The 57,671-nt window shown below is 44.4% G+C and carries 47 protein-coding genes and 1 pseudogene (1 of these 48 running past the window's edge); 22 read left to right on the forward strand and 26 right to left on the reverse strand.

Annotated features, from left to right (window positions below):
• Nucleotides 1–97: 97 nt before the first annotated feature.
• Nucleotides 98–487, reverse strand: a pseudogene (locus tag LZG73_RS08375) (adenosylhomocysteinase); the annotation flags it as partial.
• A gap of 455 nt (nt 488–942) precedes the next feature.
• Here LZG73_RS08375 and LZG73_RS08380 point away from each other — a divergent pair.
• Nucleotides 943–1,431, forward strand: a complete 489-nt coding sequence (locus LZG73_RS08380; protein WP_233847566.1) for a hypothetical protein — start codon at nt 943–945, stop codon at nt 1,429–1,431.
• Between the two features lie 174 nt (nt 1,432–1,605).
• Nucleotides 1,606–2,505, forward strand: a complete 900-nt coding sequence (locus LZG73_RS08385; RefSeq protein WP_233847568.1) for an alpha/beta hydrolase — start codon at nt 1,606–1,608, stop codon at nt 2,503–2,505.
• Between the two features lie 124 nt (nt 2,506–2,629).
• Here the strand turns inward: LZG73_RS08385 and ahcY are convergent, their stop codons facing one another.
• Entirely contained in the window at nt 2,630–3,946 is a 1,317-nt protein-coding gene (gene ahcY / locus LZG73_RS08390; protein ID WP_233847570.1) for an adenosylhomocysteinase, read from the reverse strand.
• A 298-nt stretch (nt 3,947–4,244) separates the two neighbouring features.
• Between ahcY and LZG73_RS08395 the strand changes: the two genes are divergently transcribed.
• The 7 genes from LZG73_RS08395 (at nt 4,245) to LZG73_RS08425 (ending at nt 9,907) form a co-directional block, all read left to right on the forward strand.
• Nucleotides 4,245–5,348: a sensor histidine kinase gene (locus LZG73_RS08395; RefSeq protein ID WP_233847573.1), complete on the forward strand. Its 1,104-nt coding sequence runs from the start codon at nt 4,245–4,247 to the stop codon at nt 5,346–5,348.
• Nucleotides 5,345–6,067: a LytTR family DNA-binding domain-containing protein gene (locus LZG73_RS08400; protein ID WP_233847581.1), complete on the forward strand. Its 723-nt coding sequence runs from the start codon at nt 5,345–5,347 to the stop codon at nt 6,065–6,067. The genes LZG73_RS08395 and LZG73_RS08400 overlap by 4 nt, the downstream gene beginning before the upstream one ends.
• A gap of 151 nt (nt 6,068–6,218) precedes the next feature.
• Entirely contained in the window at nt 6,219–7,424 is a 1,206-nt protein-coding gene (locus LZG73_RS08405; RefSeq protein ID WP_233847583.1) for a right-handed parallel beta-helix repeat-containing protein, read from the forward strand.
• A gap of 50 nt (nt 7,425–7,474) precedes the next feature.
• The gene (locus LZG73_RS08410) at nt 7,475–7,786 is read left to right on the forward strand and encodes a hypothetical protein (RefSeq protein ID WP_233847589.1); all 312 of its coding nucleotides are present in this window, start codon (nt 7,475–7,477) and stop codon (nt 7,784–7,786) included.
• Nucleotides 7,773–8,252: a hypothetical protein gene (locus tag LZG73_RS08415; protein WP_233847590.1), complete on the forward strand. Its 480-nt coding sequence runs from the start codon at nt 7,773–7,775 to the stop codon at nt 8,250–8,252. Before LZG73_RS08410 ends, LZG73_RS08415 begins: the two co-directional genes overlap by 14 nt.
• A gap of 66 nt (nt 8,253–8,318) precedes the next feature.
• A complete protein-coding gene (locus LZG73_RS08420) occupies nt 8,319–9,152 on the forward strand; it encodes a hypothetical protein (RefSeq protein WP_233847592.1) in 834 nt (277 codons plus the stop codon).
• Nucleotides 9,149–9,907, forward strand: a complete 759-nt coding sequence (locus LZG73_RS08425) for a carboxypeptidase-like regulatory domain-containing protein (protein WP_233847594.1) — start codon at nt 9,149–9,151, stop codon at nt 9,905–9,907. The genes LZG73_RS08420 and LZG73_RS08425 overlap by 4 nt, the downstream gene beginning before the upstream one ends.
• A gap of 111 nt (nt 9,908–10,018) precedes the next feature.
• Here the strand turns inward: LZG73_RS08425 and LZG73_RS08430 are convergent, their stop codons facing one another.
• The 3 genes from LZG73_RS08430 to murF form a co-directional block, all read right to left on the reverse strand.
• Complete coding sequence (locus LZG73_RS08430) at nt 10,019–10,609, reverse strand: carboxymuconolactone decarboxylase family protein (protein WP_233847596.1); 591 nt, start codon at nt 10,607–10,609, stop codon at nt 10,019–10,021.
• Nucleotides 10,610–10,621: 12 nt separating this feature from the next.
• The gene (locus tag LZG73_RS08435) at nt 10,622–11,173 is read right to left on the reverse strand and encodes a peroxiredoxin (protein WP_233847599.1); all 552 of its coding nucleotides are present in this window, start codon (nt 11,171–11,173) and stop codon (nt 10,622–10,624) included.
• A 218-nt stretch (nt 11,174–11,391) separates the two neighbouring features.
• A complete protein-coding gene (gene murF / locus LZG73_RS08440; RefSeq protein WP_233847604.1) occupies nt 11,392–12,696 on the reverse strand; it encodes a UDP-N-acetylmuramoyl-tripeptide--D-alanyl-D-alanine ligase in 1,305 nt (434 codons plus the stop codon).
• Between the two features lie 128 nt (nt 12,697–12,824).
• On the opposite strand from murF, the gene LZG73_RS08445 reads away from it, so the two are divergent.
• The 4 genes from LZG73_RS08445 to LZG73_RS08460 all read left to right on the forward strand — a co-directional run bounded on the left by LZG73_RS08445 (nt 12,825) and on the right by LZG73_RS08460 (nt 19,483).
• Nucleotides 12,825–15,074, forward strand: a complete 2,250-nt coding sequence (locus tag LZG73_RS08445; RefSeq protein ID WP_233847606.1) for a T9SS type A sorting domain-containing protein — start codon at nt 12,825–12,827, stop codon at nt 15,072–15,074.
• Nucleotides 15,075–15,124: 50 nt separating this feature from the next.
• Nucleotides 15,125–16,207 carry an L-rhamnose/proton symporter RhaT gene (gene rhaT / locus LZG73_RS08450; protein ID WP_233847607.1) on the forward strand — a complete coding sequence of 361 codons (1,083 nt, stop codon included), beginning with the start codon at nt 15,125–15,127 and terminating at the stop codon, nt 16,205–16,207.
• 1,226 nt (nt 16,208–17,433) lie between these two features.
• Complete coding sequence (locus LZG73_RS08455) at nt 17,434–18,636, forward strand: VCBS repeat-containing protein (protein WP_233847610.1); 1,203 nt, start codon at nt 17,434–17,436, stop codon at nt 18,634–18,636.
• A 1-nt stretch (nt 18,637) separates the two neighbouring features.
• A complete protein-coding gene (locus LZG73_RS08460) occupies nt 18,638–19,483 on the forward strand; it encodes a sugar phosphate isomerase/epimerase (RefSeq protein ID WP_233847613.1) in 846 nt (281 codons plus the stop codon).
• Nucleotides 19,484–19,562: 79 nt separating this feature from the next.
• Here the strand turns inward: LZG73_RS08460 and LZG73_RS08465 are convergent, their stop codons facing one another.
• From LZG73_RS08465 to LZG73_RS08490, 6 genes are all read right to left on the reverse strand, one after another.
• Nucleotides 19,563–22,487 carry a TonB-dependent receptor gene (locus tag LZG73_RS08465; RefSeq protein ID WP_233847615.1) on the reverse strand — a complete coding sequence of 975 codons (2,925 nt, stop codon included), beginning with the start codon at nt 22,485–22,487 and terminating at the stop codon, nt 19,563–19,565.
• A gap of 188 nt (nt 22,488–22,675) precedes the next feature.
• Nucleotides 22,676–23,662: a T9SS type A sorting domain-containing protein gene (locus LZG73_RS08470; protein WP_233847616.1), complete on the reverse strand. Its 987-nt coding sequence runs from the start codon at nt 23,660–23,662 to the stop codon at nt 22,676–22,678.
• Between the two features lie 26 nt (nt 23,663–23,688).
• Entirely contained in the window at nt 23,689–24,570 is an 882-nt protein-coding gene (locus tag LZG73_RS08475; protein WP_233847619.1) for a hypothetical protein, read from the reverse strand.
• Between the two features lie 62 nt (nt 24,571–24,632).
• The gene (locus LZG73_RS08480) at nt 24,633–24,806 is read right to left on the reverse strand and encodes a hypothetical protein (RefSeq protein ID WP_233847625.1); all 174 of its coding nucleotides are present in this window, start codon (nt 24,804–24,806) and stop codon (nt 24,633–24,635) included.
• A 160-nt stretch (nt 24,807–24,966) separates the two neighbouring features.
• Complete coding sequence (locus tag LZG73_RS08485) at nt 24,967–26,493, reverse strand: malate:quinone oxidoreductase (protein WP_233847626.1); 1,527 nt, start codon at nt 26,491–26,493, stop codon at nt 24,967–24,969.
• Nucleotides 26,494–26,724: 231 nt separating this feature from the next.
• Nucleotides 26,725–27,309, reverse strand: coding sequence for a hypothetical protein (locus LZG73_RS08490; protein WP_233847629.1), 585 nt, complete (start codon nt 27,307–27,309; stop codon nt 26,725–26,727).
• A gap of 273 nt (nt 27,310–27,582) precedes the next feature.
• Here LZG73_RS08490 and LZG73_RS08495 point away from each other — a divergent pair, with 273 nt between their 5' ends.
• Both LZG73_RS08495 and LZG73_RS08500 read left to right on the forward strand, forming a co-directional pair.
• A complete protein-coding gene (locus LZG73_RS08495; RefSeq protein ID WP_233847635.1) occupies nt 27,583–30,552 on the forward strand; it encodes a C25 family cysteine peptidase in 2,970 nt (989 codons plus the stop codon).
• 90 nt (nt 30,553–30,642) lie between these two features.
• Nucleotides 30,643–33,924, forward strand: a complete 3,282-nt coding sequence (locus LZG73_RS08500) for a C25 family cysteine peptidase (RefSeq protein ID WP_233847643.1) — start codon at nt 30,643–30,645, stop codon at nt 33,922–33,924.
• A 34-nt stretch (nt 33,925–33,958) separates the two neighbouring features.
• Here LZG73_RS08500 and LZG73_RS08505 read toward each other — a convergent pair whose 3' ends face one another.
• From LZG73_RS08505 to gcvT, 8 genes are all read right to left on the reverse strand, one after another.
• Complete coding sequence (locus LZG73_RS08505; protein ID WP_233848627.1) at nt 33,959–35,896, reverse strand: asparagine synthase-related protein; 1,938 nt, start codon at nt 35,894–35,896, stop codon at nt 33,959–33,961.
• 21 nt (nt 35,897–35,917) lie between these two features.
• Nucleotides 35,918–36,073: a lasso RiPP family leader peptide-containing protein gene (locus LZG73_RS08510; protein WP_233847649.1), complete on the reverse strand. Its 156-nt coding sequence runs from the start codon at nt 36,071–36,073 to the stop codon at nt 35,918–35,920.
• 132 nt (nt 36,074–36,205) lie between these two features.
• Nucleotides 36,206–36,910 (reverse strand): hypothetical protein, encoded by a 705-nt coding sequence (locus tag LZG73_RS08515; RefSeq protein WP_233847655.1) that lies wholly within the window; start codon nt 36,908–36,910, stop codon nt 36,206–36,208.
• 50 nt (nt 36,911–36,960) lie between these two features.
• Nucleotides 36,961–37,602, reverse strand: a complete 642-nt coding sequence (locus tag LZG73_RS08520) for a uridine kinase (RefSeq protein WP_233847657.1) — start codon at nt 37,600–37,602, stop codon at nt 36,961–36,963.
• 17 nt (nt 37,603–37,619) lie between these two features.
• On the reverse strand, nt 37,620–39,437 hold the full coding sequence (locus tag LZG73_RS08525; protein WP_233847658.1) for a hypothetical protein: 1,818 nt from the start codon (nt 39,435–39,437) through the stop codon (nt 37,620–37,622).
• 39 nt (nt 39,438–39,476) lie between these two features.
• A complete protein-coding gene (locus tag LZG73_RS08530) occupies nt 39,477–41,378 on the reverse strand; it encodes a hypothetical protein (protein ID WP_233847659.1) in 1,902 nt (633 codons plus the stop codon).
• A 119-nt stretch (nt 41,379–41,497) separates the two neighbouring features.
• Nucleotides 41,498–42,208 (reverse strand): 2-phosphosulfolactate phosphatase, encoded by a 711-nt coding sequence (locus LZG73_RS08535; protein WP_233847661.1) that lies wholly within the window; start codon nt 42,206–42,208, stop codon nt 41,498–41,500.
• A gap of 35 nt (nt 42,209–42,243) precedes the next feature.
• Nucleotides 42,244–43,326, reverse strand: coding sequence for a glycine cleavage system aminomethyltransferase GcvT (gene gcvT, locus LZG73_RS08540; protein ID WP_233847663.1), 1,083 nt, complete (start codon nt 43,324–43,326; stop codon nt 42,244–42,246).
• A gap of 159 nt (nt 43,327–43,485) precedes the next feature.
• Between gcvT and LZG73_RS08545 the strand changes: the two genes are divergently transcribed.
• A complete protein-coding gene (locus LZG73_RS08545) occupies nt 43,486–44,655 on the forward strand; it encodes an FG-GAP and VCBS repeat-containing protein (protein ID WP_233847664.1) in 1,170 nt (389 codons plus the stop codon).
• A 53-nt stretch (nt 44,656–44,708) separates the two neighbouring features.
• Here LZG73_RS08545 and LZG73_RS08550 read toward each other — a convergent pair whose 3' ends face one another.
• The 4 genes from LZG73_RS08550 to panD form a co-directional block, all read right to left on the reverse strand.
• A complete protein-coding gene (locus LZG73_RS08550) occupies nt 44,709–45,389 on the reverse strand; it encodes a zinc metallopeptidase (RefSeq protein WP_233847665.1) in 681 nt (226 codons plus the stop codon).
• 7 nt (nt 45,390–45,396) lie between these two features.
• Entirely contained in the window at nt 45,397–45,885 is a 489-nt protein-coding gene (rfaE2, locus tag LZG73_RS08555) for a D-glycero-beta-D-manno-heptose 1-phosphate adenylyltransferase (protein WP_233847666.1), read from the reverse strand.
• An 81-nt stretch (nt 45,886–45,966) separates the two neighbouring features.
• Nucleotides 45,967–46,998, reverse strand: coding sequence for a lysylphosphatidylglycerol synthase transmembrane domain-containing protein (locus LZG73_RS08560; RefSeq protein ID WP_233847668.1), 1,032 nt, complete (start codon nt 46,996–46,998; stop codon nt 45,967–45,969).
• A 39-nt stretch (nt 46,999–47,037) separates the two neighbouring features.
• Nucleotides 47,038–47,388, reverse strand: a complete 351-nt coding sequence (gene panD / locus LZG73_RS08565; protein WP_233847671.1) for an aspartate 1-decarboxylase — start codon at nt 47,386–47,388, stop codon at nt 47,038–47,040.
• 191 nt (nt 47,389–47,579) lie between these two features.
• Here panD and LZG73_RS08570 point away from each other — a divergent pair, with 191 nt between their 5' ends.
• The gene (locus tag LZG73_RS08570) at nt 47,580–49,052 is read left to right on the forward strand and encodes a Gfo/Idh/MocA family protein (RefSeq protein ID WP_233847673.1); all 1,473 of its coding nucleotides are present in this window, start codon (nt 47,580–47,582) and stop codon (nt 49,050–49,052) included.
• 51 nt (nt 49,053–49,103) lie between these two features.
• Here LZG73_RS08570 and panC read toward each other — a convergent pair whose 3' ends face one another.
• Nucleotides 49,104–49,946, reverse strand: coding sequence for a pantoate--beta-alanine ligase (gene panC, locus LZG73_RS08575; protein WP_233847676.1), 843 nt, complete (start codon nt 49,944–49,946; stop codon nt 49,104–49,106).
• Nucleotides 49,947–50,153: 207 nt separating this feature from the next.
• On the opposite strand from panC, the gene LZG73_RS08580 reads away from it, so the two are divergent.
• From LZG73_RS08580 to LZG73_RS08595, 4 genes are all read left to right on the forward strand, one after another.
• On the forward strand, nt 50,154–50,960 hold the full coding sequence (locus tag LZG73_RS08580; protein WP_233847679.1) for a glycogen/starch synthase: 807 nt from the start codon (nt 50,154–50,156) through the stop codon (nt 50,958–50,960).
• A gap of 215 nt (nt 50,961–51,175) precedes the next feature.
• Nucleotides 51,176–53,014, forward strand: coding sequence for a glutamine--fructose-6-phosphate transaminase (isomerizing) (glmS, locus tag LZG73_RS08585; RefSeq protein ID WP_233847680.1), 1,839 nt, complete (start codon nt 51,176–51,178; stop codon nt 53,012–53,014).
• 124 nt (nt 53,015–53,138) lie between these two features.
• Nucleotides 53,139–53,738, forward strand: coding sequence for a gliding motility lipoprotein GldD (gene gldD, locus LZG73_RS08590; protein ID WP_233847682.1), 600 nt, complete (start codon nt 53,139–53,141; stop codon nt 53,736–53,738).
• 71 nt (nt 53,739–53,809) lie between these two features.
• Nucleotides 53,810–54,526: a hypothetical protein gene (locus LZG73_RS08595; protein WP_233847684.1), complete on the forward strand. Its 717-nt coding sequence runs from the start codon at nt 53,810–53,812 to the stop codon at nt 54,524–54,526.
• Nucleotides 54,527–54,533: 7 nt separating this feature from the next.
• Here the strand turns inward: LZG73_RS08595 and LZG73_RS08600 are convergent, their stop codons facing one another.
• Both LZG73_RS08600 and LZG73_RS08605 read right to left on the reverse strand, forming a co-directional pair.
• Nucleotides 54,534–55,325 carry an SDR family NAD(P)-dependent oxidoreductase gene (locus tag LZG73_RS08600; protein WP_233847687.1) on the reverse strand — a complete coding sequence of 264 codons (792 nt, stop codon included), beginning with the start codon at nt 55,323–55,325 and terminating at the stop codon, nt 54,534–54,536.
• Nucleotides 55,326–55,425: 100 nt separating this feature from the next.
• Nucleotides 55,426–57,144, reverse strand: a complete 1,719-nt coding sequence (locus LZG73_RS08605) for an IlvD/Edd family dehydratase (RefSeq protein ID WP_233847689.1) — start codon at nt 57,142–57,144, stop codon at nt 55,426–55,428.
• A gap of 107 nt (nt 57,145–57,251) precedes the next feature.
• Here LZG73_RS08605 and LZG73_RS08610 point away from each other — a divergent pair, with 107 nt between their 5' ends.
• Nucleotides 57,252–57,671, forward strand: the beginning of a protein-coding gene (locus LZG73_RS08610) for a serine hydrolase (RefSeq protein ID WP_233847691.1). Its footprint extends 837 nt past the window's final position; only the first 420 of its 1,257 coding nucleotides appear in the window; its start codon is at nt 57,252–57,254; its stop codon lies beyond the right edge, outside the window.

The following is a 57,671-nucleotide window of genomic DNA, read 5'->3' on the forward strand; positions in this document are numbered from 1 at the left end:
GAGTAGTCTTTTTGTGTCCGCTTAACATACTTAGTTTCTAGATTCTCTCGCATAGCTATACAGTTTGTGTATCGCTATTTCAGGACGGGACAAAAAATCAATAACGATAAGTCTCCGACTTAAACGGCCCCTCAGTGCTAACACCAATGTAAGCTGCTTGCTCGGCCGACAGCGTTTCCAACTTCGCGCCTACGTGGGCTAGGTGGAAGGCTGCTACTTTTTCGTCCAATGCTTTTGGAAGCACATATACTTTCTTATCGTATGCAGCAGTGTTTGTCCAAAGTTCAATCTGTGCAAGCGTCTGGTTAGAGAACGAGCATGACATTACGAATGATGGGTGGCCCATTGCGCATCCAAAGTTTACCAAACGGCCTTCTGCAAGAACGATAACGTCTTTGCCGGCAACTGAATAAATGTCAACCTGTGGTTTGATCTGCACTTTTGAATCGCCGTAAGTTGAGTTCAACCAAGCCATGTCGATTTCGTTTTAAAGGGTTATCTCAACCAACAAGAAAGGGTTTTTACAGACAGGACAGTGAGCTTGATAAAAATTATACAGTCTTAAAAATTTCCTTTGGATAATTCTAACTAGCCAGAGGCTCAACAAATTCGTTTCTAAATCAAAATTGTGATTATTTAAATTTTGGGCTAATATAGAGATTATGATTTATGCAGCTTTACGAATGATTGTTATAACAGAACATTCTAGCGGGGGATGTGTTCGCAACATTAAACTTGGAATATTCAGATTAAATTATTATGAACCAACGGCACATATAACTTACCATATTTAATGACTACACAAGAAATATTTGTAAAACTTCAATCAACGAAATCCATTGATCGAAGACGCGCCGCTAAAGAAATAGGTATCTCAAAACGGACTGATGTGGCAACGGACTTGTACAAAGCATACTTAAAGGAGCGAAACGATAGGAGGACTTGGGAGACGCAGGTAGCAATGATTTGGCGATAGGAATAGTCGAACATAAAGACGCTTTACGAGTAATCGAACAAATTATAATAGAAAATAATCCTTATTGCATGATAACTTCTGCAGCTGCACAAACATACGTTAGGCTGCGAAGGAAATGTATTAATGATGCTTTACCAGTTTTGGAGCTTTTGGAATTCGGCGGACTTTCAACGGTTCGCGGATGCTTAAACCCTCTTGGTTACGACAGAATGTTACCACATAATGAACAGATAGAATTACTTATCAATAAAGCATGGGATTTACACAAACATAAAGACCGGCTGGGGTACGAAAGAGGGTATTGCGATCCGCGATATGGTTTGGCAGCTGGTTGTGCTGGTTGGGATAGCCTACTCACAAAGGATTTTTTAAATCATTGTCTTATAACAGGCGACGTACCTTTGAAGTATGTTTCCCAGCACGCAATCAATGGCAAATATTGCAAACTACGATAGCTCGAGTCGTAACCACAGATTTTCCTTCATATTAGGACTGCTAGCACTCCAACTTCCCAATATCATACCATCAAGATTATTACTCATCAGCTGGCAATCAAAAACGTGGATTTAAAAAAAAGACAGAAGGTATACAAATGGATTCTGTGGATATCGTTGGGTATGTTCGTCCTTATGAATATTGTCGCATATTTTCATGCTTATAAGTTCACCCATTTTCAAGATAATTACCTTATAAAAACCGAGATTCCCGAAAAATTGTCGCCGTTTGACAAACTCAGAGTGCTATTTTTTGGTGTCGACAATCCAAGACCGTCTAATACGTCACAACCAAGAATGCCTTTTGAAAGCCTAAAACTTCGGAGCAACAAAGAAATTGAATGTTGGTATGTGCACAGAAACAGCTCGACAGAAAAGAGTAGCTCCAGGGGTACAGTTATTATTTTTCATGGATATGCAGGAGAAAAGTCTTCTATGCTTGATAGGTCTGAAGAATTTGCAAAACTGGGATTCAACACTTTCCTAGTTGATTTTATGGGAAGTGGAGGTTCAGAAGGAAATCAAACTACACTGGGATTTACCGAAGCAGAAGAGGTTAAGACTGCATATGACTATGTGTTAAAACGGGGAGAGAAAAGTATATACTTATTTGGAACTTCGATGGGTGCGGTGGCGATTTTAAAAGCATTAAGCGACTACAATATAGAACCAAGAGGGATTATTCTTGAATGTCCTTTTGGTTCAATGTATCAAACAACTTGTGCTAGATTTAAAAGCATGAATCTTCCAACCTTTCCAATGGCAGGACTTCTAGTGTTTTGGGGGGGTGTGCAAAATGGATTTTGGGCGTTAAAGCATAATCCTCTTACATATGCAACAAAAGTGATGTGTCCAACACTGCTACTATATGGAGAGCAGGATAGAAATGTTAGTCAACAAGAGATTAATGATATCTATAAAAATTTGAAAGGAGAAAAAACACTCAGGACTTACAAATTAGCGGGTCACGAAAACTATTTGCTCAAATATAAGCAGGAATGGACTGATGATATTTCGGAGTTTTTGAACAAATAGGTACTGCTCGATTACAATCACAAAAAAGACTTTCCAAGTTTCCGAAACTTGGGAAGTCTATCCTGAGCGGCAAAAAAAGCGTCCCGGTTCTCAGAACCGGGACGCAATAATTATCAACCCAAAATCAATAACGATAAGTCTCTGACTTAAATGGCCCCTCAGTAGAAACACCGATGTAAGCCGCTTGCTCGTCTGACAGCGTTTCCAATTTTGCGCCTACGTGGGCTAGGTGGAATGCTGCTACTTTTTCGTCCAATGCTTTTGGAAGCACGTATACTTTTTTATCGTATGCCGCAGTGTTTGTCCAAAGTTCGATCTGTGCAAGCGTCTGGTTAGAGAACGAGCATGACATTACGAATGATGGGTGGCCCATTGCGCATCCAAGGTTTACCAAACGGCCTTCTGCAAGAACGATAACGTCTTTGCCGGCAACTGAATAAATGTCAACCTGTGGTTTGATCTGCACTTTTGAATCGCCGTATGTTGAGTTCAACCAAGCCATGTCGATTTCGTTATCGAAGTGACCGATGTTACAAACAACCGCTTTGTCACGCATTGCCAGGAAGTGACGATCTGTGATGATTTTGTAGTTTCCTGTTGCGGTTACAAAAATGTTCGCACGCGTTGCAGCTTCGTCCATTGTTACAACTTCAAAACCGTCCATAGCAGCTTGAAGCGCACAAATTGGATCAATTTCAGTAACCAATACACGGCATCCTGCGCCACGAAGCGATTCTGCTGAACCTTTACCTACATCACCGTAACCAGCCACAACAGCTACTTTACCAGCAAGCATTAAGTCAGTCGCGCGGCGGATCGAATCCACAAGTGATTCGCGGCAGCCATATTTGTTATCAAATTTCGATTTCGTAACCGAATCATTTACATTGATTGCAGGCAAATGAAGCGTTCCGTTTTTCAAACGGTCATACAAACGAAGCACACCTGTTGTCGTTTCTTCCGAAAGTCCTTTGATGCCTTCAATCAGCTCAGGATATTCGTCAAAAACCATATTAGTAAGGTCACCGCCGTCATCAAGGATCATGTTCAATGGCTTACGGTCTTCACCGAAGAACAATGTTTGTTCAATACACCAGTTGAATTCCTCTTCGTTCATGCCTTTCCAAGCGTAAACCGGAATGCCCGCCGCTGCGATTGCCGCTGCTGCGTGGTCTTGCGTTGAGAAAATGTTACATGAAGACCAAGTAACCTCAGCACCTAATGCTGTAAGCGTTTCGATCAAAACCGCAGTCTGGATCGTCATGTGCAAGCAACCGGCAACACGTGCACCCGCAAGAGGCTGTGATGGACCGTATTCAGCGCGAATTGCCATTAAACCTGGCATTTCAGCTTCTGCAAGCGTAATTTCTTTACGGCCCCATTCGGCCAAATTAATGTCTTTTACCTTGTAAGGAATGTACGTTACTGTTGACGTCGCCATTATTTTACAGTTTAGTTATTATCTTTATTTTAACACAAAACTAAGTAGAAAAACCACGAAGGGGAAGAAAAATAGATACAAATTGTGATTTTGTGCTTCAATTTGGATGTTTTATCTGATTGGCGCAACGAATTGGGACTTTGTCAGTTAGCCGCATGAATATTGGCTGCCCTGGCAGATATTTTGTCTTAATGATCCATGAAAGTTGGTTAGCATGCTGTTCGTCGACACCAGGGAGGTCTTTGTCGACAAAGCTCTTATGCTCTGAAATTCGGCGCCGATTTGGCTATATTTGCTTATGCGCCCAAACGTTTACCCCGATCAACAGGCCCGGTTAAGGATTTTACAGCATGCCGCATTTTGGACCGCCGTCCTGATCATCCTAACTGTGATCTACGGAGCCGGAATGCCCGATTATTGGATTGCGATTGGGGTTGTTGCCTTGTTTTTGCCTATACACATTGCTTATTTTTATTCGATCGGATACATAATTATCCCTAAATTTTTCCATAAAAAAACCCGCATCGAATTTTTCACCCTGCTCTTTGCCGCAGTTGTGCTCTCGACGCTGGCTTTCAGATTGGTGGAAATATTTATTGCCGATCCGATCATTTATAACGCAGTAAAAAAGACAGATCCGACTTTTGTCTGGAAGAAAATGGACGGAAGTTTTTGGGACCAGCTGACAAAGCCCGTTTACCTGATCAGCGCCTTTGAGCAGACCAATATTTTTGTTTGGATAGCCTTATCGGTTAAATTTTTTAAAATGTGGTTCGAAAGAAGGCAGGCTGCTATGGAGGCTGAGCTCAATTTTCTGAAAGGGCAGCTCCACCCGCATTTCCTGTTTAATACACTCAATAATCTTTATGCATTGACATTGAATCAATCGCCGCAGTCGCCCTCTGTCGTGATGGGTTTGTCGGAAATATTGCGTTATATGCTTTACGAAGCCAACACAGATGTCGTTGGTCTTGAACGCGATATCAAAATTGTGGAGAGTTACATTGAGCTGGAAAAAATCCGTTACGGAGCGCGTCTCGACATTAATTTTAGTATCAATGGCCTTTCCCCTGAATTCAAAATCGCCCCGCTGCTCATCCTTCCATTAGTCGAAAATGCCTTTAAGCACGGTGCAAGTGAACAGGTCGGACAAGCGTGGATTAACATTGATCTTCGGATAAAAAACAAATATCTCAAATTCAAAATATCAAACAGCAGGCCCGAGCAAGATGCATTGAAAGACCCTAAAAGTCATCACGTTAGTATTGGTCTGGCCAATGTCAGGAAGCGGTTGGAAATATTGTATCCCTCGGCGCACCAGTTGAAAATCCTGGAAGAAGACGAAATGTTTGCCGTAATCCTGGAATTGGAATTGGATAAAAAAATTGAAATAGCCGCATGAAAATAAAAGCGATCCTGGTCGATGACGAACCGCATGCCATTGAAGTGCTGGACAATTATCTCCGTAATTTTAGTGAAATCGAGATCATTGCGCGCTGCCAGGATGCAATTCAGGCTTTTCAGGTTTTGCAGCAGCAAAAAGTCGATCTCATGTTTCTGGATGTGAAAATGCCCGGTTTGAAAGGGACAGATTTGCTCAGAAGTCTGAAAACACCTCCGAAAGTCGTTTTTACAACGGCTTATCAGGATTATGCAGTCGAAGGGTTTGACTTGAATGCAGTAGATTATTTGCTAAAACCAATTCCATTCGAGCGCTTTTTGAGGGCGATGGACAAAGTTTTTACGGGCCTTAATGTAACAAATCAAACCGTCTCCATTGCGCAAAAGGCTCCTGTGAGCAACCAAGATGTTTTTCTTTATCTCAAAGTAGACCGGAAAATGGTGAAGGTCAATGTGAATGACATTTTCTGGATCGAAAGTCTGCGCGATTATATTAAGGTTGTCTTGAAAGACAAAGCTTTGATCTCGAAACAAAAAATAAGCTTGCTGGAAGAGCTTCTGCCCGAAGATAGCTTCATCCGCGTGCACCGGTCGTTCATTGTGTCGGTGGACAAAGTGGAAAGTTATCATGTACACAAAATTGAAATTGCAGGCAAAGAACTTCCGATTGGCCGCAACTTCCGCAACGACTGTCAGCGACGCTTCAAGCTGACGTTTTGATTTAACGCTCGAAAATAATGTCTCCTGACGCCTTTCGTCGATAAAAGCTGCTGTTAATCGACAGTAATTTCTCACGTCGCTATTTCGGATTACAATTGCACCGCCATTTAGCAGGTGGCGAAATTCAGTGTCCAGTTAATTAAAAATAGCCATGTTAAAAAGTAAAAGAATTCTGCTTGCCCTCTTCTCACTTGCCCTTTTCGTTACAAGCTGCAAGGAGGATGAGGAAGTAAAGCCAGACGAAATTCCGGTAATTCAGCCCATCGTTCTGGACGCCAACATTGGCGCCAAAACCACATTGGAAGACCGCATTGCCAATCCTGACTTGCCCGATTACATTGCCAATGCCAGTGTTACAGTGAATGCCGAGCTTACATTAAAACCAGGCGTGGTCATTGCTTTTGCAAGAGATGCCAGGCTGGAAGTCAATGACAATGGTGGAATTTTGCTTGCAAAAGGTGATTCTGCAAAACTCATTCGCCTGATAGGAAAGGAACCAACGAAAGGATTCTGGGCCGGCGTGGTTTTTCGCTCGTCCAGCAGCGCCAATGCACTGGAATATGTGCAAGTGCTGCACGCAGGAAGCAAAGCACTGTTTAGCGGAAAAAAAGCCGGAATGGCCATTACAGGATCATCGAAGGCAGAATTGTCAATCAAAAATTGCCTTTTTGAGAAAAACGATGGTTATGGTTTGTGGATTGAAAAAGGCGTTATGCTGTCATCTTTCGCAAAAAATACATTCAAAGACAACACGGAAGCGGGAATTTTGCTTGATGCTGATAATGTAGCCAAACTGGATGCGAATTCGTCTTTTGCCAATGGAAACGGACGCAATGTGGTGGAAATCTTCGCTTCCCAGCTTTCTAAAAACGTAACCACGGAAGTGGTTTGGCAAGGATTCAAAGACAAAACACCTTACCGCGTGCTGGAAAGCCTGACCGTGGATGCAAACTGGAAAATCAGTCCGGGTGTAATCATTGAAATGTCTGCCGGCGCAAGACTGTCAATTGACGAAGGCTATATCAATGCAATCGGGACACAAGCATCCAAAATCGTGATCCGCGGTGCTGAAAACAAACCGGCTTATTGGCGCGGTTTGATATGCTACACCACCAGCGCAATGAACGTTCTCGAACACGTCGAAATATCAGGCGGCGGAAGCACGGCATTGGTTTCCGGCAAAAAGGTGAACATCGCGGTTTACGGAAGTCAGGCCAGAATGCAGATCAAAAATTCCAAAATTTCAGGCAGCGGCGGATACGGGATTTTTGTCAACTATCAAGCAAGTGTGAATGAGGACATTGAAACAGTGAACACATTCACAGACAATGCCGAGGGCAAGCTGCTTAAAGAATAACGGCGAACCCCATCCCTTTGAAAATTAGCCATAAAAAATAAATGATGAAGATGAATAGTTTAGTGCTCGCGGCCATGATTTTGGCCGCAAGCATACCATATGACATGCAAGGGGATAAGCGCTCCTCGCGCCAGCCATTTCCCGAAACCGGCTTTTGGGTCACACAGAACGAACCCGGCAAAAAAGGCACGATCGTGCATTATTACGCAAACAGCAATCAGCTCGTTTCCTCCATTTCAGAGTCTGACAATCTGGACATTAAGCGACTTTCGGTTAAAAAATATTTGAACAAAAAGCTCGTGGCTGAGCTTGCCAAAGACTCGACTGCAAACCCAAGAACCAAGCTTTATGAAATCAATTGACATTATTTCCCTCGTCCGGATCACTGGGATTTTGCTATACTTTTTCATTGCAGCCCAAGGCGCATTTTACCATTTCGGTTTCGGAAAAGCATTGTACAACATTCCATCAGATGATTTTATTGAATTGCGCAAAGCAGTTGATCCAATTGTTCGCGGCAGGTTTAAAGTCCTTTATTTTTCTGCATTAGCCATCATGTTCCTTTGGGTGGTTTTGACAGACAAGACGAACGGCTTTCTGGCTTACGCTCCCGTGCTGGTCGCCTTCCTGCTGCTGGTCGCTGACATGGTGCTGATTTTGAAATTCAGCGAGCCGGTTAACGAGCTAATTAACAGTGATTTGCTCAACACAGAAACCGGTTATCAGAATGCGAGAAACGAGTGGCTTACATTCATTTTCCTGCGCGGTTACCTCTCAATTTCAGGATTTCTGCTGCTGATGATTCATCTGGTTTTGAAAGTTCGCTGACAGCATTTCCTATGTAAAATCAAACGTATATCAAGTTCCGTTTTAGTTTAATCCAATACAAAAGCCATGTTAAATAAAAATCAATCTTACGCTATTTTTGCCCGCCACACTCGGCAAACATTGTTCGCGCTGGCCATTGCAGCCGTTTCATTTGCCTCCTGCAAAGATGATGACAATCCAAAACCGGACGGTGGAAAACCTGCCAACGAAGACAAAGGTCTACTGCCGGAAAAAGATCAGCTTTACAGCTATAAGATCACTGACAGCGAAGGATCTGAAAGCAGTTCCGAAATGAAGGTGATCAATGTAAAAGATTCCTCAGGCATCGCCGTTTACAACATTGAAAACCTGATTCAGGAAGGTGACGACAAGGTAAAAACCAACAACCGGGCATTCGTTAAAGACGGCCTGACAACTTATGAATTGTCTTATCCAGAAGGCCTGAATTCAATCACAACTTATGTCCGCACATTTGCGGTAATTGAAGATTACAGCCTGACCGGGTTTCCGCAGCGGCAGATTTTTGAACATAAAGGCACAGTCGACAGCAAACTTACATTCAGCAAAGAGCCGGTTCGCATGAAGTTGGGCCTGCTGATCCCGATAGGAGAAGATGACAACATTGAAGCGAATCTGGAATGTAAGGTGACTTACCACGACGGAGAAGTGACAAAGCAGGAAAAAATCACCACGCCAGCAGGAACATTCAATTGCAGCAAATGGGTGTACGATTACGAACTATACACAAAACTGACTGGCAAAGACATTCCTGACGAAGTAAGCGAGGTGGTTTACACCGTCGAGCTGTGGACAGCTCCGGGCGTCGGCATTGTGAAGACGATCGAAGCTTCCGGCAAGGATATAACGACCACCGAATTGCAAAAAATCACAAAGCAATGAAAGGCTTATCATTATTGCTTCAATCAATTTTTATCCTGTTCATCGCGCTTGCCTGCACGGAAACAGACGGGCCGGAGCCAGACGAAACGGCTGCTGTCGACGGATATGCCACAGGAAAAGTTACCAACACGGACGGCTCACCGCTCGCCGGTGTGAAGATTGTGATTGACAACACGATGATCCATGCTTCGTATTCGCTCGGGAATTCAGACGAGAAGGGCAATTACAAAATCCAGTTGCCAAAAGTCGGGACATTCATGGCCTCGGCGCACATTACCAAGCAGTATAATGGCAAAGAATACGAGTTCGACCTGCATCCGGATGTGTACGAAGCATTCAGCATTGACGGCGCGGTCAGGAACTTCCAATGGAAATTGACGGGCAAGCGTCCGGTTGAAGCACAGGGTTACTATGGCGTTACAATTGAGGTTAATAAAGCCATTCTGAGCGGCATTTACGATTCCGAAAACATTGAGTTTACACTCGTTCCTGTCGGAAATCTGATTGATGGATCAAAAGGGAAAACGCTCAAAATGAAGCATGGGCAACCTTTTACCAATGATTATGGCAAGCTGGTTGACATTCCGCTGGGGCGTTATAAAATGACTGCTTACTATAAAGGCGAAGCAGGAGAGGGGCCTTTGAAACTGAGAAAGCACTTTTCGGAAGATGCGTATGAAGACGAAATAATAATCGATTTCGAGCCATCGACGATGTGGGGCAACAACATTGCTTTCATCAGTTATACAGAATAAATAAGACTTTCCAGGGTCTAATCTGGAAAGTCGGAGAAAATACGGAGTAAAGAGTAGGTAGTTCAAACTTGCCAGATCGTGAGGCGATGCCCCGGCCTGGCAAGTTTTATTTTATACCAAAACAGTGAAGCTTTTGAAAATCGCGCCAACCCTTACCGCGTCGAATATCCGCGCCGGGGTTCCACCGTGGTTCAGCACAGACTGCTCGTGTGAAGTGACGCACATTTCGCAACCATTCAATGCTGAAACTACTAGGCTCAGCAATTCAAAAAACTCTTTTCCCAAAACAGGATTCACCATAATGCTCATTTTGATTCCGGCAGGAGCATTGTCATAAAATTCCTTGTGCATGAAGTGCCTGAAGCGATAGAACACGTTATTGGCATTCATTAAGGAAACGCAAGCTGTAACTTCCGCAATCTCCTTTTCATCGGCGCCTTCATTGGCTGCCAGTTCTTCAAGCGCAGTGATAAGCGCTGAATTTTTCTCATTAATCGCCACCGAAAGCGCAATTAAAAGCGCCTCTTTGCGATTCAATGTCTGCGATTTCAGCACGTTACCAATGTTGATTTTCAAATCTTTGAGGTAACGGTGATCAAGTGCCGCCAATTTGTTAATCAGCACACTTTCAAATTCCGCAGGCAAGTTTACTTCCTTATATAGGGAATCTTTTGTGTTCCCGGTTGCTGCAAATGGATACATTTTCAGATCAGATTAAGCAAGTGTAGCTTCTCCTTTAACCCAGTTGCAAGGGCAAAGTTCGTCCGTTTGCAAAGCATCCAAAACACGGATCACTTCATCAACATTCCGTCCAACAGAAAGGTCATTTACACTAACCCAACGAATAATTCCTTGTGGGTCAACAATGTAAGTTACGCGGTAAGCGATTTTTTCGTTTGCTTCAAGAATCCCAAGTTCTTCGGCAAGTGACTTCGATGTGTCAGCAAGCATTGGGAATTGCAAGTCGCGAAGATCGTCGTGGTTTTTTCTCCAAGCAAGGTGAACAAACTCGCTGTCCGTAGACGCACCGATCAGCATCGTGTCGCGGTCAGCGAAGTCTTCAACGTGCTTTCCAAATTCAGCAATTTCAGTAGGACAAACGAATGTGAAATCCTTTGGCCACCAGAACATTACCATCCATTTCTCAGCATTCTTGTGATCCTCTGAGGTAATATCGTAGAATTCGTTTCCTTTTTCAAGAGAAACTACGGATGTTTTTTTGAACTGAGGGAATGTTGATCCCACAGAAAGGATTCTATTTGACATGATTGTTCGTTGGTTAGTAATTTGTACTTTTTTGTGTCACAAAACTACAATCACAACCTCGCCGAGACAATTTTTCACCTGGTACTATCTATGGAAAGTGTTGATCAAATCAAATGAATTTGATTTTATTTATAAGGAGTGCTTATTTATCGATTTTGTTAATAATGCCATAGATTTGACCAATATAATTATAGTAATAATTACTTAAATTCTAAACCTCATCCAGGCATCAAGTTCAACACGGTTTCGAGCGCCATTCCGCGTGAGCCCTTAATTAAAATGTATGTATTTTCTTGCGGGTTGTCCATAACCCAGTTGTGAAGAGAAAACTTGTCGGGGAAGTAATATGCTTTGGGAAGTGCCGGCAATGCGTGCTGCATCAAGCTGCCGGCCAAAATAACAATGTCAAACTTTTGTTCAGCAATTTGCTGTCCGAGCAGCAAATGCTCCTCAGCCGCCGCCTCGCCCAGCTCAAACATATCGCCCAGGATTACCATCTTTTTTGGCGCGTCAATTGTAGCAAAGTTGGCTATAGCAGCCGACATGGAGGACGGATTGGCGTTATAGGCATCCATAATCACCGTATTGCTTCCTTTTTTGACGATTTGTGAACGGTTGTTATCTGGCTTGTAAGTTGCCACCGCTTCGTTGGCATCTTCGTCTGCGATGTCGAAATATTTTGCAATGGCCAGCGCAGCGCACATGTTGTCGAAGTTATAACCGCCCGGCAGCTGCGTAGCGACCGTTTTTCCATTGTTTTGGTAAATTACAAAGGGACTTTCCTGTACTAAGGTCGGGTTTACCGGACTGTTTTCAGATCCGTAAAAAACAATTTCCCCAAAAGCGCGTCGCTTGCTGACCATATCCATGATCACATCGTGCCTGCTGTTCACAAAAACCGTCCCCTTCTTTTTGGAGAGGAAATCCAGAAGCTCTCCTTTCCCTTTGATAATGCCTTCGATTCCGCCGAAACCTTCCAAATGAGCCTTGCCAATGTTCGTGATCAAGCCGTGCGTAGGCATTGCAATTGTGCATAAAAGCGCAATTTCCTGCTGGTGATTCGCGCCCATTTCGACAACCGCCATTTCATGTTTTGTCGGGTCAATGGACAAGATCGTTAGCGGCACGCCAATGTGGTTATTCAGGTTTCCTTTGGTCGCATAAGTGTTGTATTTCATGGATAACACCTTTGCAATCAGCTCTTTTGTAGTCGTTTTGCCATTAGAACCGGTTAATGCGATAACGGGGAACGTGAATGTCTTGCGGTGATGTCTGGCCAAATCCTGCAATGCTTCCAGCACATTTTCAACCAATAAAAAGCGCTCATTCGCAACCACTTCCGCATCGTCCACGACGGCGAAGGCAGCGCCTTTTGACAAAGCTTCTGCCGCATATTGGTTCCCATCAAAATTGTCTCCTTTCAATGCGAAAAACAGACAGCCCGGACTAATTTTTCGTGTGTCAGTTGAGATGGCTGCTCCGTTCTGGAAGTGGTTATAAAGCGTTTCGTTTGAAGTATACATGAAAAGTGCAGTCGTTATAAAGTTATAAGCGCTTATTTCGTTAGGTTTAAAAGCCAGATGATAAGCCTTGCAGCGCCCGCGCGCGGCGCTGTTGGTAACCTGCAAAACTAATAGATTATTCCTCAACGATGCGAACGAAATTTACCTCCTTTTTTCTGCTGATCTGTTCCATAATCACTTTTTCAAAAGCATTTTCTCAAACGGCTTGGTTTAAAATTGACACATTAACGAAGGTAACTTCTAAAGGAGCGAAACTGACGAATCCGTGGGCAGGCGGGCTCAATGCATCCCAGTTTCTCAAAATGCACCTGAACAATGATGCAGACGAAGATTTGGTGGTTTACGATAGAACCAATAGCAAAATTACCACATTCCTGGCCGGACCCGATCCGCAGAATTCAGGCAAGAAAATCTTCATTCATGCGCCTTATTATGAATCACGTTTTCCCAAAGCAGACAACTGGATGATCCTCGCCGATTATGACGATGACGGAAATAAAGACCTTTTTACAAGCACTTCATTGGGAATCAGCGTTTACAGGCAGCTTAAAGCAGGGCAATCCTGGTCGTGGAAGTTGATGCAGGAAGTGATTTATACCAAAGGTTTTTCAGGAAATATCAATTTGCAGGTTTCTGGAACGGACATTCCAGGAATCGTTGATGTGGATGATGACGGAGATCTGGACCTGCTTCTGTTTGATTTTTCGGGAAATTATATTGAGCTGCATCAAAACCTGAGCATGGAGAATTTCGGTGTGCCAGACAGTCTGGGCAATTCTAAAAATCCCGTTTTTCAGCGCAATGGCGATTGCTGGGGCAATTTTCATAAAGGCACCAATGAGGGTTTTGAGTTTGGGTTGGATTGTGGTGTAACGGATAATGCGGGCGGTCGCGTAATGCATGCGGGGAATTCTATTTTATTGCAGGATTTGAATGGCGACGGCAAAAAGGATCTGTTGGTCGGTCACGTTAGCAATGCTCACATTTCTTTTTTAACCAATTCGGCAAGTGGTTTGATTGGGAATTTTACGGCTTACACAAACACTTTTCCTGCAGTTGATCCCGTGCTTTTGCACATTTTTCCCGCAGCATTCATGGAAGACGTGGATTTTGATGGTGTTAAAGATTTGCTGATCGCACCCAATGTGGCATCCAATGATGGCAATCTTACTGATTTCAAATCGTCCGGATGGCTTTACCATAATGCCGGAACGACGATCAAGCCTGATTTCAAGCTTACAAAAAAGAATTTCTTGCAAGATCAAATGCTGGATGTTGGTGAGAATGCCGCACCCACATTTTTCGACATTGACGGCGACGGCGATCTGGATATGCTGATTGGAACAGGTGGAATTGTGGGTGAAAGCGGATTTAAAGGCGGCTTTTGGCTTTTGAAAAATAATGGCACCAATGCAGCGCCTGACTTTGTGGTGGAATCTGAAAATTATCTCAACCTGGCTTCTGCTTTTTCGGTTTATAACATCAAACTGCAATGGGCGGATTTTAATGGCGACGGCACTATTGACCTTGGATTTGCAGCCACATCCACGACGACGTTAAAATTGGAATATCGCTACATTCCTAATAAGGCGCAACCCGGCGCGGCAGCACAATTAAATCTTGCCGAGGCAGTGACGATCGCTATGCCGACTGAATCTCAAACCGGCGATTCACCACATTTTTACGACGCGGACCAGGATGGCGACTTGGACTTGCTCGTGGGCAAAACGCAAGGCAACATTTACTATTATTCCAATTCTGGTAACAATAAACAGTTCACATTCAAGCTTGAATCGGATGCTTTTGCAGGAGTTGGGATCAGTTTTGAAGGTCGCTCACCGCAACTTGCCGTCGCCGACTTCGACCTTGACGGCCGCGCAGATCTGATCACGGCTGATCATACGGGCAACATTCGCGCTTTCCATAATGCGGATTGGGGCAAATGGACAGCGCGGGAAACATTGCTTGTGGAGCAGAATGGAAAAGCCGCAGCACCTTCGTTCGGGAATTATCTTGCTGTTGCGGCGGGTGATTACAATGGTGACAAAAAGCCGGACGTTGTCATTGGCAGCAATGCGGGCGGTTTGCGGTTGCTGACAAACATTTTGCCTGTGACCATTACTGGCAATGAGCCAGCGGCTGGGCCCATTATTAATGTTTATCCCAATCCGGCGGCAGCTTACCTGAAAATCCTTTCATCAAGAAACGGCTCATTTGATGTCGTCACCGCAGGCGGTAAATATTTTCTCAAAAATCAGGCAATCAAAGCCAGCATTGAAACGGAAATCTCCACGATTAACTGGCCAGCAGGACTTTATTTGATTGAATTTAAAACCGGTGAAAGCCGCATTGTGAAAAAAGTGATGGTCGTGGAGTAAGGGAGTAGATCGCAATCTAACCGTCTTTACAAGATAAAATCCATCATTTCATGCAAGCTCTTCTTGGTGTAATTTTCCATTTTATTGGCGGTTTTGCTTCCGGCAGTTTTTACATTCCTTACAAGCGCGTCAAAGGTTGGGCCTGGGAATCTTACTGGATCGTTGGCGGACTTTTTTCCTGGTTCATCGTGCCGCCACTTGCTGCATTCCTGACCATTCCCAATTACACCGACATCATTGCCAACACAGAAGGCGGCATTCTGTTCCTAACTTACGTTTTTGGTGTTTTATGGGGCATAGGTGGGTTAACTTACGGTTTGGGCGTGCGCTATCTTGGCGTCTCGCTCGGAAGCTCCATTATTCTCGGTCTTAGTTCGGTTTTGGGCGCGCTTATCCCTTCTATTTACTATCAATTCAATCCGAAAGCAGGCAAAGACACGATTTCTGATCTTTTTACAAACACCTGGGGCCAGACCGTTTTGCTTGGGCTGCTTGTATGCCTTATCGGGATTGTTATTTGCGGGAAAGCCGGTTCAATGAAGGACAATGAACGAAAAAAAAGCGGTTTTATCGAAGGTGATAATGTTGAGTTTAAACTTGGTTTAGGCTTGACCGTTTCCATTGTTTCAGGTGTGCTCAGCGCTTGTTTTGCATTTGGCATTGATGCCGGCAAGATCATGGCCGAGCAGGCAAACGCGATTTGGAAAGCGGCCAATCGGGGCGAAGGGGAGTTTTTATTTCAAAACAATGTGACTTATGTGGTCATTCTTTTGGGCGGGTTAACCACGAATTTTATCTGGTGCATGATCCTAAATGCGCGCAACAAAACTTTCGGTGATTATACCAATTCCAGCACACCGCTTTTGTCTAACTACATATTTTCTGCCCTCGCCGGGACTACCTGGTTTCTACAATTTTTCTTTTATGGAATGGGCGAAAGCAAGTTGGGAAACGGACCCAGTTCCTGGATCCTGCACATGGCATTTATCATTCTCGTCGCCAACTCCTGGGGTTTGATCTTAAAAGAATGGAATGCGGTCAGCCGCAAAACGATCATTACTATCTTATCCGGAATTGCGGTCATCATCCTTTCGGTGCTGATTGTTGGTTATGGTAATTATCTGCGGGAGTAGGGATTGGTTTGCTTTGCCTTGGCTATGTTTGTAATCTCCGGATTAAAATCCGGAGTTGATATATCGGCCATGCCTGACGGCATTTCTTCTGGCCAAAAGTGCCTTCGGCACGACTGATATCATTGCGCCAGGTTTCAACCTGGCGATAAGGTAGGATTATTCTATATTTCCCTAGCTTGTTTTGCATTGGCTGTTGTAATCTCCGGATTAAAATCCGGAGTTGATATATCGGCCATGCCTGACGGCATTTCTTCTGGCCAAAAGTGTCATCGGCACGACTAATATCATTGCGCCAGGTTTCAACCTGGCGATAAGGTAGGATTATTCTATATTTCCCTAGCTTGTTTTGCATTGGCTGTTGTAATCTCCGGATTAAAATCCGGAGTTGATATATCGGCCATGCCTGACGGCATTTCTTCTGGCCAAAAGTGCCATCGGCACGACTAATATCATTGCGCCAGGTTTCAACCTGGCGATGAAGAGGGATTATTCGATATCTCCCTGGCTTGTTGAATTGAGGTTAGTTGTAATCTCCGGAATGAAATCCGGAGTTGGCATATCGGCCATACCTGACGGCATTTCTACTGGCTAAAAGTGCCATCGGCACGACTGATGTCATGGCGCCAGGTTTCAACCTGGTGATAAGGTAAGATTATTCGATATTTGCCTGACTTGTTATGCATTGGCTATGTTATAATCTCCGGATTAAAATCCGAGTTGGCATATGGGCCATGCCTGCCGGCATTCTTCTGGCCAAAAGTGCCATCGGCACGACTGATATTATTGCGCCAGGTTTCAACCTGGCGATAAGGTAGGGTTATTCGATATTTCCCAGACTTGTTGAGTTGAGGCTAGTTGTAATCTCCGGATTGAAATCCGGAGTTGATATATCGGCCATGCCTGACGGCATTTCTTCTGGCCAAAAGTGCCATCGGCACGACTGATATCATTGCGCCAGGTTTCAACCTGGCGATAAGGTAAGATTATTCGATATTTCCCCAGCTTGTTGAGTTAAGGTTTTGTTGTAATCTCCGGATTAAAATCCGGAGTTGATATATCGGCCATGCCTGACGGCATTTCTTCTGGCCAAAAGTGCCATCGGCACGCCCAATATTGTTGCGCCAGGTTTCAACCTGGCAATGAAGATTATCCATGGGAGTAAGATCATAGAAGAGTAAAATCAGCAACCTTTCCTTTTTAGTATACAGATACTAAATCCTTGCTCAATGATGTCGATTGCAAAACAATTAAAATGGTTGTGTCTGATCCAGATCTTACTCCTTTCCTATGCGTGCCCAGCGCAGACAAAAACAAAAAAAGGAGGAACAGTTTCATTTAAAAAGCAAGAACTGACCAAGCGATTCATTTCCGAAGGAGCCGCTATGGGCGATGTGAACAAGGATGGGAAAAAGGACATTCTTGCAGGCGCCTATTGGTTTGAAGCGCCTAGCTGGAAAGCGCATGAACTGGCCAAACCGGACACATTCGTGGTCAATGGCAGTTATAGCGACTCGTTTCTGGACTTTGCAATGGACGTTAATCAGGACGGGTGGATTGATCTGATCCGGATTGACTGGCCTGGAAAACCTGCGTTTTGGCACGAGAATCCTAAGGGAAAGCCGGGTTACTGGCCCAAACACGAGATTCACGCATCGGTTGGAAATGAGTCGCCTATGCTGGTGGATGTTGACGGCGATGGCCGTTTGGACTTGCTTTGCAATGACCCGACCGCGAAAAAAGTCATTTGGCTCCGTGCCCCTTTGAAAAAGGGCGAAACGGCTTGGGAGAAATTTACAATCAGCAATGATGAGAAAAATGCCACGCACATGTATACGCATGGCATTGGTTACGGTGATATCAATGGAGACGGCAGAAAAGACGTTGTTATAAAAAGTGGTTGGTGGGAAGGTCCGGAAGGTGGGCCCGCCAAACAGCCGAAAGACGCCGATTGGAAATTCCATCCCGCAGACCTCGGCAAAGATTGCTCCCAAATGTATGTGATGGATCTCAATGGCGACGGATTAAGCGACGTTTTGAGTGCCTCAGCGCATGATTACGGCATATGGTGGCATGAGCAAGGAAAAGATGAACAAGGCAATCCAACCTGGCGGCATCATGATATCGACAAGTCATTTTCACAGACGCACGGTGTCGCATTGGCCGACATTAATGGGGATGGAAACATGGATTTCGTTACAGGAAAACGCTATTTTGCGCATCATGGTAATGATCCGGGTGAGTTTGAACCGGCTGTGATTTACTGGTTTGAATACAAGCCTGGGAAAGTGCCAAGCTGGACAAGACATGAAATTGACAACGATTCAGGCGCTGGTTTGCATGTGACAGTGGAGGATGTTAACAATGATGGGCTGTTGGACATTGTTACGGGAAACAAAAAAGGAGTTCGCGTTTTTACACAGAGCCGCTAGTATGAAATTTGGCATTAACACCTACTTATTCTCGTCGCCATTTACGAATGAAAGCGTTTCATTCTTTCCCAAATTCAAGGAGTGGGGATTTGATTTTGTAGAAATCGCTGTTGAGGAGCCTGAAAATATCAATGCTGAATTTGTAAGAAAAGCATTGGATGACAATGAATTAGAATGCAGATCTGTATGTGCAGCAACCGGCCCGGGTCGCGACCTGCGGGGAAATCGCAAAGAGCAAATTACTTCCATCGAATATGTTCAGACCCTAATTGACATTGCGCCAATTCTGGGAAGCCAATTAGTTGCCGGGCCGATTTATTCAGCTGTTGGTCGTGCTAATCTTGTTCCTGAGGAGAAGAAGGAGAAGCAATGGAAGATGGTCGTCAAGAACCTGAAAATTCTGGCTGATTATGCAACCGAGCGCAATGTCAAATTGGCATTGGAGCCACTCAATCGCTATGAAACAGATTTGATCAACACTTGCGATCAGGTGCTTAACCTAATCACTGAGGTGGGAAGCGATTCTTTAATGGTGCATCTGGATTCGTTTCACATGAACCTGGAAGAAAAAGATCCGGCACTTGCTATCAAAAAAGCAGGTGCAAAGCTGGGTTTGCTGCATGCCTCAGGAAGCGACAGGGGCACACCCGGCGGCGATCAGATCAATTGGGATCGGATATTTGCAGCATTGGACAACATTAATTATCAGGGCGACATTGTCATTGAATCATTTACGCCCGACGTGAAAATTATCGCGAAAGCCGCTTCCATCTGGCGGCAGGTTGAGCCATCCAAAAAAGCGATCGCCATTGACGGGCTACTGTTCCTGCGCTCACTGGCGTTCTGATTACATTTAAAAAGGCACAAAAAAGCTCCTGCAATATCCAACATTATGTTGTATATGCAGGAGCTTTTTGACTTGAACCTTAGTTTAACAATCCATCAAATGTAAGTGCTGCATAATACAAGCCGCCCAATGTGGGGCCGCCCGCGTATTGAATATAATTTCTGTTGAAAATATTACTGCCCCCAACCTTAATGCTGGCCTTAATTTGCGGCACTTTGTAAGTTACTTGCGCATCAACCGTGTGGATTGCCGGAACCGCACCATTCACAAGCGGACTCTCCCACAGGAATGCTTCCTGCCATCTGTAAACGACACTGAAACCCAGATTTTTTGCAATTTGACGGTTACCAAATTGCACATTGGCTGTCCATTCCGGCGTGTTAAAACCTGTTACGAAAATGTCCGTCGTAGCGTTGGATTTGATCTTGTTAAAGCTTGTATTTCCAGAAACTGTGAAGTTTTTATAAAAGTTATAAGTCAGTCCCAACGAAGAGCCGTAGTTGCGGTATTTGTTTTTTGCATTGGTATAAACACGATAACGATCCTGGCCCGCGTCGCGGTTTGCGTCCAGCATTGCCAATATCGCTGCATCCGTTCCGACTGTCTGACCTCTTGGCACATCAACCTGCACTTGCCCAAGGAAACCGTCGTAAGTGTTTGTATAAGCATCCAGGTCAAAAACCAATGTGTTATTCAGGAAAACGCTTTTGTAACCAAATTCATAAGAGTGAATCTGCTCCGGACGACCTTTGTCCAACTGTGCCTTTACCAATAAATTACGGTTTGCCAAAGCAGCTTCATTGCGATTAGCGCCAGCCGCAACCGCAGCATTTACAGCCGCATTGAAATTCACACCAGATGATCGGGTGTAACTGTTGTCCAGATAACCAAGCCCTTCGTTAATGTAAGACAAACTGCCCACACGCTTTACACGGCCATTATTTACATATGATAGCGCTTCAAAAAGTCCTGGGAAGCGATAACCTTGCTGATAAGTGAAACGAAAGTTGTTGTTAACCGTTGGTGAATAAACCGCGGCCAGACGTGGCGTCATTTTCGGGTCAAATTCCGGGTTGTAATCATAACGCAATGAACCAAAAATCTTCAATTTATCCTTGAAAAACAGCTTGGTAACCTGTGCAAATGCGCCAATTTTCTTGTAATTGATCTTGTCACCAAAAGTGCCGTCTTCCAATTGTTTGCCACGATCTGCGATGGGTCTTGAAAAGTCGACAAATGTGTTTCCGTCTGGTGTGATTTGATAGTCACGCGCGTCACCGCCGATCAGTAAATCAAAAACCTTTGTATATTTTGACAAATCCCACTGACCTTCAATGTGATACAAATGACTTTTTTGAACCAAAGCCGCACCACCCGAAGCAGGAGCATCAGGAATGGTCGAAGATTTAATGTCCCAATTATTAATGCTGCGGATTAAAGCCTTTTGATCATCAAATGCTTTCGTTCCAGGAACAGCCCTTTTCGCGTCGGCAACTCCGCGTGCAAATTGCGTTGCAGCTGCCAGGTTCGCGTCCGTTAAAGCGCCGCCATTTTGTTCCGCGTAAGTATTCAATGCCGTTTTATAAGCCGTGCCCCAAGCCGATCCGCTTCCGCCCGTTGAGAGATCCATGTTATCCGCTAACGGCTTCACATTGAACGAATCGCCGGAATCTTCCAACGACATATATGCTCTTACTAGGAAGTTGCTTCCTTTCAGGTCAATTTTATGGTTTTGAACAATCACATTGTCAAGCTGGATCTTATTTCCGCGTTGGAAAACGCCGTCCATTTTACCAACACGATAACTGTAAGAAATCTCAGCCTGATCACTCAAACGATAATGCAAAGCCGCGTCAAATTTCAGGTTATCCACATTTGGGCTTACCAAATCCTTTTCCCAATAACCTGTGCGCGCCACATTCAATGTCTGATTTGCTTTGCCATTGATGGTTAAGCCGCTCACAGAAACCGTGTTACTTCCCGCAAGGACGTCGTCGCCATATTTATTCCAGCCGTCAAATGCCACATTGTTAGCACCATTTAAAGCAGGATAGTTTGGGTTTGCGCTTTTTAGATTGTTTGGGTTTTGGTCCAAACGCGTGTCCGCAAGCCAATCCGTTCCCTTCATATAACCAAAATTGACTTTGAAAGCGAACTTGTTATTGAATGCTTTGGCATAGCGAATCGCAGTTTCTGTCAAAATGCTCGCATCGCGACCTGTGCCGCCGACGTGGTTTACCCCAGTTTTTTGATAAACGCTTAATCCCTGATAGAAGAAAGGGCTTTTGGTCAAGAGGTTAGACATTCCATTGATCGCATTCAGACCGTAAAGCGCAGAAGCAGCGCCAGGCGTGATCTCAACGCTCGCAATGTCGAGTTCCGTGGGCCCGATCGCATTGCCCAGTGGCACACCCAATGTCGCTGCCTGCATATCGATCCCGTCGACAAGTTGCATGAAACGATAATTACTTGGAATGTTAAAACCGCGTGTATTTGGTATTTTAAAGGTCAGACTTGAAGTCGTCATCTGAACGCCTTTCACGTTTTCGAGTGCGTCGTAAAATGATGGAGACGGAGATTCGCGAATCGCACGAATGTCCAGTTTCGCAATCGCAACGGGCGATTTGAGAATGCTTTCCTCAACCCTGGAAGCAGTAACTACAATCTCCTGAGCGAGTTGCGTCTGTGTAACCAGCTCAACATTCAAGTTTGAGCCGGGGCTGGTAACTTCAAATTCCTGAGTCTGAAAACCAACACTCGTGATGATCAGGGTGAAGGGATATTTTGCTTTTGAACGCAACTTAAATGTTCCGTCGCCTTCCGTTGTTGTCCCGGTTACGGTTCCTTTAATTAAAACGCTTACGCCCGGTAATGCACTTTTATCCGTTTTGTCAATAATTTTTCCTGAGATCTCAATGAAATTGTTTCCTTGTCCGAACGTAATGAGAGGGATAAAAAGTAAAATGAAGAGGGAAAGCTTTGCGGCTTGGTAAATTATTTTCATAAATGTAAAAATGTGGTTTGTCTTACTCTATAAAATTGGTAGACAAAAGTATGCGTCTTTTCGCTAAGCACCAATTATTTAGCTAAAAGATTCATTTACATTTTTCTAAATCATGGTAACGCACCATAAAAAAATGTCCCGGATGCGTTCCGGGACGTGTGTGAGTGTGTAAAAATTAAATCTAATGTCTAGTTTTTGAAAATCTTGCCTGATTTGACCGAGCCATCTTTTTGCGTAATGCTAATCAAGTAAACCCCCGCTGGAAGCTCCTGTAAATTGATCTTTTTTTGTGGCTCACTGACCTCGACAAACGTTTTTCCATTGCTGCTTGTAACGCTCATTGATTTGAATGATGCCCAATCAGCAGATTCAATTGAAACCCAATCCTGCACTGGATTCGGATGAAATGTTAGATCATAGTTGCCTTTTAAATGCACTTCCCGAACCCTACTATAAGCATAACTTCCATCTTTATCCATCATTTTAAGCCGATATAAATTTTCGCCTTTCAATGGATTTCTGTGTTCGAATGCATAATTCGTTCGCATTTTACTTTCGCCAGAAGCGTCAACATGGCCAATTTCTTTCCACGTTTTGCCATTAGCGCTATGCTGAATTTCGAAATGATCACTATTGCTCTCCTCCGAAGTACTCCAAGTTAACAACGCCCGATCCTCATTGCCAATAGCCACAAAGTCGATAAGCTTGACCGGTAAAATGCTTCCAGACTCGGTGGCCGTTACAACAACCATCTCCTTTGATGCAACAATCTCTTCCAAATAATGCGTATTCACATTCACCGCACTCAAATTAGTAGGAACAGAATAAATCAAATCTTCCTTCGCAAACGAAAACTGCAAAAGCGACTCATCATTCCCATTAAGCTCGGATGGGGCATATTGCATTCCGATTTTCCCGGTGAAGTTGATTTGATTAGAAAATTTGTAAACGCGGTTAATGCTGTTGGTAGGCTTTCCGACAATGGCAACATCTGAATGTATTAGGCTATTGTTTTTCAAAACCAAATCCTGGGACGGAGCGAGTGATAGGCCGTTGATGGTAATGACTGCTCCGGTTTGAATGGTTAGATCGATATTGCCGGTAAGAAGCTGTGCTTGGGTAGTTAGTGCAATTGGCCAAAAGAGAAATAGCAAAGCAGCATGTACACTGTTCATAATACTAAACATTTGTAAATTAGATATTATTGCTTTAGAACTAACCTTCCGTTGAAATGGCCGTCTTCGTTGGCCTTGAATATTTCGAATCCACTCGCACCAGGATTTTCAACTTCAATGTGTATCATGTCCCCTTGAATAAGCTGCAAATCGAGTGAAGATTTTGTCGCACCCGAAAAATTACTTTTGAAATACTCATTTGCCACTGAAATGGAGTTTCCGTTTCTTGTCCTTATAAAGCTCGTTAGGACATCGTAGGTTTCTATGTCAAATGGCTTATTCCACGTGAGCTTCAAATCGAAATGATAAATACCGTTAACAGGTGCTATAAAGGTGCTATGGGGAGAAGCATTTAAATCATTGTAATTTCCGCTAATGTCATAATCTTGATTTGCAAAAGCGACCTTCACGGTCGACCCGGGAGCCAAGATTTCACTCCCCCCTCCCTGCACCCCACTCGCCCGAAACGCGACATTCCCCACAATATTCTCCCAAGTAGCGTTCCCATTCCCATCCGAGGTAAGCACTTTTCCTGCTCCGGGGGATTGTCCCGGTCCTGAGATTTTAACCGGTCCGCTTACTTCAAGTGCGGTGCCGTTTGTGTTTGCACTGGAAGCAAAAACACCGGTTCCGTTTGAAATAGCAGCGCCTACAACTCCTCTTCCATTTTGCGAAACACCTCTTATTCCGATGGCATCTACACTATTGCCTGTAATGGCTGAGGATGTCGGCGCATCATTGGTGTTTTCGATAAAAAATGCTGCCCCAGGACCATTTCCTGTTTTTGCATATGGAAGCGCCAGATTCGCTTCCGCGCCAATTGGACTCCAAACAGGATTCTGAGATGTTCCGGAATTGTAGTAGAACCCAGCTTTACCAATTGCTGCGTTTGTATTATATACAAGCAAAGCATTCGCCGGATTAGGGATAGTTGTGTTGTCTGAAAGTGATTGTAGCGCAATGCGGGGGATCAAAAGTCCTTTGTCCGTTCCCCAACATCCAGCGCGGCGCTGGGATCGGGTTGGAGGGTGTTGATGCCGACACCTTGTGCGAAAATGCTTTGACCTGCAAATAGGAGGGCTGCTGTAAATGCAACTTTGAAAATCTTCGAAGGGGACGTTCCGGTTTTTTGTAATGGAAACATTCGTTTTCTCATCTTGTTTTGGTGGATAGTGTGAAAATATACCTGGGTCCAAGATGGATGAGAAAGGTATGCTAGATAAAAAAAGCCCTGGAAGTTCTTTCCAAGGCTTACTAAAATTATGTATTTGCACAAATCAATCAAGACAGCGCAATGTGGTATATCAAGCAGTCAGCTCCTCCGAATAATGCGACGCGCCGAGCTGTAAAACTTCGGTTGTCCATGCGCGGGTTTTGGCTGCGAGTTCGGCATCTTTGGCTAGTGATTTGCCGTAAGACGGGATGATTTTTTTGAGTTCCGCCTGCCATTCGGCTAACTTGGCTTCTTTAAAGCACTTATGAATCAGTTCGAGCATAATGGAAACGGATGTGGAAGCGCCCGGAGATGCACCTAGCAATGCTGCAAGTGAACCGTCTGCGGCAGTTACCATTTCGGTGCCGAATTCAAGCACGCCGCCCACTTTTTTGTCTTTTTTAATCACCTGAACACGCTGTCCGGCCATTTCCAGATCCCAGTCTTCCAGTTTCGCTTCCGGCAGATAATCTTTCAATGCTTCCAGTCTGTCTTCCGGCGATTGCCTCACCTGGTCGATCAGATATTTGGTCAAAGGAATGTTATGAATTCCCGCTGCAAGCATCGGGCGAATATTGTCTAATTTGATCGACAAAGGCAAATCTAGGAATGATCCGTTTTTCAAAAACTTGGTGGAAAAACCAGCATAAGGGCCAAACAGAAGCGCTTTTTTGCCGTCGATCATCCGTGTGTCCAAGTGAGGAACGGACATTGGAGGTGAGCCAACGGAGGCCTTTCCGTAAACCTTGGCCTGGTGTCTTTCAATGATATCCTGGTTGTTGCATACAAGCCACTGACCGCTGACAGGGAATCCGCCAAAACCTTTTCCTTCCGGAATGTTCGACTTTTCGAGAAGAGGCAATGAGCCGCCGCCTGCTCCGATAAATACAAACTTGGTTTGAACGCTGGTTGTTTTCTTAGTCGCACGGTCTTTCACTTCGACGATCCAGGAGCCGTCTTTCTTTTTCTCAAAATCATCGACCTCGTGATTCAAATATAAATTAACGCCTTCCTGTTCTTCCAAATATTCAAACATGAATTTGGTAAGCGTTCCAAAGTTGACATCAGTTCCCAGCTCCATTTTGGTCGCGGCCACTTTATCGTCCGGATTTCTGCCATCCATCACCAACGGAATCCAGTTGCTGATCTCATTTTTATCCTCCGAAAATTCCATCCCATGGAAAAGGTGATGTTTTGTAAGGCCCTCGTAGCGTTTTTTGAGATAGTCAACATTGTCATCACCCCATACAAAGCTTAGATGTGGAATGTTGTGGATAAATGCATCAGGTGACTCAATGATCCCATTTTCAACGAGATAGGACCAAAATTCTTTTGAAACCTCAAACGATTCAGCAATTTTGATTGCCTTCACAGTTTCAACAGAGCCGTCTTCCAATTGGGGCGTATAATTCAATTCGCAAAAAGCGGAATGTCCGGTTCCAGCATTATTCCAAGGGTCAGAGCTTTCAGCCGTAACCCGGTCGAGTCGTTCGAAAATCGAAATCGTGATCGCCGGATTCAGTTTTTTAAGCAAAACTCCCAGCGTGGCACTCATGATACCGGCCCCAATTAAAACAACATCAGGGGAGATCGTTTCAGAAGAATTTTTGGTAATCATCGGAGAAAAAATAGTATGTTAATGGGACGTATAACCCCGGAAAAGTACAATAAATTGATTGTCAGAGTTAACATAACACATCTTAACCCGAAAATAGTTTAATTTCAAAAATAAAAGTTAGACGTTTTACAAGTTCTTGATTTGAAGCAAATAAAACTTGGGACGGTGAAAAAAGGGCATAAAAAAAGCTGCCTACAAACGTAAGCAGCCCAATATTTTCAAAACTAATTTTTACAAATCTGCTTCAATGAAATCAGATTCTTTGATGTTTAATGCTTTGACAACAGCATTATAATCTTTCCAATCCACCGTTGCATTCGCGCGTCTGAATGATTCCGTAGGAACAAGTATAACTCGTATTGACTCGAAAACGCGATCTGGCGCCGTTGGCTGATCCTCTGACCAGCTTATCGGTCTTATATCAACAAAGAATGTTCTTCCGTTGCGAAGCGATTGTTTGAAATTGAATGTTGTAGACTTGCCTGCTGAAAATTCAACAACTCCTGGCAATGACCACCACCAATTCTGGCTCTTAACATAAACAAACACACCGCAAGTGCTCAGGAATGTAGTATCGGCTGGTGTCAGGTTGCTGATCCCGAATGTGTAACCACCTTTATCAGACTTAACCGAGGCAGTTGTGATCACTCTCGCACCCAACGCGTCTTCACCGGCAACGCCTGTATCACCTTTCATACCAGCTGGTCCCGCGGGTCCCGCAGGCCCTGCTGGTCCAACGTCACCTTTGTCACCGTCGCAACCAAGCGATATTCCAATAACAGCTATCCAGGCGCAGAAAATTAGTTTTTTCATCATATTAAAAGTTGTTTAAGTTTTAGATTCGCGTTCCGGCAAATATAATCACGATTTTGTCGGATCACGAAAAAATCGTGCCGTTAACATTGTTACAAGGTGCAAATAGAATTAGTATGACGAATAAATTGGGAGAATTCTGTAAAAAATGCCGACGAACTTGTTCCGCCTGCAAATAATTGTAAATTTGTTAACTAAATAAAAGTGGATAATCGTCGTTTCCAACAAATAAAACAGTACATTTTCAACTGAGCAATATAATTAAATGGTCCTTATATGAGATTTAAAAATTCTACACTTCTTCTCAAACACATCTTACTTTACATCATTCTGCTTCAAGGTGGAAGCAGCGCCTTTGCCCAAAAATGGAGCGGCGTAAACGGAAATGAGTGGTTGCAAGGCAAGTACGGACAAAAATGGGTTCGTATCGGGGTTAATGCGAAAGGCATTCACAAAATTGCGATCAGTGCGCTGCCCGCTGATTTTCAAAATGCTGACAAAGCCAGGCTTCAATTATGGCACCGAGGCAACGAGGTGAGTCTGATCAAAGCTGATGCAAGCGAAATTCTTTTCTATGGCGTTCCTAATGACGGAGCCTCCGATGAACTGCTTTACCGTCTGCCGTCATCGAGGAAAAATCCTTATTTCAGTACATTCTCCGACGAAAGTGCTTACTTCCTAACCATTGGCTCGTCTAACGGTGCACGTGCTGTCGTGGAAAATACCCCAGTTGATAACGGCATCGCAGCGCTGACATCGCATATTAAAACGGAGTTGAAAACATACCAGAACGAGTATACGCACACGACGCTTTACTCGCTGCGACCGACAACGTTAAACAGCTATTTTGAAGAGGGCAAAACAGGAACCGGAAGCAGAATTCCAATTCCAACCAGCCTGAACACAACGCATACTTCGAATCCGAAGCCGATCAATTATACGAACAACTACGTTCCGGAGCCATTTACTTTCAATGTGAAGAACCTGCTGGCGGGCTCAGTTCCGAATGTAAAGGTCCTTTTGAGTGGCCGTTACGGCAGTGCACAGGCGGAAATTTTTGTTGGAAAAACGCCTAGCACTTTACGTGCGGTGACCTCGGTTTTTACTTCTGAATTTGCGCCGCTGGAAGTTAACTTCCCTTTGACGTCTGCTGACTTTGTGGACGGAACCGGCGGAACCTTTGGTTTTAGAGCAACTGTTGCACAAAACTTCTTCTCCGTTTCTTACTTCACAGTAACTTACAATCAGGCCATTGATATGCAGGGGCTTAATTCGTATGAATTCAATTTTCCTGCGGTAAGTGCTAATTCGAAGTCGAGAATTCCGATTACAACACCTGCGGCGGCAAGTCTTTTTTATGACATCTCAAAGGTTGACCAGCCAAGGATCATTCAGGGCTCTGCTGCCAATCTAATGGTTACGCGGGACGATGGTCCGCTTAAATTATTGGCCACAAATGAGACCGTTTTAGTGGCGGATGGAAAAATCTCAACCGTTGAATTCAAAGAAACGACGCCATCTAACTTTGACTATCTAATCGTTACGAATGAAACACTTGCTAATGCAGGCAAGTTGTTTGCAGATTACCGCGAGTCAGAGTCACCAGGCAAAAGATATAAGCCGCTGGTTAAAAAGATCAAAGACATTTACAATGAATTCAACTACGGCGAGCCAAGTCCGGTTGCCATTCGCCGATTTGTTGACTATATGATCTCGGATAATAATAAGGAAAAATATTTATTGCTGATTGGAAAGTCGGTAACTCGTCCTGACAAGGTTGTCAAGGAATTGAATAATGAAGTTCCAACGATCGGCTTCCCCGGTTCTGACATATTGCTTGTCGATGGGTTAAAAGGAACTCCCGAGGATGTCCCAACAATTCCCGTTGGCAGAATATCCGCAATCACAGAAAAGCATGTGACGGATTATCTTGATAAAATCAAAACCTACGAATCGCAGAAAGATCTTTTATGGAGAAAGAATGTGATGCACCTGAGCGGAGGAAAGGATCAGCTTGAAATCAATCAGTTCTCAGGATATCTTTCCGCAATTGGTAGTGCGGTTACCAATGCGCCTTTCCAAGGAGTCATTTTGAAAAAAATCAAGAGCATTCCTCAGGACGTGCAGGAGCAAATATCCATTTCGACCGAGCTGAACGGAGAGGGCGCTGTGAAAGGTTTGGGAATGGTGAGCTATTTCGGACATGGGTCTACCTATCGCACAGACCTTAATGCAGGTTATGCTACGGATGCGGCGAAGGGTTACAATAACACTGGGAAATATCCGGTGCTGTTCTATAACGGCTGTGGAGTAGGGAATGTTTTTAGTGATTTATTCGACGAAAGTGTAAATCTAAGTTCTTCAAGACCAATGTCATTGGACTGGCTTTTGGCACCAGCCAAGGGGGCAATTGTTGTGTTTGGAAATGACTGGGATGCTTATGCGAGTGTTTCCAATGAATATCTGGATAGACTTTATCCATTGATTTTCTCCAAAAATGATTCGCAGCGCGGAACAATAGGACAGATTCTTAGGGAAGTGGCCGCACAAACCAAGATTGCAAAAGGCTACACTTATAATCCTGTGCAAAACGGGCGTGTCGCTGCTTATTATGACGCCGATCGTGCCAACATCCATCAGGTGTTGCTGCAAGGAGATCCTGCATTGCGGGTGCTGCTTAATGAAGGCGCGCTTCCAGTTGATCTGATTTCGTTTGATGCGAAAGTAAATGGTGTTGACAATGTGGAAGTAACATGGAAAACCGCATCAGAGAAAAACAACAGTCACTTCGTTGTTGAAAGAAGTTACAATGCAAGAAATTTTGAATCAATTGGCAGGGTTGAAGGCAAGGGTGACTCCAATTCGGAGCATGCTTATAGCTTTATTGATTCTAATCCATTGGATGGCACGAGCTATTATCGCCTGACACAAGTTGACCTTGACGAAATCGTAGGCGGACAAACGAAACCCGGCATCAGCACTGCTTCGTCAATCGTTTCCGTAACGAGAAATAACACAAGCACATTATCGGTTTCGCCTAATCCGACGGCTGACTTTGTTGACATTGATCTTAAAGCGCCCGTAGCGATTAAATTTTGGAACCTGATCAATGCGAGCGGGAAAGTGCTTCGCCGCAATGAAGTCGGAAAGCGCGTTAGCTTGCTTAATTTATCTGCCGGAGAATATTTGATTGAAATCACCACAGTGAATGGTGATAAGTATACCAAAAAGGTGATCAAATACTAAGCATTTCTGGCACAATTGACATTAGAACTCACACTATACTTTGCTTTTTTCGATATGTTTTGCAAAAAAAAATACCTCGCTCTTTTTTTGTTGATATCCATATTAATAAGTGGTTCCCTTAGCGTTTTTGCGCAATGGGGACCACCTTATACAAATAGCTGGATAACTTACGGAAAGCCTTACGCAAAGGTTGTAGTTTCCCAAAAAGGAATTCATAAAGTGCCGTTTGCTGCGCTTCCAGCTGGTTTTCCAGTTGATGCACCCGCAAAGATTCAAATGTGGCACCGGGGAAAGCAAGTGGCAATTGTGAGCACTGCCAATAATGAAATCGTTTTCTACGGAGTCCCAAACGACGGAGCAATCGATTCGTTGTTATATAGACCAATGAGTGGCAGGCTCAATCCCTACACAAGCCTTTACTCGGATGAAAGTTCATATTTTTTGACAATAGGAGACAACAACGGTCTTCGGGCGCAAGTGATTAACCAGGCAGCCGATGAAAATATCAAGTTAACGGCTGCTCACAGCCAGACAGATGTTACCTCTTTCAGCAACGAATATTCACTAAGTACACTCAGCGCGATTCGGGCAGACTTCTTCAACAGCTTTTTCGAAAATGGTGCGAGTAAAACCGGCGTCACGGTTCTAGGCGGAAAAGTCACCAACTATAACATTCAATTGGTGAACCGATCTGTGGGTGCTTCTGAAAAGCCGATCGTAAAGTTGATGATTCATGGGCGAAGCAACAGTTCACGCGTTGTGGAAGTTTCGGCTGGTAAAACCGAGCAATCATTGCGTTTGGTTCACAAAATTCCTAACACCAACTTCACAGCCTCCATTTACTCATTTCCATTGGAGGCAAGTGACCTGAACGCGGATGGGAAAGCCGTGATTTCATTAAAATCAGTTAGTACGGACACCAGAGACCGTTATTCGTTGGCCTACTACACAATCACTTATCCGCAAAATGTCAATATGGGTGCGAATAAGTCTTACACCTTTAATCTAAAAGGTGCAAGCAATGGCTGGGCAAAGTTAGCGGTAAACAATGCGCCAGCAAGCAGCACAGTCTATGACATTACAGACCGGGATGTTCCAAAACTTATTACAGGAAAGATTACCAGCTTGATGGTTCCGGTGAAAACGGGTGCTAACACTGAATTATATGTAACCAGCGAGGCGATTACCGTTGCGAAAACAAGCGTAACAAGTCTTGACTTAAAGAGAGCTACGCCTAAGGATTACAACTACATCATTATTACGAGTGAAAATCTTAGAGAAGGCGCCGATGCTTATGCAAAATATCGGGCGTCTGCGGAAGGAGGAAGTTTCAAACCCTTAGTCGCGGACATTAAAGACATTTACAACCAGTTCAACTTTGGCGAGCCAAGTCCTGTCGGAATCAGGCGTTTTATGGATTACATGCTCTCCGACAATAGTAAAGACAAGCATTTATTCCTGATTGGCAAGTCAATCGCTTTCAATGAGCGGATGGTTCGAGAATTGCCTAACGAAGTTCCAACGATAGGTTTTCCAGGATCCGATTTATTGCTTGTTGAAGGCCTGGCCGGCAGCCCGAAGGAGACGCCGGCAGTTCCCGTCGGCCGTCTTTCCGCATTGACAAACCAGCATATTTATGATTATCTGGACAAAGTCAAAGAACACGAAACAGCGCTTGATGGGGATGTCAGCTGGCAAAAGAATGTTCTCCATCTCAATGGTGGAAAGTCAGCACAGGAAATAACGCAGCTTAAAAATATTCTTTCCGGACTAGCGCCGTTGGCTGAGAAGGGTTACACCGGTGCCATTGTAAAACCTTTCGTAAAGCAGCAGGGAATAGGAGAGGTTGAATCCGTGAATATTACTCCTGAGATTAATTCCGGTGTGGGATTGCTGACCTATTTTGGCCATGGATCAACCACGGTAACCGATCTTGACATTGGTTACATTACCGATGCGGCGCGTGCGTATAATAATCGAGGTAAGTATCCGCTGATGTATTTCAACGGCTGCGGTGTAGGAAATGTGTTCAGCGGGCGCTTTAACCCAAGTCCTTCGGCTTCGGACAGAATAGCACTATCGCTAGACTGGATTCTTGCGCCTAAAAGAGGGACGGTTGCGCTCATTGCCAACACATTCGACACTTACGTTTCTTCTACGACAAAATACCTTGAACAGTTATACACGGCCATGTTTCTCGATAGTGAAATATCAAAGCTGTCGATAGGAAATGTGCAGAAGGAGGTTGCAAAGAAGATTTTCGCCACGGGCTATAATAGTTATGACGTCGGAAATGTACACCAAGCATTGTTGCAAGGCGATCCCGCGCTTCATATGATCAGCGTCAATTCTCCCGATTATTCGCTACGACCCAATGAAAGTATATTTTTATCGGCTGACGCGGCAGGTAAAACCATTGAGCAATCAACATCTTTGAAAACAGCTTTGATTATCAGAAATCAGGGAAGATATAATAAGGATGAGAAGGTTAGCGTGCAGATCAAGTATTTTTATGAGGATGGCAAGCAGGATACGAAATTGCAAACGATTCCCGCAGTCTCAAACCTGGACACGATCTATGTTTTGACTCCCAACAAACGAAATCTCAACAGGGTTGAGGCCAAAATTGATCCGGAAAACTTACTTGTTGAGATCAGTAAGGCAAATAATTCAGCAGAATTGATTGTCGATTGGAGTGTTGCGAAAGGTCAATCTCTTTATCCAGCCGAGATAGTGAAGGACATTGTTCCTCCCATATTGAATGTGTTTTTTGACGGCCGTGTTATCCAAAATGGCGAAATTGTGGCTGCCAATCCCGAAATAAGCTTTGTTCTTGCGGACGACAGATTCATGCCAATGGACACGGCGCTTTTGGAAATATTTATCAAATCCTGCGCTGACAACACTTGTGATTTCAAGAGGCTTAATTTCACTGACATTAAATTATCTCAACTGACAGACCGCTCATTCCAAGCGACTTATGCATCTGAATTGCAAGCGGGTGTTTACCAGCTTTTAGTGAATTCGAAAGATTCCCAGGGAGCAACTGGTTTGAATGCTTATCAAACGCAATTTAATATCATGGGGTCCAAAATGAAGATTTCTGTTGTGCCAAGTCCCAACCCCGCGTCCAATTATGTCCGCTTCCACGCGGAAGGTTACGATGCCCGAAATTTGCAGACAATCAATTATACCATCTACGATTTAAGCGGAAACCTCAGAGCGGAACATCTTTTTACGCCTTCCTCGGCTGCAAGCGATTGGTATTGGAAGCCAGAAGTGACATCGGGTGTATATATTTACAAAGCAGTGGTTAAGCAGCAAGGAAACGGTGAAGCAACTGTTTCAGGAAAGATTGTAATTGCGAAATGATTAATCAAGGGATTTGCGCGAAACGAACTGACAATCAAATCCTTATCGGAATGTCATTCGATTTCAACCATTCAAACCATGCGGCCAGGGAGATGGTTCTTGTGACGTGGAACAAGGTTCGATTGTAGGCATTGTCGTCCAATCCTTCTGTTTGTAAAAACCTCATTGTGTCAGCAAATTTCTCTTTATCTATCACGGTCCAAACCTCGTTGGAATCTGTCAATAATTCGCGCGACTGCTCGTACAACCGAAGCGTAACTTCTTTGCCGAAAGATCCTACGGTTGCTTTTTGATGCCTCGTGCGCACATGTTCAGGCAAGATTCCCTTCATCGCTTCCCGGAAGTGAGCCCTGCCTTGTCCGTTTCCAAACTTGACAATCGCAGGAATAGAAATGCACAATTCAAACAGGCGTTTGTCGTAAAATGGTGAGCTGTTCTTGAAACCATAGTAATTGGTAAGGGCAAATCTTTCTTCGTTCAATGCGATTGAATGATGGTTAAAAACATCCTCGAACCATTGCTGATAATCAGCAGAAAGATCACCTCTCAAAGAGACGGACAGCTTATTTTGCGTTGGTTTTTGTGCAAAATTTGCTCTCTTAAAGTCGTCTCGCAACAATGTAACGGGCTGTATGGAAGTGCTCTCAACTTTTGCCTTCAAAGCTTTTGCTATTCGCATGGTGAAGTATCCCATGGAAATGTCAAAGTGCTTAGAAACTTCCTTAAATGTCTGGTAAGAACTGAGCAGTCCAGCTCGCCGAACTTGCGCTGTCAATCTGTTATAAATGAAGTTCTGTTCGACTATGGAAGCTTGCTGTTCAAAGGTTAACGTTTCCCAATTTTTGTATTGGTGTGAAAGTGAAAAATATTTAACACGCTCGCGGAGTAATTTTTTTAATGTGTTCCAATCCCTATTTTTCCATAACAGCTCTGGCAACTCCAATCCGCTTCCAACAATTGAGTCGCCATCACTGCCATTCATTAGAACATTGCACTTCAATTCTTTTGCAAGCCGCATAACCGCCGCTTCGGACGAGGGTGATATAGGCGAGGCCAATGGGCGACCATAAATAGTTGTATTTGACCGGACAATGGCTAGATCGTCAGTCGGCTGAACGAGTTCATGATGAAATGATCCAATATCTCTGGCTACATCTCTTGCGAATAGATTGTCGTCTGTTTTGTACGCTCTCGTGCTATAATAGAACGTGTGAAGCGGCCTTTCCGGATGAAGAAGTTTTGCTATGGAGCTGATCGATGAAGAATCAAGTCCGCCGCTCAGGTGTGAACCAAGCAGTTGTGAGGGATCACTTGTGTTTTTTTGCACCGATTCTGTCAGCAACCCACGGAATGCCTCAGCATATTCCGGCACTGAATTTAAGTCTGACCATTCGGAAATCCTGAACTTGGTGAATGTGGCGTACGACTTATCGTTTGGTGCAAGACTTAAAAGTTGCCCAGGAAGCGCAGACTTGATGTTTTGGTAGAAAGTGTCCTCGGAATAATCAGTGGATTGATCAGCACGGAAAGTCGTGTAATTAATGATGCGATTCCGATCGATACTAACATAGGGCTTAACTTCCTGCATTCGCACAAGTGTTGCCAAATTTGTCGAAAATGCGAGGAATTGATGTGGAATGTGCATGTAATAAATCGGGCACATTCCGAACAAGTGACGGGCAAAGCATAATTGATTGGCAGCAACATCGACCCAGATCCCAATGTCTAGCTCACCATTAGCCTGTTCCAAATATGAACGGAACTCAAAAAAAGAAGTCAAGCCTTTGGGAGCTAAGCTACCCAATGACTTGACTTCTTTATCTTTCTCAACTCCAATCAAAACTTTGAATGGAATTTCAGATGTTTTTACAGAAAGCTTGATGTAACCGTTATTCCAAACAATTACGCCCTCTTTGCCTTGTGATTCATGAATAAAAGGAGAATGATAATTTACAAATCCTTCAATATCCACGGTCAAAGGTGAATGTTGCTTTTAAGCGTCTGGCGAATAAGTCAACTCAGAAGTTAGATCATCAAATAAACTTCCTTGCTTCCCCTTCGTCAATTTGGCCACATTACCGAATTTATTCAAAACCGGTTTGCGATAAGACTTTTTTGTCTGTGTAGAGTGCGAATTCACTGTTTTCATTTTGAATTTGTTATATGATTAATACCAGTATCCGCCGTAAATTTAGTCAGATAAATTGAAAATCCAAACTTTAAGGCGTCACAATGTGAAAAAAACAAGGTTAATGCAATTCAAAACCTTGAACGTATATGACTACTTTATGCCATACTCGATTATTTTTCGGGTTATATGCGTTCCAGACTCAATTTTTCCCGATCCAATGCATTCCTCCGTTTGGCATAATTCAAAGGCGGTCTGATCATCGAAAATTAACCCTACGCCGAGTCCATACTGCTTGATTCCGATATATCGGTTGATAATCGACGTGTCTTTTCTTTCGACAACCACTAGCGCCTTGTCAAATGATTGCGATCCAACCTGAATCGGCTTGCCCAAATTCTCATAGTGATATTCTTGTGCATCAGCATTATTGTAACTGTTTCCGTTCCAGGTCACATTCGGATCGACTGGAAAAGCCATTGAGAAAAAAGTCTGGTTGTCAATGTTGGTCAAAAGCTTGTCCGGAAATTTCTGGGCCGTGAATTCCTTGACTTTTTGCCATGATTCTTTGTCTGTATTCCTTCTTGACCTCGCAAATGTGTAAGTTGGAATGCCGTTTTCGTCTGTCGCCATCCGGTCTGTCTCATCTTTTTCCTGCCAGCTTTTTTTCACCGGATTTGCCTGTCCAGCTGAGTAAATCTCTTCCTGAACTTCATAAATGGCATAACGGCCAATTTCCAAAGGATAATAATCATACGAGTCGACAGGCTCGGTTTTATCCTTTTTGCATGAAAATAAAGTGGCGACTAACAATGTAGCGAAAATCGCTGATCGGCTAATGTGTGTAAATTTGCGCATTTTGATAGTGGAGAATGTGAAAGATATTTGTATAAAAATAATGTATGCAATCAAGCTTTCCGCTCCGCCAGTTTTCCCCTCAAAAAGCCTTTCAGCACTTCCAAACCTGTATCAAAGCGTGTATTATTGTTGATAACCATGTCCGCCTCGGAGCGTAATGGCAGGATAAACTTGTCGTAAGTCGGCGCCACGTGATGCTCCCAACGATAAAGGACGTCGTCAAGGTCATAGCCGCGTTCGTTATTATCACGAATAATCCGCCTTTTTATTTTAACGTGTTCCTTTGCATCCACAAAAATTTTCAAATCGATCAATCGAGAGATCTCTGGAAAATAAAATACAAAGATGCCTTCGACGATAATGATCGGTCGTGGCTCAAAAATCAGCATTTCTGGAACAATGAGCGGATTATTAAAAGTGTATTCCTTTTGATGAACCTCCCTTCCCGCACGGAGAACCGCAATGTGCTCGGCAAACAAATGATGATCAATCGTTTCAGGCAGGTCGAAATTTTCTACGCCATTTTCATCCCTTGGAATTTCGTGAATGGGGCGATAGTAATTGTCCTGAGAAATGCGGGTAATGTCTTCTTTCGGAAACGCATCAATCAGGCTTTTCATAAAAAAAGTCTTTCCAGACGCACTTCCGCCGGTTATGCCAACAATATAAGGTAAAATTTCGGGGGTTGTCATTTGATTAAATTATACGATTATTCGATTACTGCCAATTTTCCGGCAAACTTTTCACTTCCATCTTCCGACACAATCAGCACCATATAAATGCCTCCCTTAGCACGCCTGCCCGTGTAATCATTCAAATTCCAGGACGCCGTCCCGCCCTGTGACCGCGTTTCATAAATGAGCCGCCCGGAAAGTTCGGTGATTTTGACTGTTGAATTGCCCATCAGACCTTTTATGCCAATTGTCCCCGCATAACCCGGATGGACCGGATTTGGGAAAACCGTAACGCTTGAAAAGTTTTCGGACGAAGCCGAAGAATTGCTTCTGTAAGCAACCATTCCGTTGGGTGTATCAATATATAAAATGCCTTTTTCAGCATTAAACTGTAACGAAACTATCGAATCTGATGGCAACGGACTATCAGCGGCAGTAAATTTCTCAATCATTTCTGTGCCGTCCTCATTGAAAAGATATAAGCCATTTCGCGTCCCTATCCATTTTCGATTCCCCGGTTCAATGGCGATGGCTGTGCACTTTTCGTTTGCAAAAAGTTTGCGCTGACCAAAAATCGGCAAAACTGCGTCAGCGCGAGTTCCGCTTAAAATGCCATCTGTTACAAAATAGCCAACTCCACGGTCGCTGGCAAACCAGACATAACCGTCCGTGCTTAGAGCCAAACTATTGATTACAGCTGATGGCAAACTCCCGCTTCCAATGTTGGTCGACAAAACGCGTTGCTGGTTTTCAGCGTTTTTGACAAGAATGCCACCGCCCAAATAATCCGGAAGTCTCGTCCAGCTTAACCCATTCAAGTCAACAATGGAGGAATCTGTTTTTGGAAAAATAGTCGTGTCCGCTTGTTCGGGTGTGAAGGATTGGAAATTTGTTTCCGCATTGTGCAGCAATCCGTTTCGTGAATCTGCAACCCAAAATTTATCAGCATTTGTCTGTAAAACTTCGCGGGTTGCTTTGAAGGCCGGATTTGTGAATGTTCTGACTTCTTTCGCCTCGTCCAAGACGATGAACCGATCATCTAATGTTACTGTAAGCGCATTGTTCCAGACAGACATTGCATAATTTTTGCTCATTGTAGACGCAATGATTTTCCAATTTCCGCCTACTTTTTGAAACAAACCTTTTTCACTATAAGCCGCATAAAGCTGCCTGTTGACAGCTGAAATCGCAACGCCTTTTCCAGGTGTGGCAATTGCTTTCCAATTGGAAAAATCCTGTCTGTTAACCGACGCCGACATGGAAGTTGCCAACATTCCCTCAGAAGTTATGGCATAAAGCGAGTCCGCGGCAAATGCAATATCGCTCACTGACACCTGCGCCCCATTGCCTCCAATGTAACGATATGTTTCTTCAACCTGCTGATTTTTAGTGTCCAGAACCACTATGCCGAAACTGGTGCATAAATAAGCCAGGCTCTCTTGAAACACGATCCGCTTGATGTCTTTCTTGTCAGGAAGGTCTGCGTTTTGGGTTAACAAAGGCCAGTTGATAATGTGCTCGGGCAATGATGCTGCATTCAGGTAAACCATATCAACATTGCCGCTTTTGTACGCGAATAACAAGAGCTTATCTTGCTCATGAAAGGCCATGCTGCTAATCCCGGAGTCATGCAATCCATCAGACTTCGACCAGGTTTTGATCTCCTTATTGGCAATGTTAATGCTGAACAAGCCGTTATGCGACGCACAGAAAATAGCCTCATTAACCTTGGTTAAATGTTTGGCTGAAAGATAGTTGAAGTGCGTTTCCCAATTTCCAATCGGCACATTCTGGCTCATTGCCATTTGGAAAATGGCATGCCAAAAGAACACAATCAAAAACGGGCGCTTCATATCACTTCCTTTTATGGCAACAAGCTGCCCGCAAGCATGTCAATTGGAAACTGTAACCACGGCAGAGCCTTTGCCCGTTCCCGAGCCGCAACCGCTTTTCAGCGAACTGACTGTGTATTCTGTCGTGGTCGCCGGGGAAACTGAAATCAGGTAAGGATTCAGGAATGTGCCGTTGATGGCAGTTCCGTCAGACAATGTGAATGACCACGGCGGCAAACCATTTTTGAATTTGAGCAAAATTCGTGTCGTCCGTCCCGCCGTGATTGTCCCTTTTCCGGAAACTTCTGCCAATGCTTTGTCTGGCGCAATTACGTCCAATTCCTCAATCGCGCTTGAAACAGCAGGAGATGAAGAAATTATGCGGATTTTTTGCGTCCGGATGGTGTCACCCTGGGAAATGGAGTTGATTTTCACCCGCATTGCAGTCGGCGTAACCGTCGTTGGGAGGTTTACGAAACGTCCGGCTTTGTCTGTAACCTGCACTGTAAACTTGTTATTTGGATTGTAACGCCCTTCAATTTTATAGGGAATGTCAATGGTTGAACCTGCGCAAACCATGTTTTGAGGCAGTTTTTCAAGCGTGATGCTTGCAGGAGGACTTTTCACGGCAACATGCGCCGATCCCGAAAATTTACCAACTCCACACAAACCGCCCGCCGACGTAATCTGATAATTGGTGTCGAACATTGGTTTAACCTTGATCTTATGCGGAGATTCTTGAATGTTATTTTCGTAAGTGCCGTCGGAAAGCAATGCGAACCAAGGACCGCCGCCGGTGAATTTCAATGTCAGCTCGCCAGTTTCATTTTCCCCAAGTTTAAGAGAATCCCGTTGCAGTATGGCAACTGTGGGCGAAACAATGGAAATATTGGTCGTTTGGCTAACCAAATATGGTGCAGAGGAAACAACGCGCAATTTGTATTCGCCTGGTTTGTAAGTCGTTGGGATCTGGGTCGTTATGTAGCCGGTTGTGTCGGGTGTCGAAATGGTTTTAAATGCGCCCGTGCGCTCTGCGATTTGCACGACAAATTTATTTCCATCCTTATATTTTCCCGTCGCATTGAAAGGAACCTGAAAAGGGATGCCGCTGCAAAGCTTGGCGATTTTCTCCACTTCCTTCAATTCAAGTTTAGGCTCCGGATTATTGTTAACATTCACAATCGCTTCCCCGGAAACCGCTCCGCTGCCGCAAGCATTGGCAACGCCCATTAATTTGTATGCTTTTACATCTTTCGGTTTTACGGTCAAATAATGTGGATTGGACAATGTTTGATAAACCACCGTGCTGTCCGAAAGCAGAAATGACCATGGGCCCGCGCCTGTAAAATTCACTTTTAAGTTCACTTCCTGTCCAGGCGTAATGCGCGCAGATTGCGTTCCGTCAATCACTTCAAGTCTCGCGCTAGCATTTTGCAACAAACGGATCGGGACTTCCTGGCTTCTTACGACCGGGATTGAGCTTACAATTTGAATTCTATAAACTTCACCGCCAATTTTATAAGAGGGAATCACGGCCTTGACCGGACTTTTACTGACTGGCAACGAAATAGGGACCGATTTTCCGTTTGCGTCGATAAGCTGCGCGATGAATGTGTTCCCATCATCATAGGGCCCGACTGTATGAAAAGGAATGTTAACCGTCGTTCCTGGGCAAACGGACAAATAAGAAATATCGTCAATAATGATTTTGAAAGACGTCACGCTGTCCGCAGCGGGTTCCGTTTTTGCCAGCCGTTCTTCTGCTTCTTTTTCTGTTAATGTGTCTGCGGAAAGTTGCGTATTGCTGCTGTCCGGCGTAATAATGGTGTCGCGCAGAGTCTGTGTCTCGTTGGTCGGAGCTGCAATGGGCGCAGCTTGTGTGGGCTGAGGAGCGGCAGCCGTGTCTGCTTTAGGCGTTACAACGGGTTTAGCCGGAGCTGGCGCTTTTTTCTTTGGAGCCAAAATTTGTCTTTTGGGCGCATTGCTTTTTTTTTGGGCATGGGCATGATTGGTAAAAATCATTAGTCCGCAAAAAATGAGAAAGACGAATCTGAACATGTAAGAATTTTTAGTTTTTTAGCTTAATTCATTGCTACCAACGTGCTTCCGCGCAAAACGGGAACAACGTCATACAAATCTTTTTGCAGACAATAAGAAATGTCTTTCTGAATTCCCAGGCGTTGCAAGCGACGCACGTGGGAGGAATTGGAAACGCTGGCCAACAAGTTGTCACGACTTTGATTATAAAGTCTTTGCGCCATCAATGTGCCATCTTCCAAAAGCATGAACTCGTCCTTCAATGCATCCGCAAGTGCTCCGGCAAACAATGTGTCTTCCAGATTCGGCCGTCCTTTCCAGCCTGCGCAAAGCACCAGAATGTCGTAAGGTTCGGAACGCAAATGATTGGCCAATGCGCCAAGATTCAGGAAAGATCCGATCATCACTTTCACCGCAGACGCTTTGGCTTTGGTGATAGATAACGTTCCGTTGGTGGTTGTCATTGCGATCTGCGAGCCGATCAGTCGCTCATTCATATAGCTGAAAGGCGAATTGTCCAGATCAAAGCCTTCCACTTTTCTTGCGTCGCGCTCGGCAGCGGCGATGAAACCTTTGTCTTGTAAAAGTTTACATTCTTCAACGCTCGCAACAGGAGTGATGCTTTTAACACCATAAGCAAGGCCTGTTACCATGCAGGAAGTTGCCCTGAAAACGTCGGCAACGACAACTATTGAATTGTTAAGTTTGTGTAAATGAAGCAGGTCGGGTGTAAGGCAAACATCAAGTTGTTTCATAAATGCAATCGAAACTGTATATCTTTTAGGAATGATTAATTTTTAACAAAAGGCAGTTTGACAACTTTTGCTTTCAATAACCGGTCGCGGACTTTGACAAAAATCTCGGTTTCCGGCTTGCTGTAAGCAGCAGGGACATATCCCAGGCCAATGCCTTTTTGCAGAGTAGGGGATTGCGTTCCCGAAGTGACCTCGCCCAGTTTTGCGCCGGTTTCATCACAAAGTTCATAATGTCCGCGAGGGATGCCTCTGTCAATCATCTCAAAACCAACCAGTTTCCGCTGCAATCCAGCTTCCTTTTGCTGTTTCAACTCGGAGGAATCTATAAAATCTTTTGTGAATTTGGTCACCCAGCCTAAGCCGGCTTCCAGTGGAGATGTGTTGTCGTCAATGTCGTTTCCGTAAAGGCAAAAGCCTTTTTCAAGTCGCAATGTGTCTCTTGCGCCTAGTCCAACGGGCTTTATGCCAAATTCTGCTCCCGCTTCGAATATGGCATTCCACATTTTAACAGCATCCGCATTCTTTACATATATTTCAAATCCGCCCGCTCCGGTGTAACCTGTCGCTGAAATAATTACATTTTCAATGCCAGCCATTTCACCGATTTTGAAAGTGTAATAATCCATCGCCCCCAAGTCAACGGCGGTTAGCTTTTGCAATGTGGCAGCAGCATTAGGCCCTTGAACGGCAAACAAACTGAGTGCATCCGAAAGGTTTTCCATTTCTACGCCTTCCGTGTTCTGGCTTTGAATCCAGTTCCAATCTTTTTCAATGTTGGAAGCGTTCACAACAAGAAAATATTCTTCGTCTGCAATTCTATAGACAAGCAAATCATCTACAACGCCGCCTTTTCCGTTGGGCAGATAACTATATTGAACCTTCCCGTCAAACAATGCGGAAGCGTCATTGGAAGTTACTTTTTGAATTAAATCCAATGCTTTTGGCCCTTTAACGCTGAATTCTCCCATGTGAGAGACGTCAAAAACGCCTACATTATTTCTTACAGTGTGGTGTTCATCCAGATCCGAGGAATAGCGCACAGGCATTTCAAAACCTGCAAATGGGACCATTTTGGCACCCAAATCAATATGGACCTGATGTAAAGGGACGGTTTTCATGAATGGTTAATTGGTTCACAACAATTCACAAAAGTAGGTAAAGCCGATCAAAGCCCCACAAAAAAGTCTTTGTTCAAATGCTGCTGTGCGGTTTTTGAAGTATATTGTGAAAAAATATGCTTAAATAATTAGCGCAAAGCATGTGCTGAAACCTGGATTATGAAGAGAGAATTACTGCTTTTTGCCCTGACGCTTGTTGCCGCCGAATCGGTTGCGCAAACGGCCACTTTTGTAGGGGAAGTCATTGATGATAAAATTAGCATCGGTTATGGAGTTACATCCGGCGATGTGGATGGCGACGGCAAGCCGGATATTTTGCTGGCAGATAAAAAGGAAATTGTTTGGTATAAAAATCCTGGGAAAAAAGCAGAAAAATGGACGCGTAATGTGATTGCGAGAGATTTGACGGAACAGGATAATGTGTGCATTGCAGCGAGGGATATTGACGGCGACGGAAAAGTGGAAGTGGCCGTGGGCGCGCAATGGAACCCTGCGGAAACTAAAAATATAAAACAATCGGGTGCGGTTTATTATTTGTCTGCGCCGCAGGACCGCACGCAGCTTTGGGAGCCCGTTCGTTTGCATCATGAAGTCACAATTCACAGAATGCAATGGTTGAAAAAGGCGGATGGTGATTTCCAGCTTGCTGTCCTTCCATTGCATGGCGAGGGCAACACAGGCGGCGAAGGAGCTGGTGTGAAGCTGATCGTATTTGATGTTCCTGAAAAGAAAACGGGCATATGGGGTTATCAACTGGTGGAAACTGGCATGCATATGACGCATAACATGCAGTCCATGGAAGTGCCAGGCAGAATGCTGGGAGTTGCCATTGCAGGAAAAGAGGGCGTTCAGGTTTTCTTGGATGGTGCAGATGGCTGGGCTCCGTCTGGCACCTGGATGGTGCCGCAAACAGGAGTAGGGGAGATCAGGACAGGGATTTTAGGCAAAAATCAATTGTTCACGGCAACAATTGAGCCCATGCACGGGACAAGTTTGGTCGTATATTCAAAAGACAACCGGACCGTTTTGACGGATAAGATAAAAGAAGGTCACGCGCTCGTATGCGCCGACTTTTTCGGTCAGGGTCGTGACCAGGTTGTGATGGGCTGGCGTAACCCGAATGTGACTGGAGAAACGGGTGTCAGAATTTACGTAGGCTCAGATCCGGAAGGCAAGAAATGGCAAGAATATGTGCTGGATGACAAAATTAAAATTGCCTGCGAAGATGTGGCAGCTGCGGATCTGGATGGAGACGGCGATCTCGATATCCTCGCCTCCGGCCGCGCCACGCACAATGTTGTTGTATATTGGAATCAGAAGAAGAAATAAAAAAAAGGCTGAGAAGTTAATTTCTCAGCCTTAACATAAAGTTTTAGCAAGCCTTAATCTCTGCGTCCCATCAAAATGCTTACATAATAGAGCAATGTTGCAAGGGAACCGATTGCAGCAACCAAATAAGTTCTGGCAGCCCATTTAAGCGCATCGGCAGACATAACGTATTCTCTTTCGTTCACAATGCGGTTTTTCTGAATCCATGCCAGCGCTCTGTTGCTCGCGTCGTATTCAACCGGCAAAGTGATAAAGCTGAACAATGTTGTCGCTGCAAACAATGCGACTCCCACCATTAAAGGAATCGGCGTTGTGTTCAGCAATACAATTCCACCTAAAATAATCCACTGCATATAACTGGACGCAACGCTCAAAAACGGCACCATTTGCGACCTGAACTGTAACCATTTGTAAGCCGTTGCATGTTGCAAAGCGTGTCCGCATTCATGGGAAGCCACTGCCGCAGCAGATACGCTCCGTCCGTGATAAACGTCGGGGCTTAAATTAACTGTCTTATCCTGAGGGTTATAATGGTCGGTAAGGCGACCTTCAACAGATAACACTCTTACATCATAAATTCCACTTTCACGAAGCATGGTTTCCGCAATTTCTTTTCCGCTCATTCCATTGCTGAGCCCCACTTGCGAATATTCTTCAAACTTTTTCTTGAGACGCCATTGCACATAAAGGCTAATGAGCATCACCAAAATACCAATCACATATGCACCAGCCATATTTACGTTATTTATATCCTTGTTTTATTTTTTCAATCAGCGCGGTTGTCGAGTAACCCTGCACAAGAGCAATCGTTTTTACCTCACCTCCTTTACTTAAAACAAAATCCGCGCCAGCAATAGTTTCAACTGTATAATCGTCTCCTTTGACCAAAATGTCAGGTTTCACGGCTTCAATCAACTGACTAGGCGTCGGTTCGTCGAACAAAATGACAGCATCAATGAAGGATAATGCAGCCATTAATCTTGCTCTTGCATATTCGTTTACAACCGGGCGCAATGGTCCTTTAAGCCTGCTTACGGAAGCATCTGTGTTAAGGCCAAGCACCAACCGGTCGCCTAATGCACGTGCTTTTTCCAAATAATCAATGTGTCCCAAATGCACAATGTCGAAGCAGCCATTTGTAAAAACAACCTTCTGCCCCGCGCGTTGCCAGTCTTCAATGGTTGGAATGGCTTCTTCAAGTCTTAATATCTTGCTTTCGGTAAGGCTCATGGGATAATCTAATTAGGATTAGGAAAAAATTACAGCACGAAATGATACGCCATTTTGATATGACCGGACTATAATCTGCAATTAATTTTCAATCGAAACCTGCGTATTTTCAGACACTGATTTCTTGTTTTGAACCAAAACGTATAGGAATGCAAGCGCCCCGATAATAAGCATAAAGATCATCTGCGCGCCGTGAATGAATGTGGCCAATGTAATTCCATCATTTTGGGATAACCCATACAAAATCATCACATTACCAACGAGCAAATGGTAAGCGCCAATGCCGCCTTGCGTCGGAGCCGTCATGCCGATTGCACCAACAACCAACAATGTCAAGCCAGCCAATGGTCCCAGATCAGACGTTTCAGGAATGCAGAAAAACAGCACATAAGAAACGAAATAATAGAAAACCCAAATGGCAACGGTGCTAAGGATAAACAGACCAGGGCTTTTTAGTTTGCGAATGCTTAAAAAACCATCCAGCATTCCCTTTCCGAATGTGATCATCTTTTGAGCAAAAGCATTTTGGAATAACTTCTCTCTTAATGCTGCATTTTTGTAAATAATATATGCCCCAATAACGCCGAAAAGCATGAATGCAGTGAGTATGCCCAGTAATGTCGCTGCCGAATCACCCTGCCCGCCAGGAACTTTGCTTTGGAAAAAGTCAGTGAAAAATTTGCTGAGGCGATTGAATTCAAGAATAAAATTTAAACCAATCATTAGAAGCAAGATCAACACATCGAATATACGTTCCGCCACAACCGTTCCGAAGCTCAGGTTTACGGGAATGCGTTCCAGTCTGTATAACGTTCCGCAGCGCGTTACTTCGCCCATTCGAGGCACAATGTAATTGGCAAAATAACCGGTTAAAACTGAAATAGAACTGTTGAAAAGTCCGGGTTTATGACCTAGCGGTTCCATAAGCATCCCCCAGCGCCACGCCCTCGTAATGTGTGCGCAAAGCAGCAAAGCGCATGATAAAGCAATCCATCGCCAGTCGGATTTAGCGAACCTGTCGAGCATTTCTGCGAAGTTGATGTCTTTGAAGACAAACCAGATCAGGCCGCCTGCAAGCGCAAGCGAAATGGTGTAACGTAAAGCGCTTTTCATAGCTGATTTAAGATTTTGCGAACCTGTAAAGAAAGGAAGTTAAACCACAAGATGATTATTATGATCCGGAAAAACGATCATTGGCTTGAATGTTTTGGCTTCTTCCTGGCTCATGGAGCCATATGCAATGATAATGATAATGTCACCGATCTGGACTCTTCTTGCGGCAGCGCCATTCAAACAGATCATTCCTGAGCCTCTTTCACCCTTGATAACGTAGGTTACAAAGCGCTCCCCGTTATTGTTATTTACAATGTGAACTTGTTCGTTTTCAACCAATCCGGCGGCATCGATCAGGTCTTCGTCGATGGTGATGCTGCCTACGTAATTCAACTCCGCCTGAGTCACCTTAACCCGGTGAATCTTCGATTTCATGAGTGTTATTTGCATTACCGGGTAATGTAAGTCGGGAAAAAATTTATGCTTATTCACCCCAAAGTTAAGGGAATAATATACAGCCTTCAAAACATCCCCGTTATGGTTACGGTTCCCATTTCACAATTCGGGGCGCTGCAAGTAATTATCATGACAAGTATGCTTTAAACAATATTATCCACTTTATCTTTTCACTATCAAATCAGATGAGTTCAGAAAATAAACCGAAGGATGTAAAGCGCCGGGAGTTTTTGCAAAAAACGACGGCAGCAGCGATTGGAAGTTTCTTTATTGTCCCACGCCATGTGCTGGGCAAAGGCTTCGTGGCACCAAGTGACAAATTAAACATTGCAGGAATAGGGGTTGGCGGAAAGGGTTTTTCAGATACAAATAATGCGTGGAATAAAGGTGCAGAAAATCTTGTAGCGCTTTGCGACGTGGATTGGGGTCAAGCCAAAAAGAATTTTGAGCTTCATCCAGATGCGAAGAAATACAAGGATTTTAGAAAGATGTTTGATGAAATGGAAAAGGACATTGACGCAGTAACCGTTTCAACCACTGACCATATGCACGCCATTATTGCGATGGCAGCCATGCAGCGCGGCAAGCACGTATATGTGCAAAAGCCATTGACACACGACATTTATGAAGCGCGGATGCTGACCGAAGCAGCGCGTAAATACAAAGTGGTAACCCAAATGGGAAACCAGGGCGCTTCTAACCCTGCACAAACCCAAATGAAAGAATGGTTTACAAAAGGCCTGATCGGCAATGTGCATGAAGCGCATGTTTGGACCAATCGTCCGGTGTGGCCACAAGGAATTCCGGTTCCAACCGAAAAATTCCCTGTTCCGGCAGACATTGACTGGGAACTTTGGGTAGGGTCGGCTGAATGGGTGGATTATAACCCGGCCTGGCATCCATTCAAATGGCGAGGCTGGTGGAATTTTGGAACCGGCGCATTAGGCGATATGGGCTGCCACCTGATCGACCCCGCTTTCCGCACATTAGGACTGGGTTATCCAACGGAATTGGAATGCAGCGTAGGACAAGTTTTCATTAAAGACTGGACTCCTGAATACATTCCCGAAGGCTGCCCACCATCATCGCGTGTGCAACTCAAATTCCCTGCAAACAAGATTAACAAATCCGAAGTGACATTAACCTGGCACGACGGCGGTTTGCGTCCTTTCCACCCGGAAATTATTCCTGCAAATGATCCGCTTGGAGAGCCAGACAGCAGCAATGGTGTTTTGTTAATCGGGGAAAAAGGCGTGATGACCTGCGGAACGTATGGAATTACCCCAAAACTTTACCTAAATGACGGGACGAAACTTGAATACAAGCAAGGTGATTTTGGTAACAAATACACCCCAATGGCAGAATTCGGTCACCACGTTTCCTGGACAGACGCGTGCAAAGCAGGTTTCAACAGCAAGGAGCATAAAGCATTAACCTCATCATTTGACTACGCTGGGCCTTTGACCGAAACCGTAATCATGGGTAACCTCGGAATTCGCAGCTACAACTTGCGCACGGCAAAAGCAGATGGCAAAGGATTTGACTATCCAGGTCGTAAGAAACTGCTTTGGGATGGTAATAATATGAAGGTCACCAACTTTGACGAGGCGAACCAGTTTGTGAAAAGGAAATATAGAGGCGATTGGAAATTGTCGTAAGGGCGCCAGGGCGTTTAGACTTCCCAAGTCTCCAAGACTTGGGAAGTCTTCCTAGAAAACCACATTATCAATCAACCTCACCGGACCTAAAAACGCTGCTACGCAAATGGCATTTGTCCCGGGTGCTCCAATCGTTGAAACGGGCTGCAATGTCTTCACATTGACAACCTCAAAATAATCAAGCGTAAATTCCTTAATGCTTCCAAAATCTTCACTCGCTGATTGAATAACCGTTTTGACGTCTTCGGCGCTTAGCAAGCGCTTTTTCGCATCATCCAAAATTCTGTAAATATGTGGCGCAATGGCTCGTTCAGTATCATTAAGCCTGCGGTTGCGGGACGACATGGCTAGTCCGTCTCTTTCTCTAATGGTTGGGCAGACGATGAGTTCGAGATTGAATGCAAGATCAGCAACCAGTTGTTGAATAATCGAAACCTGTTGTAAATCCTTTTGACCAAAATACGCGCGGTGCGGAGAAACGATGTGAAAGAGCTTTGAAACGACAATGCCGACTCCATTGAAATGTCCTGGCCGGGAAGCGCCTTCCATTACACTTTCCAAAGACCCGAAATTAATGACCAGTGAAGGTTTTTCAAGATACATTTCCTCAACCGACGGCGCAAAAACCGCAGTGCAGCCGGCTCTTTCCAACATTGCGCAGTCTTCTTCCAGCGTGCGCGGATATTTTAGCAGGTCTTCCGGATTGTTGAACTGCGCAGGATTAACGAAAACACTGCAAACAGTAATGTCATTTTCCTTCGTGGATGCGTCAACGAGCGAAATATGGCCATCGTGCAAAGCGCCCATCGTGGGAATTAAGCCGATTGTCTTTTGCTGTAAAAGTTGTTGATCGAGGAAACTGCGAAGGCCTTTGATTGAAGTAAATACTTCCATTGAAAAAGTGGAATCAGAGGGAGTAATCAGACCGTGAAGAATGCTTTTCTATAATACGAATAGCAATCAATGGTCGATGAAAAAAATTTGGAATGGGAATTCCCAAACTGAGCGCAATATGACATTTAGTTTGGAATATTTTTTGATTTTGCCATTTTTTTTGTATAATTTTGCAAAACTTTTTTTCACAAACTGCTAAAAACATCTATGGAGAAACTACGAATTTTGTATGTAGCCAGTGAAATCAACCCTTTCCTCCAAACCACCGATGTTGCCGATTACGTAAGGAAACTTCCTCAGGCAATGCAGGAACGAGGTGCAGAAATTAGAATTCTTGTCCCCCGTTTTGGTCTTATCAATGAACGCAAAAACCGGCTTCATGAAGTAGTTCGACTGTCAGGAATAAACATTACCGTAGGAGATGAAGAGAAGCCATTGATCATTAAAGTTGCTTCCATCCCCAATGCGAAACTGCAAGTATATTTTATTGATAATGACGATTATTTCCACCGCAAATCTGTATTCTTCGATAAGGAGAATAACTTTTACGATGACAATGATGAGCGCGCGATTTTCTTCTGCAAAGGTGTGTTGGAAACCGTAAAAAAACTGGGTTGGGCGCCTGATGTAGTGCATTGCAACGACTGGATGACGGCCTTGATTCCATTGTATCTGAAAACCACTTATCGCAACGATCCAATGTTCAAGGATACGAAAAGTGTGTTCACAGTGCATAATAATGCTTTTGACTACAAATTCGACGCTGATTTACATAACAAGGCAAAAGCAATGGATGTAAGCGATGAAGCCCTGGCTCATTTGCGTTCTAATGATTTTGAAGGATTTGTTAAAATCGGTTGTGCATACGCAGACGCAGTTTTGAAAGCGGACGATCATTGCAGCGAAAGTCTGAACCAGATTTTCAACAATGCGCCTAAGCGTGTTGAACTTGATGAACAGGACGAAAAGTTCTCCGAATCGTATTACAACTTGTATACAGATTTGATGAGCTGATCCATATAGATTCACTGAAAGGAGATGGGGGTCCACATGGATCGCCATTTTTTTTGTGCCCAAGCTGGCGAAACCATTTAAAGGGTGTGTTCGAGCACTCTTGCGAAATTGGATATTTTTTAGTAATTAATTAAAATTAAGCTTGTTATGCATAGCTGATTGCTATTTATTTGCATGGAATTATATTGATATACACGCAAACAAAATACTGAAATATGTGCGGAATTGTAGCCTATGTGGGAGTAAGAGAAGCTTATCCCCTCATTCTGAAAGGTCTGAAAAGATTGGAATATCGTGGTTATGACAGCTCGGGCATTGCCTTGTTGGAAAATGACAAATTGGATATTTATAAGAAGAAGGGCAAGGTTTCTGATCTGGAAAGTGAGCTTGCTGCCAAACACCTGACCGCTTCAATCGGCATCGGACATACGCGCTGGGCAACACACGGCGAACCCAATGACGTGAATGCGCATCCGCACTATTCCAATAACCGCAGACTTTCGATCATTCATAATGGGATCATTGAAAACTACGCCGCGATCAAACAAAATCTGATTTCAAAAGGACATAAGTTCCTGAGCGACACGGACACGGAAGTGTTGATCCATTTTATCGAAGACATTCAGCAGGAGACGGGTGGATCACTCGAATCGGCGGTGAAGCTTGCATTGAAGGAAGTCGTAGGTGCTTATGCCATTGTGGTTATGTCCGTAGATCATCCGGGGCAACTCATTGCAGCCAGAAAAGGAAGTCCGCTCGTGATTGGCATTGGAGAAGATGAGTTTTTCTTCGCTTCGGACGCCACGCCCATTATCGAATACACGAAGAATGTCGTTTATCTGGATGATTACGAGGTTGCTGTGGTCAAAAACGGCAAGCTTAGCATTCAAAATCTGGACAACACCGAAACGATTCCTTACATCCAGAAACTTGAAATGGAACTGGAAAACATTGAAAAAGGTGGTTATGACCATTTCATGATCAAGGAAATTTTCGAGCAGCCGCGTTCCATTGCAGATAGCATGAGGGGCCGTTTGCGTGCAGACAATGCACATTTGCAGCTTGGTGGGTTGAATAACTATCTAGACAAGTTAGCAGCCTCCGATCGCATTGTGATCGTTGGATGCGGGACTTCCTGGCATGCCGGGCTTGTTGCCGAATACTTGTTTGAGGAGTTGGCAAGAGTGAATGTGGAAGTTGAATATGCTTCGGAATTCCGTTATCGCAACCCGGTTATTAATGAAAAAGACATTGTTATCGCCATTTCCCAGTCCGGCGAAACGGCTGATACACTTGCAGCCATTGAACTGGCAAAGTCCAAGGGAGCAACGATATTTGGCGTCTGCAATGTGGTGGGATCTTCGATCGCACGTGCAACGGACGCCGGCGCTTATACACACGCAGGCCCGGAAATTGGCGTCGCGAGCACCAAAGCCTTTACTGCACAAGTGACCGTGCTGACTTTGATTGCCATTGCAACAGCCAAAAGGAAGGGCACAATATCAGAAGAAACTTACCGCCAGCTTTTGATCGAGCTGGAAACGATTCCTTCTAAGGTTGACAAAGTGTTTGAGAATGCGGACAAAATCAAGGAAATCGCATTTATCTTCACCTATGCACGTAACTTCATTTATCTCGGACGCGGGCTTAATTTCCCCGTCGCATTGGAAGGCGCTCTCAAATTGAAAGAGATTTCCTACATCCACGCAGAAGGTTATCCCGCCGCAGAAATGAAGCACGGTCCCATCGCATTGATTGACGAGGATATGCCGGTTGTTTTCCTGGCAACCAAGGATGGCTCGTATGAGAAAATCGTATCAAACATTCAGGAAGTGAAAGCCAGAAAGGGAAGAGTTATCGCCATTGTTACTGAGGGAGATACGCTGATTCCGGGCATGGTTGACTTTGTTATTGAAGTTCCAAAAGTGCATGAGTTGCTGACGCCGCTGGTGTCCGTCATTCCCTTGCAGTTACTTTCCTATTACATTGCCGTCATGCGCGGCAGGAATGTGGATCAGCCCAGAAATCTTGCAAAGTCCGTCACCGTGGAATAACGAATTGGGTAAAAATAGCAAAAGCGAAATTGTCTCATGGGCAGTTTCGCTTTTTGTTTTGTGCTCGTCAAAATGGGAAATATTGTTTGGCTCTTTTCGTTAGTTTTGCGCGTTCAGTTTCTCTATGACACATTCTCAGATGCTAAAATCATTGCTTTATCTCCTCATCATCAGTGTTGTAACTTTTTCTTGCACCAAAAAGGAGGAACGTTATGTCCCCAAACCGAAAGGGTTTAACCGGGTGGAATTGCCCGAACATGCATATCAAAAACTGACGCAGGATCACCCCTACACATTTGAGGTTTCCAAATATGCGCAGGTTGTTCCGGATACATTTGCAATGGCTGGAAAGGATTGGATTTTTATTAATTATCCACAATTCAACGCCAACATTCAGATCACTTATAAAGCGATTGATAACAAGCCAGCCAACCTGAAAGACTTCATTAATGACTCTTACAAATTGGCCAGCAAGCATCAGATTCGTGCTTCTGCCATTCAGGAACAGCGGGTTTTGGGCAAAACAGGGAAAACGGCAATCCTCTTCAAGATCGATGGCGATGTGCCAAGTCCGTATCAATTTTACACAACCGACAGCACCAGGCATTTCATGCGTGGAGCCATTTACTTCCCCACCGCCACTAAAAACGATTCGCTTGCACCGGTCATTGATTATTTGCAAAAAGACATGGTACAACTTTTGAATACATTGAACTGGAGATAAAAATATGAAAGGCGTTGCTGCGGAATGTGCGACGCCGTATCTTTGAAGTTCTCATCTCAACAACTTATCAAATGGCTAAAAAGCAACCAAAAAACCAGTTACTTCTCGATTTTTCGGTGCGTGGCAACCGGATTGTCCTACACTTGGGCCAGGTCGAAAGTCAGCGTTTGGCGGATCAGCTTTTCAATGGTTTGGTAAATGGAGACTGGATGATTGAACCTGCTGGCGCAGTTGCCGACATCTCTTATGCGCAAGATATTGTGCATCAAATAGGTCACAAACTTCCTTATCCTGAGGGAATTAAGATTGCGCAACTGCACAATGTTGATCCAAATTTCAAAGGATTTTCAGCGATTTTCCGTCAAAAAGGCTGGGTGTTTGTCAATGCGGCTTCGGAGATTAATGAGCGTAATTATCACATTCATTTACTCACGGTTTCGTTGGGATTGCATACGTTATATGCCAATACAAGCTCACTTGCTGCCCGCTCGGAACAATTGATTTTTGAAGCATTAATGCCATTTGAAGACGTTGAAAGCTTTTTCCGTAATGACATTTCCAAAATCCCGGGATTCCTTGCATCGGACATTGCCCACTTTTTCAAAGTGCCGTTCCCGATGGTTTTAAAAAGGGCTTTGGCATTAAAAATTATCAGTGATGATCAATATCGCAAGTTTATGACCGTCATTCCAGTTGCTTCGTCCAAGCCACGCGAGCTTTTTGTTTCGCCGGATGGAAACATTGATGACCTCGAAGCACAGCTGTTCTCACAAGGAATGGAAGATTAAATGTCCATCATTTTACATGCAGATTACTCAAATCGGGTAGGGGACTGACCGACGTCCATCCTCCATCCACGACGAGACTTTGTCCCGTAATGTGCCCGGAATGTGGCGATAGGAGGAATAGTGCTGCATTTGCAATGTCTTCACAAATCGCAGGTCGGCCCATTGGGGTTATGGCAGACCAAATTTTAGGATAAGTCGGATCTTCTGCCAGCGTTCTTTCCGTTAATGTGGCGCCGGGAGCCACCGTGTTGATGGTGATGCCATGAGGAGACAATTCCAAAACCAGATTTTTCGCAAGCATTTCCAGCCCGGCCTTTGTCATTGCATATGCGCCCAAGAACTGATGCGCCTGATGCCCTACAACTGAGGACATTAACAAAATCCTGCCGCCACTTTTTTGAGCGCGCATTTGCCTTGCTCCCGCCTGGGTCAACAAAAACGAACCCATTAAATTGAGTTCAAGCACTTTTCGGAGATTTTCTTCCGGATATTCAAAAAAGTCACCGAAAAGCGTAATTCCAGCATTGGCAACCACAATGCTAAGGTGTCCAAAGCATTTGATCGCTTCTTCCACCATGCCTTCAATCACTTCAAGCTTGGACGCATCGCCCGCGAAAGCAATGCATTCGCCTTCCTTATTACGAATTTTTTCAGCAGCTTCTGATGCCAGTGAAGCGTCGAAATCATTCAGAATTACGCATGCGCCTTGACAAGCCAGTTGTTTGGCAATCTCAAAACCAATTCCCTGGCCCGCTCCCGTTACAATTGCGACTTGATTATCAAATAGTTGGCTACTCATCCTTATCGTTTAAAATGAAAGGCTGTTTCAAAACTGACCCATTGCGCATGACGTTTTAGACGATCATATCAATAAGACAATGTTTCAAAACAGCCCTTTTTTAATGGGAATCCCTAGTCACTTTATCTCCCGAACCGCCTTTTAAGAAGTCGAGATCCGCTCCCTCATGTGCCTGCATTACGTGATTGATGTGCAAATGCACATAACCCCGGCTGTAACCCAAGTTCAGTGGCTGCCACAACAGGCGCCGCCGCTGCAACTCTTCCTCAGACACTTCGAGATTCAAACTTCTGTTTTCGACATCTAAAACAATGTAATCTCCATCCTGCACCAATGCGAGCGTTCCGCCCACCGCAGCTTCCGGCGAGACGTGCAAAATAACCGTTCCAAAACCCGTTCCGCTCATCCGGCCGTCAGAAATCCGCAGCATATCAATGACGCCTTGCGCTAGCAATTTTTTTGGTAAAGACATGTTGCCCACTTCCGGCATTCCCGGATAACCTTTCGGGCCTACATTTTTGAGCACCAAAACGCTGTTTTCATCCACATCCAGTTCCGGATCGTCCAGACGCGCTTTGTAATCGTCAATGTCTTCAAACACAACAGCCCTGCCTCTGTGCTGCATTAGCTCAGGCTTCAACGAAGCCGAAGGTTTAATTACGGCACCATTTTCGCAAAGATTGCCACGCACAACGGCCAGGCCGGTCAGATCTTTCACGGGTTCAGCTAATGTTCCAATCACCTCGGGATCAAAGCATTCTGCATTCGCACAGTTTTCGGCCATGGTCTTTCCATTGGCTGTAATAACATTCGGATGCAGCAAGCCGATCATTTCCTTTATTACAACCGGCAAACCGCCAGCATAATAGAAATCCTCCATGAAATATCCTCCCGAAGGCTGCAAATTCAGCAGCAACGGAATTTTGGCACACAGATCATTGAAGTGATCGAGTGAAAGATCAACGCCGATTCTTCCTGCAATGGCCAAAAGGTGAATCACGAAGTTGGTCGACCCGCCAATGGCAGCATTCAGCATAATGGCGTTTTCAAACGCTTCTTTGGTCAAAATTTGTGACAAACGCAGATCTTCATGCACCATTTGCACAATCCTGCGTCCCGACAAGTGCGCCAGCACTTTGCGGCGAGAGTCGGCAGCCGGAATGGCTGCGTTTTCCGGCAATGTGAGTCCAAGCGACTCGACCATGCAAGCCATGGTCGAGGCAGTTCCCATTACGGCGCAATGTCCGTCGCTTCGGCACATGCATGCCTCTGCGGTCGTGAGTTCTTCCTGCGATATTTCCCCTTTACGATACAATTCGCTGAATCGCCACACGTCGCTCGTTCCAATGGTTTTGCCTCGGTAACGGCCTGTTAACATCGGTCCGCCCGAAACCACAATGGTCGGAATGTTAACGCTCGCGGCGCCCATGACCAGTGATGGCGTGGTTTTGTCACAGCCGCAAAGCAGCACGACGCCGTCAATTGGATTGGCACGGATCGACTCTTCCACATCCATACTCGCCAGATTCCGGTAAAGCATTGCCGTAGGCTTAATCAGCGTTTCACCGAGCGACATAACCGGGAATTCGAGCGGAAAACCGCCAGCTTCCCAAATGCCCCGTTTGACCGATTCAGCCAGCTCGCGAAAATGCCCGTTGCACGGTGTTAGTTCTGAAAATGTATTGCAAATGCCAATAACAGGCCTTCCTTCAAATTCATCGGCTGGATAACCTTGATTTTTCATCCAAGCCCTATATATAAAGCCGTCCTTGCCGGACTTGCCAAACCATCCGCGGCTGCGCAATTTATTTTCTCCCATTATATGCCAATGTTTACATTCAAATAAGTAAAGGCCAAAATCAGTAAAATATAATTCCGGAAACCCTTTAAAATAAATATTGTATCTTCGTTTTACACGCTCCCGGGATGCCCATGATTTGGTTTAGAGGTTATAAATTGTTGCTTTACTTGCTTTTACAATCCATTGCATTGCCTTCTTTCGCACAGTTCCAGGCCGATAATTTTATAGAAAAGTTACTCAAAAAGCATCCTGAACGCTTCGCAGAACTCCTTAAAGACCCGGACAAATACAAGATCCAAATCCTCTACACGCGCATTGACCGCAACCGCAAAAACGAACCGAATTTTACCACGCATCGCTATCAGGTTAACAGCGAAAAATATTTCTACCCCGCAAGCACGGTTAAGCTTCCCGCCGTTGCGCTGGCTTTTGAAAAACTCAATAAGTTAGGGATTGATAAGAACACGCCCATGTTAACCGGCGCCGACAGGCCCGAACAAACTGCGGTTAATGCTGATTCCACCGCCGAAAACAAGCTTCCGTCG

The sequence above is a fragment of the Dyadobacter sp. CY326 genome, from assembly GCF_021390515.1.
In the GTDB taxonomy this organism is placed as follows: Bacteria; Bacteroidota; Bacteroidia; order Cytophagales; family Spirosomataceae; genus Dyadobacter.

Coding starts and splice junctions, on each gene's coding strand:
- LZG73_RS08600 (WP_233847687.1), bottom strand. CDS start 55,325: ATGAGTAGCCAACTATTTGATAATCAAGTCGCAATTGTAACGGGAGCG.
- LZG73_RS08560 (WP_233847668.1), bottom strand. CDS start 46,998: ATGAAAAGCGCTTTACGTTACACCATTTCGCTTGCGCTTGCAGGCGGC.
- LZG73_RS08525 (WP_233847658.1), bottom strand. CDS start 39,437: ATGAAGCGCCCGTTTTTGATTGTGTTCTTTTGGCATGCCATTTTCCAA.
- LZG73_RS08495 (WP_233847635.1), top strand. CDS start 27,583: ATGAGATTTAAAAATTCTACACTTCTTCTCAAACACATCTTACTTTAC.
- LZG73_RS08425 (WP_233847594.1), top strand. CDS start 9,149: ATGAAAGGCTTATCATTATTGCTTCAATCAATTTTTATCCTGTTCATC.
- LZG73_RS08485 (WP_233847626.1), bottom strand. CDS start 26,493: ATGATTACCAAAAATTCTTCTGAAACGATCTCCCCTGATGTTGTTTTA.
- LZG73_RS08460 (WP_233847613.1), top strand. CDS start 18,638: ATGAAATTTGGCATTAACACCTACTTATTCTCGTCGCCATTTACGAAT.
- LZG73_RS08520 (WP_233847657.1), bottom strand. CDS start 37,602: ATGACAACCCCCGAAATTTTACCTTATATTGTTGGCATAACCGGCGGA.
- LZG73_RS08400 (WP_233847581.1), top strand. CDS start 5,345: ATGAAAATAAAAGCGATCCTGGTCGATGACGAACCGCATGCCATTGAA.
- LZG73_RS08465 (WP_233847615.1), bottom strand. CDS start 22,487: ATGAAAATAATTTACCAAGCCGCAAAGCTTTCCCTCTTCATTTTACTT.
- rhaT (WP_233847607.1), top strand. CDS start 15,125: ATGCAAGCTCTTCTTGGTGTAATTTTCCATTTTATTGGCGGTTTTGCT.
- panD (WP_233847671.1), bottom strand. CDS start 47,388: ATGCAAATAACACTCATGAAATCGAAGATTCACCGGGTTAAGGTGACT.
- LZG73_RS08510 (WP_233847649.1), bottom strand. CDS start 36,073: ATGAAAACAGTGAATTCGCACTCTACACAGACAAAAAAGTCTTATCGC.
- LZG73_RS08405 (WP_233847583.1), top strand. CDS start 6,219: ATGTTAAAAAGTAAAAGAATTCTGCTTGCCCTCTTCTCACTTGCCCTT.
- LZG73_RS08430 (WP_233847596.1), bottom strand. CDS start 10,609: ATGTATCCATTTGCAGCAACCGGGAACACAAAAGATTCCCTATATAAG.
- LZG73_RS08515 (WP_233847655.1), bottom strand. CDS start 36,910: ATGCGCAAATTTACACACATTAGCCGATCAGCGATTTTCGCTACATTG.
- rfaE2 (WP_233847666.1), bottom strand. CDS start 45,885: ATGAGCCTTACCGAAAGCAAGATATTAAGACTTGAAGAAGCCATTCCA.
- LZG73_RS08420 (WP_233847592.1), top strand. CDS start 8,319: ATGTTAAATAAAAATCAATCTTACGCTATTTTTGCCCGCCACACTCGG.
- LZG73_RS08545 (WP_233847664.1), top strand. CDS start 43,486: ATGAAGAGAGAATTACTGCTTTTTGCCCTGACGCTTGTTGCCGCCGAA.
- LZG73_RS08605 (WP_233847689.1), bottom strand. CDS start 57,144: ATGGGAGAAAATAAATTGCGCAGCCGCGGATGGTTTGGCAAGTCCGGC.
- glmS (WP_233847680.1), top strand. CDS start 51,176: ATGTGCGGAATTGTAGCCTATGTGGGAGTAAGAGAAGCTTATCCCCTC.
- LZG73_RS08490 (WP_233847629.1), bottom strand. CDS start 27,309: ATGATGAAAAAACTAATTTTCTGCGCCTGGATAGCTGTTATTGGAATA.
- LZG73_RS08570 (WP_233847673.1), top strand. CDS start 47,580: ATGAGTTCAGAAAATAAACCGAAGGATGTAAAGCGCCGGGAGTTTTTG.
- LZG73_RS08455 (WP_233847610.1), top strand. CDS start 17,434: ATGATGTCGATTGCAAAACAATTAAAATGGTTGTGTCTGATCCAGATC.
- gcvT (WP_233847663.1), bottom strand. CDS start 43,326: ATGAAAACCGTCCCTTTACATCAGGTCCATATTGATTTGGGTGCCAAA.
- LZG73_RS08480 (WP_233847625.1), bottom strand. CDS start 24,806: ATGTTTCCATTACAAAAAACCGGAACGTCCCCTTCGAAGATTTTCAAA.
- LZG73_RS08385 (WP_233847568.1), top strand. CDS start 1,606: ATGAATATTGTCGCATATTTTCATGCTTATAAGTTCACCCATTTTCAA.
- LZG73_RS08445 (WP_233847606.1), top strand. CDS start 12,825: ATGCGAACGAAATTTACCTCCTTTTTTCTGCTGATCTGTTCCATAATC.
- LZG73_RS08580 (WP_233847679.1), top strand. CDS start 50,154: ATGGAGAAACTACGAATTTTGTATGTAGCCAGTGAAATCAACCCTTTC.
- LZG73_RS08550 (WP_233847665.1), bottom strand. CDS start 45,389: ATGGCTGGTGCATATGTGATTGGTATTTTGGTGATGCTCATTAGCCTT.
- panC (WP_233847676.1), bottom strand. CDS start 49,946: ATGGAAGTATTTACTTCAATCAAAGGCCTTCGCAGTTTCCTCGATCAA.
- LZG73_RS08535 (WP_233847661.1), bottom strand. CDS start 42,208: ATGAAACAACTTGATGTTTGCCTTACACCCGACCTGCTTCATTTACAC.
- gldD (WP_233847682.1), top strand. CDS start 53,139: ATGACACATTCTCAGATGCTAAAATCATTGCTTTATCTCCTCATCATC.
- LZG73_RS08410 (WP_233847589.1), top strand. CDS start 7,475: ATGAATAGTTTAGTGCTCGCGGCCATGATTTTGGCCGCAAGCATACCA.
- LZG73_RS08595 (WP_233847684.1), top strand. CDS start 53,810: ATGGCTAAAAAGCAACCAAAAAACCAGTTACTTCTCGATTTTTCGGTG.
- murF (WP_233847604.1), bottom strand. CDS start 12,696: ATGTATACTTCAAACGAAACGCTTTATAACCACTTCCAGAACGGAGCA.
- LZG73_RS08470 (WP_233847616.1), bottom strand. CDS start 23,662: ATGAACAGTGTACATGCTGCTTTGCTATTTCTCTTTTGGCCAATTGCA.
- LZG73_RS08435 (WP_233847599.1), bottom strand. CDS start 11,173: ATGTCAAATAGAATCCTTTCTGTGGGATCAACATTCCCTCAGTTCAAA.
- ahcY (WP_233847570.1), bottom strand. CDS start 3,946: ATGGCGACGTCAACAGTAACGTACATTCCTTACAAGGTAAAAGACATT.
- LZG73_RS08415 (WP_233847590.1), top strand. CDS start 7,773: ATGAAATCAATTGACATTATTTCCCTCGTCCGGATCACTGGGATTTTG.
- LZG73_RS08395 (WP_233847573.1), top strand. CDS start 4,245: ATGCGCCCAAACGTTTACCCCGATCAACAGGCCCGGTTAAGGATTTTA.